General features: G+C 63.9%; 39 protein-coding genes, 1 tRNA gene and 1 pseudogene. 28 read left to right on the plus strand and 13 right to left on the minus strand.

The genetic code is table 11. From position 1 onward, the window contains the following. Nucleotides 1–180, plus strand: a pseudogene (locus tag A9762_RS28960) (hypothetical protein); the annotation flags it as partial. 117 nt (nucleotides 181–297) lie between these two features. Here the strand turns inward: A9762_RS28960 and A9762_RS20260 are convergent. Next, a tRNA-Pro gene (locus A9762_RS20260) sits at nucleotides 298–374 on the minus strand. Between the two features lie 301 nt (nucleotides 375–675). On the opposite strand from A9762_RS20260, the gene A9762_RS20265 reads away from it, so the two are divergent. Then, complete coding sequence (locus tag A9762_RS20265; protein ID WP_069343816.1) at nucleotides 676–2364, plus strand: AMP-binding protein; 1689 nt, start codon at nucleotides 676–678, stop codon at nucleotides 2362–2364. 178 nt (nucleotides 2365–2542) lie between these two features. On the opposite strand, the gene A9762_RS20270 is transcribed toward A9762_RS20265, so the two are convergent. Further along, entirely contained in the window at nucleotides 2543–3316 is a 774-nt protein-coding gene (locus A9762_RS20270; protein WP_083254137.1) for a sulfite exporter TauE/SafE family protein, read from the minus strand. Nucleotides 3317–3836: 520 nt separating this feature from the next. Here A9762_RS20270 and gshA point away from each other — a divergent pair. Then, complete coding sequence (gene gshA, locus A9762_RS20275) at nucleotides 3837–5426, plus strand: glutamate--cysteine ligase (RefSeq protein ID WP_069343848.1); 1590 nt, start codon at nucleotides 3837–3839, stop codon at nucleotides 5424–5426. Between the two features lie 73 nt (nucleotides 5427–5499). Here gshA and A9762_RS20280 read toward each other — a convergent pair whose 3' ends face one another. The 5 genes from A9762_RS20280 to A9762_RS20300 all read right to left on the minus strand — a co-directional run bounded on the left by A9762_RS20280 (nucleotide 5500) and on the right by A9762_RS20300 (nucleotide 10689). Next, on the minus strand, nucleotides 5500–5823 hold the full coding sequence (locus tag A9762_RS20280) for an AzlD domain-containing protein (RefSeq protein ID WP_069343817.1): 324 nt from the start codon (nucleotides 5821–5823) through the stop codon (nucleotides 5500–5502). Next, nucleotides 5820–6632, minus strand: coding sequence for an AzlC family ABC transporter permease (locus A9762_RS20285; RefSeq protein ID WP_240493646.1), 813 nt, complete (start codon nucleotides 6630–6632; stop codon nucleotides 5820–5822). Before A9762_RS20285 ends, A9762_RS20280 begins: the two co-directional genes overlap by 4 nt. A 241-nt stretch (nucleotides 6633–6873) precedes the next feature. Beyond that, a complete protein-coding gene (locus A9762_RS20290; protein ID WP_371443124.1) occupies nucleotides 6874–9384 on the minus strand; it encodes a penicillin-binding protein 1A in 2511 nt (836 codons plus the stop codon). A gap of 250 nt (nucleotides 9385–9634) precedes the next feature. After that, nucleotides 9635–10267, minus strand: coding sequence for a LysE family translocator (locus tag A9762_RS20295; RefSeq protein ID WP_069343818.1), 633 nt, complete (start codon nucleotides 10265–10267; stop codon nucleotides 9635–9637). 119 nt (nucleotides 10268–10386) lie between these two features. Continuing rightward, complete coding sequence (locus A9762_RS20300) at nucleotides 10387–10689, minus strand: hypothetical protein (RefSeq protein ID WP_069343819.1); 303 nt, start codon at nucleotides 10687–10689, stop codon at nucleotides 10387–10389. Between the two features lie 334 nt (nucleotides 10690–11023). Here A9762_RS20300 and A9762_RS20305 point away from each other — a divergent pair, with 334 nt between their 5' ends. From A9762_RS20305 to A9762_RS20345, 9 genes are all read left to right on the plus strand, one after another. Further along, a complete protein-coding gene (locus A9762_RS20305; protein WP_069343820.1) occupies nucleotides 11024–12646 on the plus strand; it encodes a methyl-accepting chemotaxis protein in 1623 nt (540 codons plus the stop codon). Between the two features lie 169 nt (nucleotides 12647–12815). Continuing rightward, nucleotides 12816–13232 carry a hypothetical protein gene (locus A9762_RS20310; RefSeq protein ID WP_069343821.1) on the plus strand — a complete coding sequence of 139 codons (417 nt, stop codon included), beginning with the start codon at nucleotides 12816–12818 and terminating at the stop codon, nucleotides 13230–13232. A gap of 589 nt (nucleotides 13233–13821) precedes the next feature. Beyond that, nucleotides 13822–16677: a 2-oxoglutarate dehydrogenase E1 component gene (locus tag A9762_RS20315; protein WP_371443125.1), complete on the plus strand. Its 2856-nt coding sequence runs from the start codon at nucleotides 13822–13824 to the stop codon at nucleotides 16675–16677. Between the two features lie 89 nt (nucleotides 16678–16766). After that, nucleotides 16767–18032, plus strand: coding sequence for a 2-oxoglutarate dehydrogenase complex dihydrolipoyllysine-residue succinyltransferase (odhB, locus tag A9762_RS20320; RefSeq protein WP_069343822.1), 1266 nt, complete (start codon nucleotides 16767–16769; stop codon nucleotides 18030–18032). A 94-nt stretch (nucleotides 18033–18126) separates the two neighbouring features. Then, a complete protein-coding gene (lpdA, locus tag A9762_RS20325) occupies nucleotides 18127–19569 on the plus strand; it encodes a dihydrolipoyl dehydrogenase (protein ID WP_069343823.1) in 1443 nt (480 codons plus the stop codon). Between the two features lie 99 nt (nucleotides 19570–19668). Next, nucleotides 19669–20766, plus strand: coding sequence for a cell division protein ZapE (gene zapE, locus A9762_RS20330; RefSeq protein WP_069343851.1), 1098 nt, complete (start codon nucleotides 19669–19671; stop codon nucleotides 20764–20766). Nucleotides 20767–21413: 647 nt separating this feature from the next. Further along, nucleotides 21414–22037 carry a DUF2939 domain-containing protein gene (locus A9762_RS20335; RefSeq protein WP_069343824.1) on the plus strand — a complete coding sequence of 208 codons (624 nt, stop codon included), beginning with the start codon at nucleotides 21414–21416 and terminating at the stop codon, nucleotides 22035–22037. 142 nt (nucleotides 22038–22179) lie between these two features. After that, entirely contained in the window at nucleotides 22180–22560 is a 381-nt protein-coding gene (locus tag A9762_RS20340; RefSeq protein ID WP_240493647.1) for a DUF2147 domain-containing protein, read from the plus strand. Nucleotides 22561–22779: 219 nt separating this feature from the next. Beyond that, nucleotides 22780–23262 carry a DUF2147 domain-containing protein gene (locus tag A9762_RS20345; RefSeq protein ID WP_069343826.1) on the plus strand — a complete coding sequence of 161 codons (483 nt, stop codon included), beginning with the start codon at nucleotides 22780–22782 and terminating at the stop codon, nucleotides 23260–23262. 87 nt (nucleotides 23263–23349) lie between these two features. Here the strand turns inward: A9762_RS20345 and A9762_RS20350 are convergent, their stop codons facing one another. From A9762_RS20350 to A9762_RS20375, 6 genes are all read right to left on the minus strand, one after another. Next, the gene (locus A9762_RS20350; protein WP_170836288.1) at nucleotides 23350–24747 is read right to left on the minus strand and encodes an Mbeg1-like protein; all 1398 of its coding nucleotides are present in this window, start codon (nucleotides 24745–24747) and stop codon (nucleotides 23350–23352) included. A 293-nt stretch (nucleotides 24748–25040) separates the two neighbouring features. Next, on the minus strand, nucleotides 25041–26342 hold the full coding sequence (locus A9762_RS20355; RefSeq protein WP_069343828.1) for a collagen-like triple helix repeat-containing protein: 1302 nt from the start codon (nucleotides 26340–26342) through the stop codon (nucleotides 25041–25043). Nucleotides 26343–26450: 108 nt separating this feature from the next. Continuing rightward, nucleotides 26451–27227, minus strand: a complete 777-nt coding sequence (locus A9762_RS20360; RefSeq protein WP_083254138.1) for a MarR family winged helix-turn-helix transcriptional regulator — start codon at nucleotides 27225–27227, stop codon at nucleotides 26451–26453. 71 nt (nucleotides 27228–27298) lie between these two features. Next, nucleotides 27299–28525 (minus strand): collagen-like triple helix repeat-containing protein, encoded by a 1227-nt coding sequence (locus A9762_RS20365; protein ID WP_069343829.1) that lies wholly within the window; start codon nucleotides 28523–28525, stop codon nucleotides 27299–27301. A gap of 303 nt (nucleotides 28526–28828) precedes the next feature. Further along, on the minus strand, nucleotides 28829–30442 hold the full coding sequence (locus tag A9762_RS20370) for a collagen-like triple helix repeat-containing protein (protein WP_069343830.1): 1614 nt from the start codon (nucleotides 30440–30442) through the stop codon (nucleotides 28829–28831). Between the two features lie 27 nt (nucleotides 30443–30469). Further along, nucleotides 30470–30787 carry a hypothetical protein gene (locus tag A9762_RS20375; protein WP_069343831.1) on the minus strand — a complete coding sequence of 106 codons (318 nt, stop codon included), beginning with the start codon at nucleotides 30785–30787 and terminating at the stop codon, nucleotides 30470–30472. A gap of 970 nt (nucleotides 30788–31757) precedes the next feature. Between A9762_RS20375 and A9762_RS20380 the strand changes: the two genes are divergently transcribed. The 16 genes from A9762_RS20380 (at nucleotide 31758) to A9762_RS20455 (ending at nucleotide 49917) form a co-directional block, all read left to right on the plus strand. Next, nucleotides 31758–31943, plus strand: coding sequence for a Flp family type IVb pilin (locus A9762_RS20380; RefSeq protein ID WP_069343832.1), 186 nt, complete (start codon nucleotides 31758–31760; stop codon nucleotides 31941–31943). A gap of 189 nt (nucleotides 31944–32132) precedes the next feature. Next, nucleotides 32133–32333, plus strand: coding sequence for a Flp family type IVb pilin (locus A9762_RS20385; RefSeq protein ID WP_069343833.1), 201 nt, complete (start codon nucleotides 32133–32135; stop codon nucleotides 32331–32333). Nucleotides 32334–32339: 6 nt separating this feature from the next. After that, entirely contained in the window at nucleotides 32340–32819 is a 480-nt protein-coding gene (locus A9762_RS20390; protein ID WP_256388784.1) for a prepilin peptidase, read from the plus strand. A gap of 191 nt (nucleotides 32820–33010) precedes the next feature. Beyond that, nucleotides 33011–33487 carry a TadE/TadG family type IV pilus assembly protein gene (locus A9762_RS20395; RefSeq protein ID WP_139133316.1) on the plus strand — a complete coding sequence of 159 codons (477 nt, stop codon included), beginning with the start codon at nucleotides 33011–33013 and terminating at the stop codon, nucleotides 33485–33487. A gap of 151 nt (nucleotides 33488–33638) precedes the next feature. Beyond that, entirely contained in the window at nucleotides 33639–34673 is a 1035-nt protein-coding gene (gene cpaB, locus A9762_RS20400; RefSeq protein ID WP_069343835.1) for a Flp pilus assembly protein CpaB, read from the plus strand. Nucleotides 34674–34899: 226 nt separating this feature from the next. Continuing rightward, nucleotides 34900–36228, plus strand: a complete 1329-nt coding sequence (locus tag A9762_RS20405) for a type II and III secretion system protein family protein (RefSeq protein WP_371443126.1) — start codon at nucleotides 34900–34902, stop codon at nucleotides 36226–36228. Between the two features lie 112 nt (nucleotides 36229–36340). Further along, the gene (locus A9762_RS20410; protein ID WP_069343837.1) at nucleotides 36341–37693 is read left to right on the plus strand and encodes a MinD/ParA family protein; all 1353 of its coding nucleotides are present in this window, start codon (nucleotides 36341–36343) and stop codon (nucleotides 37691–37693) included. A 1-nt stretch (nucleotide 37694) separates the two neighbouring features. Continuing rightward, nucleotides 37695–39074: a CpaF family protein gene (locus tag A9762_RS20415; protein ID WP_069343838.1), complete on the plus strand. Its 1380-nt coding sequence runs from the start codon at nucleotides 37695–37697 to the stop codon at nucleotides 39072–39074. Continuing rightward, on the plus strand, nucleotides 39071–39997 hold the full coding sequence (locus A9762_RS20420; protein WP_069343839.1) for a type II secretion system F family protein: 927 nt from the start codon (nucleotides 39071–39073) through the stop codon (nucleotides 39995–39997). The genes A9762_RS20415 and A9762_RS20420 overlap by 4 nt, the downstream gene beginning before the upstream one ends. A gap of 47 nt (nucleotides 39998–40044) precedes the next feature. Continuing rightward, complete coding sequence (locus A9762_RS20425; RefSeq protein WP_069343840.1) at nucleotides 40045–41076, plus strand: type II secretion system F family protein; 1032 nt, start codon at nucleotides 40045–40047, stop codon at nucleotides 41074–41076. Nucleotides 41077–41078: 2 nt separating this feature from the next. Beyond that, on the plus strand, nucleotides 41079–42149 hold the full coding sequence (locus tag A9762_RS20430; protein ID WP_069343841.1) for a tetratricopeptide repeat protein: 1071 nt from the start codon (nucleotides 41079–41081) through the stop codon (nucleotides 42147–42149). An 86-nt stretch (nucleotides 42150–42235) separates the two neighbouring features. After that, the gene (locus A9762_RS20435; RefSeq protein WP_240493648.1) at nucleotides 42236–42826 is read left to right on the plus strand and encodes a DUF3613 domain-containing protein; all 591 of its coding nucleotides are present in this window, start codon (nucleotides 42236–42238) and stop codon (nucleotides 42824–42826) included. 6 nt (nucleotides 42827–42832) lie between these two features. After that, nucleotides 42833–44959: a pilus assembly protein TadG-related protein gene (locus tag A9762_RS20440; RefSeq protein WP_069343843.1), complete on the plus strand. Its 2127-nt coding sequence runs from the start codon at nucleotides 42833–42835 to the stop codon at nucleotides 44957–44959. Between the two features lie 226 nt (nucleotides 44960–45185). Continuing rightward, on the plus strand, nucleotides 45186–46592 hold the full coding sequence (locus tag A9762_RS20445; RefSeq protein ID WP_069343844.1) for a sigma 54-interacting transcriptional regulator: 1407 nt from the start codon (nucleotides 45186–45188) through the stop codon (nucleotides 46590–46592). A gap of 343 nt (nucleotides 46593–46935) precedes the next feature. Continuing rightward, on the plus strand, nucleotides 46936–47661 hold the full coding sequence (locus A9762_RS20450; protein WP_069343845.1) for a DUF2968 domain-containing protein: 726 nt from the start codon (nucleotides 46936–46938) through the stop codon (nucleotides 47659–47661). Nucleotides 47662–48024: 363 nt separating this feature from the next. Next, on the plus strand, nucleotides 48025–49917 hold the full coding sequence (locus tag A9762_RS20455; protein WP_069343846.1) for a potassium transporter Kup: 1893 nt from the start codon (nucleotides 48025–48027) through the stop codon (nucleotides 49915–49917). Nucleotides 49918–50095 lie beyond the last annotated feature (178 nt).

The following is a 50095-nucleotide window of genomic DNA, read 5'->3' on the forward strand; positions in this document are numbered from 1 at the left end:
AACCACCCGCTGATGAAGCGCTTCCACAAACCGGGAAGCGAGAAGCGGTCGGTGATCATCATCCGGCCCGACGATTACGACGACTGGCTGGCGGCGCGCTCGATCGATGAGGCGCGGTCGTTCGTGACGCTGCCAGATGCTCAAATAATGAGCGCCTCACCCGCGCCGAAATCTGCGTAGGACTCCTACGCGGTCACGGAAATATTAGAAAGTTTCTAATATTCTAGCCTTCCTGCACAAAAAAATAGCGCCATGAAAAAACCCGCACAGCCAAAGACTGTGCGGGTTTTTCAATTCTGGTCGGGGCGAGAGGATTTGAACCTCCGACCACCTGCACCCCATGCAGGTACGCTACCAGGCTGCGCTACGCCCCGTGAGAGATGCGTCGTTGAGATACATCGCTCGAAAGAACGCGATTATAGCAGAGCTTTTTGCGGGAAAGATAGGGGACGTGCGCGTCTGGCGCATCTTTTTTTGCTTCTGCTTCGCTCGCACGCATCAAGTCATTGAATCGCTTCCATTTTTCGCGCATCGCAACGTCCCGTCTATCGCGCGAAGACCGCTATTCCACTGCTCGACTTCCCCATGATGGTTATCCCGAATGTCGGATTCGGAAGGCCTCACGATAATGGAAATCTGCCTATATCCATTGCCCATGAGGCTCGGAGACAAGCGATGCCGCACACCCAGGGATTCGGCGACGCACGTGACCTGCTGCTCGCGCAGCGCGCCCATTACGACGTGGCGTACCGTGATTTTCGCTGGCCAGTCCTCACTCACTTCAACTGGGCACTCGATTTCTTCGATCCCCAGGCAGAAGGCAACGACACCCCGGCACTATGGGTCGTCGAGGAAGACGGACGCGAAACGCGTCTCTCCTTCGCCGACATGTCGGCTCGCTCCAATCGCGTCGCTAACTTCCTGCGCGAACACGGTGTTGCCCGCGGCGATCGCGTGCTGCTCATGCTGCCCAATCAGGTCGAGCTGTGGGACCTCATGCTCGCCTGCATGAAGCTCGGCGCCGTCATGATTCCCGCGACAACGCTGCTCGCCGCCAACGATCTCACGGACCGACTCGAACGGGGCCGCGTGCGCCATGTCGTCACCACGTCGCGAGATGCCATCAAGTTCGCGAATCTGCCCGGCGACTATCAGCGTATCGCCGTCGGCGATCACCCGCCCGACGGCTGGACATCGCTCGCTCCCGCCTACGACGCCCCGGAACACTTCTCGCCCGAGGGCGCCACGCTCGCGACCGATCCGCTGCTGCTGTACTTCACGTCCGGCACGACCTCGCGTCCCAAGCTCGTGCTCCATACGCATCAGAGCTATCCCGTCGGTCACCTCGCCACCATGTACTGGATCGGCCTCCAGCCGGGCGACGTCCACTGGAACATCAGCTCGCCTGGCTGGGCGAAACACGCATGGAGCTGCTTCTTTGCACCATGGAATGCCGGCGCCACCATCTTCATCTACAACTTTTCCCGCTTCGACGCGCGTGCCGCCCTCGAGACCGCAGCCCGCTGTGGCGTGACCACGCTGTGTGCGCCGCCTACCGTCTGGCGCATGATGATTCAGGAGGATCTCACCCGTCACCCGGTGAAATTCCGCGAGCTGATCGGCGCAGGCGAGCCGCTCAATCCCGAAGTGATTGATCAGGTCAGGCGCGCGTGGAACATCACCATTCGTGACGGCTACGGGCAAACGGAAACGTGCTGTCAGATCGGCAACTCGCCGGGACAGGTCGTCAAGGCCGGTGCGATGGGACGACCCATGCCCGGGTATCGCGTCGTGCTGCTCGATCCGGATGGCAACGAGGCCGACGAAGGCGAGGTCGCGCTGGTGCTCTCGCCGCGTCCGACCGGCCTGATGCAAGGCTACGAAGATGATCCCGAGAAGACCGCCGACGCCATGCGAGACGGCTATTACCACACCGGCGACGTCGCCATGCGTGATGACCGGGGGTATTTCACTTACGTCGGTCGCGCGGACGATGTCTTCAAAGCGTCCGACTATCGCATCAGCCCGTTCGAGCTGGAGAGCGAAATCATCAAGCATCCGGCGGTGGCCGAAGCCGGTGTTGTGCCAAGCCCGGACCCCGTCCGGCTGGCCGTGCCGAAGGCCTTCGTGACACTGCGCTCCGGGTTCCAGGCGGACGACAAACTCGCGCTCGACATTCTCCGTTTCTGCCGCGATCAACTCGCTCCGTACAAGCGCATTCGCCGCATCGAATTCTGCGATTTGCCGAAGACGATCTCCGGTAAGATCCGGCGCGTGGAATTGCGTCGCACGGAGGAGGGGCGCAGTCTCGAACTGCGCCGCGATATGGAGTTCTGGGACGTCGATTTCGCCGACTTGAAGTGAGTTGCGGCGACCCGATTCGCCGGTTCAGGGATTGGGCGCGCCGTAGAACTTTGCGGCGCGAAAGGGCATATGGTCGTACGGGCGAAAGTGCATGAACGCGGCCACATGAAGGCAGCCACATGGGCGCATCACACATCGCTCCGGAGTGCTGCCCCGTCAGCGAGGTCGCCGAGGTCGTTCAACGCATGTGCTGAATCACCAGTTCAGCGCCGAGCATGGCGAGGCCGACGAAGAAGCATCGGCGGAACACCGGTGCGCTTACGCGGTTTCGCACCCACTGCCCGAAAAACATGCCGCCAAGTGCGGGAGCGAGCGCCAGTAGCGATACGCCGATGGCATGACCATGGAAGATGCCGTCGCGCGCCAGCCCGGCCGCCAGTGCGATGGTCGAGACGGTGAATGACAGCCCCAGCGCCTGCACGAGATCGTCCTTGTCGATATCGAGCGCCTGAAGGAACGGCACGGCCGGGATCACGAACACACCGGTCGCCGCCGTCACCAATCCGGTGATCACGCCAATACCGCCGCCGAGCGCACTCACGCGCGAACCGGACCACGCTTTCGGGACTTGCAGACGCACCGCCGCCAGCCCGAGCGCCGCATAAGCCAGCAGCGCGACACCCAACGCCATGCCCGCCAGATTGCCGCCATTGGCGAGCCAGCCACCGCCCGCCCACGTGCCGACGCAGATACCCGCGAGCATCGGCCACAGGCGTTTCGCCAACGCGGCAAAGCGGGGGCCTGCCAGGAGTTGCCAGACGTTGGTGACCAGCGAGGGCACGATGAGCAGGGCCGCCGCCTCGGCGGTCGGCATCGCGAGGCCGAGCAGACCGACGGCCACCGTCGGCAAGCCCAGCCCGATGACACCTTTGACGAATCCGGCCAGCAGGAAGGTTGCGAGGCCCAGCGCGAGCAGGGGCAGAAGATCGGTGAGGTATTGAGTATTCATCATGACGCCAGTATCGAGGCGCGCCGGTGCGCCGCCAATGCGGCATTCACGCAGGCGGACTCAGGCAGATACTGAGGCTCGACGTAAGCCCTCGTGGGCCTTTCGGGGACCCGACGTTGCGCTTTGTTGAGGCCGAGGTTGAAGCCAATATCGGGACGGATCGTCAGCCCACCACCGATGTCGGCATGGTCCGGACGTCCCGAAAAGCGGACCCGAGGAGGCGGCCGACGCGGTTTGGCGTTTTCAGTTATGCTCAGGCCAAATTCGCGCCGTGCCGCGCATCGTGCGCGTCCTCCGGAGTCCAGATTCCGGTGGTCGTGCCGCTGCCGTCGGCACCCCGTAGACCTCCGTATGCCGCTCGTCGCCGACGCCCACACCGATCGTGACTCTCTCAGTCGTCACGATGGTCCCGCCGGCGACAGCCATGCCAAAGCACTGCGCTTGTCCAGAGGGATGGAAGTTGGAAAACCAGAATCGTCAAAACGAACACACCGCTCACGCCGGCCAATCTGACGCTCACGCGTTGCTCGATCAGCGCCTCGCGCTTCTCACGCAACCGGCGCATCGCGACCTGCTCGGTCAGGGCCTGTCGGGCATCGAACGGGAAACGCTGCGTGTCGAAGACAACGGCGCACTCGCTCTGACGCCGCATCCGCGTGCGCTGGGCTCCGCCCTGACCAACGAAGAAATCACGACCGATTACTCGGAAGCGCTGCTCGAATTCATTACGCCGCCGCAACGCGACGCCGCCGATGTCATCGCCCGTCTCGACGAAATCCATCAGTTCGCCTACCGCAAGCTCGGCGCAGAACTGCTGTGGAGCGATTCGATGCCGCCCGCGCTGCCGCCGGAGGCGGTCATTCCCATTGCCGATTACGGCACGTCGCACATCGGCATGCTCAAGCATGTCTATCGACGGGGACTGGCGCTGCGCTATGGCAAACCGATGCAATGCATCGCCGGCATTCACTACAACTTCTCGCTTGCCGAGCCGGTGTGGGAGTTGCTGCGCGAAGCGGAAGGGGCGAAGGAGTCCGCACGCGACTATCAGTCGGCGCGTTACGTGGCGCTCATCCGCAATTTCCGCCGTTATAGCTGGCTGCTGATGTATCTGTTCGGGGCATCGCCGGTGCTGCACGCCGAGTTCCTGCGCGGACGCAATCACGGTCTCGACGCTTACGACGAAGGCACGCTCGGTCTGCCTTACGCCACAAGCCTGCGCATGAGCGATCTCGGCTATCAGAACAGCGCGCAATCGGAAGTCTCGCCTTGCTACGACTGCCTGCCGAGCTATATCGATGCGCTCACGCAAGCCGTCAGCCAGCCGCATCCGGCCTACGAGGCACTCGGTACGAAGCGCGACGGCGAGTGGATTCAACTCTCGACGAACCTGCTGCAAATCGAGAACGAGTTCTACGCGACGATCCGCCCGAAGCGGGTGACGTACAGCGGCGAGCGTCCGGTGCAGGCGCTGGCGCGTCGCGGTGTTCAGTACGTCGAAGTGCGTTGCGTCGATATTGATCCGTTCCAGCCGGTGGGCATCGACGTCGACACGGCGCGTTTCATCGACGCCTTCCTGCTGTTCTGCGCGCTGGAAAACAGCCCGTCGTGCTCGAACGCCGAGAACATGGAAAACCGCGACAACTTCGCGCATGTCGTGAAAGAAGGTCGCAAGCCGGGGCTGGTGCTGCATCGCGGTGGCGAAGCGATCACGCTGTTCGACTGGGCCGAGGAACTGCTCGATCGTATCGATCGCACGGCGGCGGCGTTCGACGCACAACGTGGCGGCGCGCACTACGCACACTCGATGGCGCTGCAACGTGCCAAGGTGCAGGACGTATCGCTCACGCCGTCTGCCCGCGTGATGGCGGCGCTCGAACCGCTGCGAGGGACGCAGGGCGGTGCGTTTCAGGCGTTCTCGCTGGCGCAGAGCAAGCGTCACGCACAAACGCTGCGGGACATGCCCCTCGATCCGGCCGTGGTCGATCACTTCGAGACGCTCGCGCGCAAGTCGCTCGACGCACAGGCCGAACTCGAACGCACGCAGGTCGGTGACTTCGATGCCTTCGTGGCGGCCTACCGGGCAGGCACGCTGGGCACGGTGACTGTCTGAACCGTCTGACGGTTACGCCGGGCGGATGCGCCCGGCGAGACATGAGAAAAGCGCCTCGCGAGGCGCTTTTTTCTTATCCGAGAACACCCAGCTGCCAGCCGAAAAACACGGCCAGTCCCGCGCCGATGGTGAGCAGTTGATGTCGCGTGGCCGCGCACACGGCAATCGCCACGAGTGCCGCCACGAGTTGCGGATTGCGCCACGTCAGTTCGAGACCGTTGCTATGCGGCGCGAGCGTCATCGGCACGATGATCGCGGTCAGTACGGTGACGGGGACGAACGACAACGCCTCACGCAGCCATTCCGGAAATCGCACGCGATCGCCAAGCACGAAGATGCTGGCTTTGACCACGAACGTCACGGCCGCCATCCCGAGAATTGCCAGCACGTAGTTCATTGTGTGGCTCCTGCGGAAACTTCCTCTGCACGTATGCCGGAACGGTCGTCCGACGCGTTGCGCTCAACCGGTTCGCCCGCCTTCGGGCCGGACGTCGGGCGTGCACCGTCACGACGTCTGGCATGCAGCGCGAGCATGCCCGCAGCGATGCCCAGCGCGACCGCGACCAGCAGGCCCAGCTTGTAGGGCAGCCCCTGACATACATACGCGGCCGTGCCCGCGACGACGGTTGCGACGGCCCACGGCATGCGCGCCATCTGCGGCACGATGATCGCAATGAACGTGGCCACCATCGCGAAATCCAGTCCCAGCGTTTGCAGGCGAGGGAAGGCGGCGCCAAACAGCAGGCCGGCGAGCGTCCACAGTTGCCAGTTCACGTACATCGAAAGGCCGGAACCGAGGAAGTACCAGTGTCCCATCGGGTCATCGGGGTGGCGATGGAAGTGACTGCTGGTGACGGCAAAGGTCTCGTCCGTCAACAGAAAGCCCATCAGTGCACGCCAGCGCAGACTCAGATGCTTGACGTGAGGCAGCAGATTGGCGGCGTACAGCATGTGACGCAGATTGACGATCAGCGTCGTTGCCCAGAGCACGGCGTAGCCGACGCCCGTCGCAAACAGACCGGCAGCGATGAACTGGCTGGAGCCGGCGAATACGGAAAGCGACATCAGTTGGCCGTGCCACAGCGCGAGCGGTGTGGTGGCGACGAGCGCCCCGAAGATCAGGCCGAACGGGGCCGCGCCGACGATCATCGGCAAGGTGTCGCGGGCGCCTGCGGCAAAGCTTGCCGTGCGGGACAGAACCGGCATGGTGAGACGTTCCTGGGTTTGGGCTTGAGTGGATTGGCGCGAATCTGAGCAAAATCCTGGCGAATTGCACGTCGCACCCCGAGCATAGCGGTAACGTCCGGGGCAGGCTTGTACGTTCTTGCGCTCGGTGCCGTTGGCGGGGCGGCGAATGCAAAAACGGCCACCTGATCGGTGGCCGCGGCATGGAATCCCGGCGCTGACGAGCCGTCATGTCCTTCAGGACGGTAGTCTCGTCAGTGGTTCAGGGATGCTTGAACATATCGAGGATGCGCGCCTTTTCGCTGGCATCGGTACCGCCGGGTGAGGGCGGTTGCGCCGCAGCGGGCGGCGGGGCGGCCGGCGACGGCGAGTTGCTGCCGAAGAACGGCAACGAGAAGCCGCCACTGTTGTCGTCGATGCCGATGCTGGCGACGAAACCGTTGCCGGGCAGCTTGTCCGACTCGTACAGCTCGCCGTTCACGACGCTGACGCCCTCAGGCATCGGCATTTGCTGCTGCGGCACGCCGTTGAGTGCCACGCCCATGTACTTGATCCACACCGGCAGCGCCAGTTGCGCACCGAACTCGCGGCTGCCCAGGGTCTTCGGCTGATCGAAGCCCAGCCATGCGACGGCGACGAGCGATCGCTGATAGCCGGCGAACCAGCCGTCCACGGCGTCGTTGGTCGTCCCCGTCTTGCCGCCGATGTCGGTGCGCTTGAGCACGTTCGTGCCCGAGCCGGTGCCGCGTTGCGCCACCGTTTGCAGCAGGCTGTTCATGATGTAGGCGTTCGGCGCGGAGATCGCGCGGGCGGCGTTGACGCCGGCGACGACCGGCGTCGCCTTGTTCAGCACGTTGCCGCGCGCATCGCGAATCTCGCTGATGAGGTACGGCGCTACGCGGTAGCCGCCGTTAGCAAACACGGCATACGCACCCGCCAGTTGCAGCGGCGTGGTCTGTCCTGCGCCGAGCGCCATCGGCAGATACGGCGGCACCTTGTCGGCGTCGAAGCCGAAGCGCGTGGCGTAGTCCTGGGTGTACTGCGTGCCGGCGAATTGCAGCAAACGAATCGCCACCAGGTTCTTCGAGCGTTGCAGACCCTCGCGCACGGTCATGGGGCCGCTGAAAGCATCGTCGTCATGCGGATCCCACGCCTGACCGCCCGTTTGTGCCGGGGGCAGGTTCAGCGGGCCGTCCATCACCATCGTGGCCGGGCTCACACCCTTTTCGATCGCCGCCGAGTAGACCACCGGCTTGAAGGTCGAACCCGGCTGACGCCATGCCTGCGTCGCTCGGTTGAACTTGCTCTGGTTGAAGTCGAAGCCACCGATCAGCGCGCGGATCGCGCCGTCGTCCGGTGCCAGCGAGACGAGCGAGCCTTGCACTTCCGGCAACTGCGAGATGCGCCACTTGCCGCGCGCATCCTTCATCACGCGAATGATCGAGCCCGGACGGATGCGAACCTTCTCGCTGGCCTTGGGCGACAGTGCCGGGGCGGCGAAGCCGATGCCATCGCCGTTGATCACGGCGGCGTCGCCCGACAGCGGCACGGCGGTGACTTGCGACGTGCTCGCCGCCACGACCACGGCTGCGACCAGATCGCCGTTGTCGGGGTGTTCGAGCAGCGTGTCTTCGATCAGTTGCTGACGATCGGGCATCGCTGCCGGCAGTTCGACGAAGCCCTCCGGGCCTCGATAGGCATGGCGGCGCTCGTAATCGAGCACGCCCGCGCGTACCGCTTCATAGGCAGCCTGCTGCTTCTTCGAGTCGAGCGTGGTGATGACCGTCAGGCCGCGCGTGTAGGCGTCGTCCTTGTACTCGTCGTACACCGCCTGACGCACCATCTCGGCCACGTACTCCGCATGCACGTTGTACTCGTTGCCGGACGTGCGCGTGCGAATCGGCTCATGCAGGGCGTCTTCGTACTGATTGCGGGAGATGTAGCCCAGATCGAGCATGCGCTTGAGAATGTATTCCTGACGAATCTTCGCGCGCTTGGGGTTGACGATCGGGTTGTAGGCGGAGGGCGCCTTGGGCAGACCTGCGAGCATCGCAGCTTCGCCCAGCGAGATGTCCTTGAGGTCCTTGCCGAAATAGATGCGCGCTGCGCTGGCAAAACCGTAGGCACGTTGCCCCAGATAAATCTGGTTCATGTACAGCTCGAGAATCTTGTCCTTCGACAGCGCGGACTCGATCTTGTACGCGAGCAGCATTTCGTAAATCTTGCGGGTGGCCGTCTTCTCACGCGAAAGGAAGAAGTTGCGCGCGACCTGCATCGTGATCGTACTGGCGCCTTGCGCGGCGCCGCCGTGCAAAACGTCGGACACGCCGGCACGCAGAATACCGATGAAATCCACACCGCCGTGATCGTAGAAACGGTAATCCTCGATGGCGAGGACCGCTTTTTTCATCACGTCGGGAATCTGATCGATGGTCACCAGACTGCGGCGTTCTTCACCGAATTCGCCGATCAGCACGTTGTCGGCGGTGTAGACGCGCAACGGCACCTTGGGGCGATAGTCGGTGATCACGTCGAGTGGCGGCAGATTCGGTCGCATGACGATCAGCGCATAGCCGACGATCAGGGCCGCGACAACGGCCAGCCCGGCCAGCGTGGCGAGGATGACGGCAATCGTGCCGAATCCGCGCTGGCGTCGCAGACCGTGGAGGGAAGGCGTGGCGGCGTGCGGCGACGGCGCCTGCTGCGTGATGACGGGGGACTTACGGTGCGCGTGATGCGGCGCACGAGGCGGCAAACAATGCTTCAAGGACATACCCAACGAAAAATGCAGGATGGGAACAGGCCGGCCGGCCTAGCGCTGCGTGGATCCCCGCCGCGCGGCGAAATCGGTGCAGTATGCCACGCCCGGGGCATCACCCTCCAAAAAAATGGGAGGGGCGAGGTCGCAACGAGGGCGGCGAACTGCGATGGGTTAGAGCGACGTCGGCGTCCGGCGTTCGCAGAACGCCCGGTGACCGCGTACCTAATACCCATCGATGACAGCGTAACGGTGTCGCGAACGTTCAGCGACGGGCTTCGGTCGCCATGCGCAGCGCCAGTGCGCCGAGCACGCCGCCCATGAGGTAGCGCTGGATGCGCAGCCACGCGGGGCGTTGACCGAGGAATCGGGAGATGGCGCCGGCAGACAGCGCGATGGAGGCGTTCACCGCCACGCTCGCCACGATCTGCGTGACGCCGAGCGCCAGAGACTGCGTAAGCACACTGCCGTGCTCGGGGTGCACGAACTGGGGCAGCAGCGCGAGATAGAGCATCGCAATTTTCGGATTGAGCACAGACGTCAGCAGGCCCATCGTGAAAAGGCGGCGATTGCTGTCTTTGGGCAGCGTACGGACTTCGAACGGCGAGCGGCCGCCCGGCTTGAGCGCCTGCCACGACAGCCAGAGCAGATAGAGCGCACCGCCGATACGCAGTGCGTCATAAGCAAACGGTATGGCAAAGAGCAGGGCCGTGATACCGAACGCCGCGCACAACATATAGAAGACGAAACCGAGCGCTACGCCACCCAGCGAAACCAGACCGGCCGCGGGGCCCTGGCATAGCGAGCGCGAGATGAGATACATCATGTTCGGTCCCGGCGTCAGGGCCATGCCGATGGCGACCAGGGCAAAGGCCAGCCAGGTGGAGATCTCAGGCATTGGAGTGGCGTCCCGAACGCTCGATGCGTTCGAGTCTCTTGTTAAGGGCAGGCTGCAAGATACCACGCTGACTGCGGACTCGCCGATTCAGTGAGACCGAGCTGTCACAGCGTGCGAATTCAGCCCAGCCGTTTGAGAAAAACCGTCATTTCCTTTTCGGCTTGCCGGTCACCGTGGGCCTGCGCTGCGGTAATGCCGCGTGTCCAGGCGTCGCGCGCGCCTTCGGTATCGCCAGCGCCCTGACGCGCCTTGCCGAGCAGCTTCCACGCCGCGGTATAGGTGGGATCGAACGCCACGCACTGCGTCAGATGCTCAGCGGCGATCGCATAGTTTTGTGCGTCGAGATACGCCTTGCCCAGACCAAAACGCAGCAGCGCATTGTCTTTGCCGGCGGCCAACAGTTTCTCAAGTCCTTCGATCATGATTCGAATATATTGAATGTATATATAAAAAACGTAATAAGATCTCGCAGGCTCCCCCCAAGTCACCCGCAGCATTGCGCGGTCCTTCAGTGCCGATTTTCCGGCGCACCCCGGGACTTTCGTTTCGGTCCGCAACACGTCGCCATCCGTACATCCCGGACGCGAATCTGTTGATATCAATCAATCCAGAGCGCACCGACATCTTGGCCTGAAGGCACGTAAACCCGCAGGATGCTCAAGTCTGGCGTGCGAAACGCCGATGTGACAAGTATGACCGGCCCGCTAGAGGCCGGACAGGGGTGAGATACCCATTACGTAAGACGGAGACGACAGCATGTTTCGAAGCTTTTCGATCAAGGCGCGCCTTGGCATCACCATGGCGCTGTTGGCTGTTTTATTGATTCTGCTGGGCGCATTGGGCATTGCCGGCATGACACGCACCGGCGATGCGCTGCGCGAGACTTACGCCAATCATCTGGCCGCCACGGTGGCGCTCGGCAAAGACAACGCCACGCTCGCACGCACTCGCGCCATTCTCGATCGGGTGGTCCTCCATCCCGAATCGCCGGATGCCGACAAGGTCGCCGCGCGCGCACGCGGCATGATCAAGGAGGCGAACGCGGCATGGGTGGCGTATCAGGCCCTGCCGCACGGTGCCGAGGAACAGCGTCTGGCAGACGAGGTTGCCACGCGCCGCGCCGCGTTCTTCGATCAGGGCATGGATCCGATGCTCGCCGCCATCGATGCCCGCGACCGCACCGCGATGGACGAGCTCACCATGAACGTCCTGCCGAAACAGTACGCCACGCTCACGAGCGCGAGCGACGCGTTGGCCGCGTACAAAATGAAGCTGGGACACGACACCTATGAGGCGTCGATGACCGAGCTCATGGCGTTTCGCTGGCTGAGCATCGGGGCGACGGTATTGGGCGTGCTCATGGCCATCGCCTGCTATTTCTCCTTGCGGGGCGCGATCATGCGTCCGCTGAACGAAGCGCTGACGCATTTCGAGCACATCTCCGCCGGTCAGCTCGACAACCCGGTGCAAGTGCGCGGCAAGGACGAGATGTCGATGCTCATGCGCGGGCTGGAGACGATGCAATCCCGGTTGGCCGGCACGATTCGCGGCGTGCGTCATAGCTGCGACGCGATGGCGACCGCCACCGCAGAAATTTCGGCGGGCAATACCGACTTGTCGGCACGTACCGAGCAGCAGGCAGCGTCGCTGGAGGAGACGGCGTCGTCGATGGAGCAGTTGACGGCCACCGTCAAGCAGAACGCGGACAACGCGCGGCAGGCCAGCCAGTTGGCCGTGAACGCGTCGGACATCGCTGCGCGCGGCGGTCAGGTCGTGGCGCGTGTGGTCGATACGATGCAGGGCATTTCGACGAGTTCGTCGCAGGTCGTGGACATCATCGCGGTCATCGACGGCATTGCGTTCCAGACCAACATCCTGGCGCTCAACGCGGCAGTGGAAGCGGCTCGCGCCGGCGAGCAGGGACGCGGCTTCGCCGTGGTGGCAGGCGAGGTGCGCACGCTGGCGCAGCGCAGCGCGACGGCAGCGCGGGAAATCAAGGGACTGATCGAGGCGTCGGCGCAGAAGGTGGCCGACGGCTCGTCGCTGGTCACGGAAGCGGGCCGCACGATGGACGAGATTCTTCAGGCCGTGCAACGCGTGACCGACATCATGGGCGAGATCTCGGCGGCGTCCGACGAGCAGAGCGGCGGGATCGAGCAGGTGAATCAGGCCGTCACGCAGATGGACACCGTCACGCAGCAGAACGCGGCACTGGTAGAGCAGGCCGCGGCGGCCGCGGCGTCGCTGGAGGATCAGACGAATGCCCTTCGCGAGGAAATGGCGCGTTTCCGTCTGGGAGACGAGGGCACGGTGGCGGGCGGCGCGCGCCGTCCGGCCTTGCACTCGGTGGGTGGCTCGACATTGTCGCTGGCTGCCTGAGTTGTCTCGCAGCGAGAGGCTGGAAGCGCACTTTCGGGATGGCCGGCGTTGTCGGCAAAGCGCGTTGCGATGGTATCCCCGGGAAGGCATCGGATGGGCGTGTTCATGGCGGTGGCGCGCCGAACCGGGTAACATTGCCCATCTTTTTCTCAGTTGAGGATGTCGAAGTATGAAGCGAGTGGCGCTGATGGCGACGATGGCAGTGCTGACCGGCGTAATGGCTGGTTTGGCCGGTTGCGGCCCGATCAATCAGATGAGCCGGCCCGACCCGGCAACGGGGCGACTGCTCGACCAAGGCACCAGCGCAGACCGTTTCATGGTGCTCAACTGTATCTATCACGGCTGGGGCGAGCTATCGCCGAACGTCGATTCAACGTCGTATGCGCGTGACGGCTGGGATCGCGTGCGCGTATATGCCGGTCCCGACAAGGCCGGGCAGGCCACGTACAACCCGTACGTCGACATCGCGCAGGGCGGCTTCGGTGCACGGATCCAGTATTTCGAAACGCCCGGCAGCAACCTCTCGCGAGACTATGAGAAGACGGTCAAGCGCTGCCTCGTGCCTTACGCGGGAAGTAACGACTGATCATCGTTTCGGCAGTGCCCGGCGAACGTCCGCCGTCTGAATGACTGAGAAGCCCCGGCATATTTGTGCCGGGGCTTCGTCGTTTCTGCGGCATGCCTTCACCGTCCTCGAAGACAGGCTCGCCGCATCGTGATTCGTCTTTAGAAATTAAAATAATGACATTCAAGATTCATATATTAATTTTCCATATGAGCATGGCTGATCCAGGAAAAAGTGCACTTTGAGGCGTAACAGAAATACGCGGGAAGCTCGCGCGATGACGGCGTGTTCGCGGGCCAATCGGGGGCAGGTGAGGTGAAATCGGGGTCGGATGCGCGCATGATCGCGGCGAGGCGTGCGGCGTTTTTGAAGGTCGGCGGCGCAGAAATGCGACCCATGCGGCGGACACCCCGCAAGTCCCCGTGTGACGGCTTTCCGGGTCGGTGACTGCTGGGAAAACGTGCTATGCTCCTCGCCGTGATTGATCAGGTCCTTCCAAGCACCACTTGATTCTCGCAATCCGCTAATCGGTCAGGCCGTGTCGCGGAAGGTTTCGTAACCCGCTATTTCTCGAGACACTCGTAGAAAAGGTGAGCGCAAAATGAGTTTGATGGAACAATTCCAAGCGAACTCGTACCTCTTCGGCGGCAATGCCCCCTACGTCGAAGAACTGTACGAATCGTATCTTGATAATCCGGCTTCCGTGCCGGACAACTGGCGCCAGTATTTCGACGCGCTGCAAAACGTTCCCGCTGTTGATGGTTCCAACGCCAACGACGTGGCTCACGCCCCGATCGTGGAGTCGTTCGCCCAGCGCGCCAAGGCCAATGCCTTCGTGTCGCATGCCGGCGCGTCCGACCTGGCCGTTGCCCGCAAGCAGGTGCACGTGCAGTCGCTCGTCGCTGCCTACCGCTTCCTCGGCGCACGCTGGGCCAATCTGGACCCGCTCAAGCGTCAGGAACGTCCGGCCATTCCGGAACTGGAACCCGCGTTCTACGACCTGACCGAAGCCGACATGGACAGCGTGTACTCGGCCGAGAACACGTACTTCGGTTTCGAACAAGCCAGCCTGCGCGATCTGCTCAAGGCGCTGCGCGACACGTACTGCGGCTCGATCGGCGCCGAGTACATGTACATCAGCGATCCGGTGCAAAAGCGCTGGTGGCAAGAGCGTCTGGAGAAGGTGCGTGCCACGCCCAACTTCACCGCTGAAAAGAAGAAGCACATCCTCGAACGCCTGACGGCTGCTGAAGGCCTCGAGCGTTATCTGCACACCAAGTTCGTCGGCCAGAAGCGCTTCTCGCTCGAAGGCGGCGAATCGTTCATCGTGGCGATGGACGAGCTCGTCCACCACGCCGGTGGCAAGGGCGTGCAGGAAATCGTGATCGGCATGGCCCACCGCGGCCGTCTGAACGTGCTGGTCAACACCCTCGGCAAGATGCCGTCGGACCTGTTCGCCGAATTCGAAGGCAAGCACGTCGACGACCTGCCGGCCGGTGACGTGAAGTACCACAAGGGCTTCTCGAGCGACGTCTCGACGACCGGCGGTCCGGTCCACCTGTCGCTGGCGTTCAACCCGTCGCACCTGGAAATCGTGAACCCGGTGGTCGAAGGTTCGGCCAAGGCCCGTATGGACCGTCGCGGCGAAGCCGACGCGGCCAGCGTGCTGGCTGTGCAAGTGCACGGCGATGCCGCCTTCGCAGGTCAGGGCGTCGTGATGGAAACGCTGAACCTCGCGCAAACGCGTGGTTATGGCACGCACGGCACGGTGCACATCGTCATCAACAACCAGATCGGCTTCACCACGTCAGATCCGCGTGACGCCCGTTCGACGACGTACTGCTCGGACGTGGTCAAGATGATCGAAGCGCCGGTGCTGCACGTGAACGGCGACGATCCGGAAGCCGTGGTGCTGGCCATGCAACTGGCCCTCGAATTCCGTCAGGAATTCAAGAAGGATGCCGTCGTCGACATCGTTTGCTTCCGCAAGCTGGGTCACAACGAGCAGGACACCCCGGCGGTCACGCAGCCGCTGATGTACAAGAAGATTGCCCAACACCCGGGCACGCGCGCGCTGTACGTCGAGAAGCTGGTCACGCAAGGCGTGATCACCGCCGAAGAAGGCGACGGCTTCGTGAAGGCCTACCGTTCGGCCATGGACGACGGTCACCACACGATCGACCCGGTGCTCTCGAACTATAAGAGCAAGTACGCCGTGGACTGGGTGCCGTTCCTGAACAAGAAGTACGTCGACAAGGCCGATACGGCCGTGCCGCTCAACGAAATCCAGCGACTGGCCGATCGTATTACGACGATCCCGGAGAACTTCAAGGTTCACCCGCTCGTCGAGAAGGTCATCAACGACCGTCGCAAGATGGGCAAGGGCGAGCAGCCGCTCGACTGGGGTATGGGCGAACACCTCGCCTACGCTTCGCTGGTGGCTTCGGGCTTCGCCGTGCGCCTGACCGGCCAGGATGCCGGCCGTGGCACGTTCACGCACCGCCACGCCGTGCTGCACGATCAGAATCGTGAGCGCTGGAACGACGGTACGTACACCCCGCTGCAACACGTGGCAGACGGTCAGGCCAACTTCACGGTCATCGACTCGGTGCTGTCCGAAGAGGCTGTGCTGGGCTTCGAATACGGTTACTCGACCGCCGAGCCGAACACGATGGTGCTGTGGGAAGGCCAGTTCGGCGACTTCGCCAACGGTGCACAGGTCGTGATCGACCAGTTCATCTCGAGCGGTGAAGTGAAGTGGGGTCGCGTCTCGGGCCTGACGATGCTGCTGCCGCACGGCTACGAAGGCCAGGGTCCGGAGCACTCGTCGGCACGCATGGAACGCTATCTGCAACTGTGCGCCGATACGAACATGGAAGTGGTTCAGCCGACCACGCCGGCACAGATTTTCCACGTGCTGCGTCGTCAGATGATCCGTCAGCAGCGCAAGCCGCTGATCGTGTTCACGCCGAAGTCGCTGCTGCGTCACAAGGAAGCTGTGAGCGAGCTGTCGGAACTCGTCAAGGGCGGTTTCCAGACCGTCATCGGCGAAACCGACGCTACGATCGATGCCAACAAGGTCAAGCGTGTCATCGCTTGCTCGGGCCGCCTGTACTACGACCTGATTGCTCGCCGTCGTGAAGAGAAGTCGAACGACGTTGCAATCGTCCGTGTGGAACAAATCTATCCGTTCCCGCACAAGGCGTTCCAGGCCGAGCTGAAGAAGTACGACAACCTCACCGAAGTGGTGTGGGCCCAGGACGAACCGCAAAACCAAGGTCCGTGGTTCTACATCGAACACCACCTGCTCGAAGCCATGAGCGCCGGTCAGAAACTGGCATACGCCGGTCGCCCGGCATCGGCCTCGCCTGCGGTGGGCTACTACGCCAAGCACTACGAACAGCTCAAGTCGCTGCTCGATACCGCTTTCGGTCGCAGCGTGAAGGGCGCGACTGTGGTGCAGTAACCGGTTAGGTCTTACAGCGGTCGTCCTCCCCCAGGGACGGCCGCTGCCGTATTTCCGAATTGAACGTTTATCGAATCCAGGATCCAGAAATGGCCATCGTAGAAGTTAAAGTCCCCCAGTTTTCCGAGTCGGTTTCCGAAGGCACGCTGCTCGACTGGAAGAAGAAAGTCGGCGAAGCATTCGCTCAGGACGAAACCATCATTGAAGTCGAGACCGACAAGGTCGTGCTCGAAGTGCCGGCCCCGGCGGCTGGTGTGCTCGTCGAAGTGTCGGCCAATGCCGGCGACACCGTGACGTCGGAACAAATCATTGCCAAGATCGACACCGAAGCCAAGGCAGGCGCTGCTGCGCCGGTCGCCGCCAAGCCGGCTGAAGCCGCTGCGCCGGCTGCCGCTGCTGCCCCGGCCGCTGCCCCCGCAGCCGGTGGTGCTTCGGGCAACATCGCCAGCCCGGCCGCTGCCAAGGTGCTGGCCGAGAAGAACCTGTCGGCCGGTGATGTCGCCGGTTCGGGCCGTGACGGCCGCGTGACCAAGGGCGACGCCCTGGCCGCTGGCGCCAAGCCCGCTGCTGCTGCTTCGTCGATCCCGGCGCCGGCACAACGTGCCGCACTGCCGTCGGTCTCTGCCCCGGCTGGCCGTGACCAGTCGCTGGAAGGCCGTCCGGAACAGCGCGTGCCGATGTCGCGTCTGCGCGCCCGTATCGCCGAGCGCCTGCTGCAATCGCAACAGACCAACGCCATTCTGACCACGTTCAACGAGGTCAACATGAAGCCGGTGATGGATCTGCGCAACAAGTACAAGGACAAGTTCGAGAAGGAACACGGCGTGAAGCTGGGTTTCATGTCGTTCTTCGTCAAGGCCGCTGTGCACGCACTCAAGAAGTACCCGGCCGTGAACGCCTCGATCGACGGTAACGACATCGTCTACCACGGCTACTTCGACATCGGTATCGCTGTCGGTTCGCCCCGTGGTCTGGTGGTGCCGATCCTGCGCAATGCCGACCAGATGAGCCTGGCCGACATCGAGAAGAAGATCGCCGAGTACGGCAAGAAGGCTGCCGACGGCAAGCTGTCGATCGAAGAAATGACCGGCGGTACGTTCTCGATCTCGAACGGTGGTGTGTTCGGCTCGATGCTGTCGACCCCGATCATCAACCCGCCGCAGTCGGCCATTCTGGGCGTGCACGCCACGAAGGACCGTGCCGTCGTGGAAAACGGCGAGATCGTCATCCGTCCGATGAACTACCTCGCCATGAGCTACGACCACCGTATCATCGACGGTCGCGAAGCCGTGCTGAGCCTCGTCGCGATGAAGGAAGCGCTGGAAGATCCGGCCCGCCTGCTGCTCGACCTGTAAGCGTTAGCGCGCACTGCGCGGTGTCGTCCGGTCATGCTCGATGTGACCGGCGCGCCGCGCCTCCCCCTGCCGTCAACCCTCACTGAGTCTCAAAATGGCAAATAAAGAATTTGATGTCGTCGTTATCGGCGCAGGCCCCGGCGGTTATATCGCCGCTATCCGCGCTGCTCAACTCGGTTTCAGCGTCGCTTGCGTCGAAAAGTGGACCAACCCGGCCGGCAAGATGGTGCTGGGCGGTACGTGCCTGAACGTCGGTTGCATTCCGTCGAAGGCACTGCTCGCGTCGTCGGAAGAATTCGAAAAGGTCGGTCATCATCTGGCCGATCACGGTATCACCACGTCGGATGTCAAGATCGACATCGCGAAGATGCTCACGCGCAAGCAAGGTATCGTCGACAAGATGACGGGCGGTATCGAGTTCCTGTTCAAGAAGAACAAGATCACGTGGCTCAAGGGCCATGGTGAACTCAAGGCCAAGAGCGATGGTGGCTACCAGATCGAAGTGACGCCGCCGAAGCCGGAAGATCCGAAGGAAGTGGTCACCGCCAAGAACGTGATCATCGCCACGGGTTCGAAGGCACGTCACCTGCCGGGCATGCCGGTCGACAACAAGCTCATCTCGGATAACGAAGGTGCGCTCTCGTTCGACACCGTGCCGAAGAAGCTGGGCGTGATCGGCGCTGGCGTGATCGGTCTGGAACTGGGTTCGGTGTGGCGTCGTCTGGGTGCCGAAGTCACGGTGCTCGAAGCCATGCCGGAATTCCTGGCTGCCGCCGATGCCGGCGTCGCCAAGGAAGCGCAGAAGCAGTTCAAGAAGCAAGGTCTGGACATCAACGTCGGCGTGAAGGTCGGCGAAGTGAAGACCGGCAAGAACAACGTCACGATCAACTACACGGACAAGGACGGCAAGGAGCACGCGCTCGAAGTCGATCGCCTGATCGTGTCGGTCGGTCGCGTGCCGAACACGGACAACCTGGGTCTGGGCAACATCGGTCTGGCGACCGACGAGCGCGGCTTCATTCCCGTGGACGACCACTGCCGTACCAAGCTGCCGAACGTGTACGCGATCGGTGACGTGGTGCGTGGCCCGATGCTCGCGCACAAGGCCGAAGACGAAGGCGTGCTGGTGGCCGAAGTCATCGCCGGTCAGAAGCCGCACATCGACTACAACTGCATTCCGTGGGTGATCTACACCTCGCCGGAAATCGCATGGGTCGGCAAGACCGAGCAGCAACTGAAGGCCGAAGGCCGTGAGTTCAAGCCGGGCCAGTTCCCGTTCGCGGCCAACGGCCGTGCGCTGGGCATGGGCTCGTCGGACGGTTTCGTGAAGGTGCTGGCAGACGCCAAGACCGACGAAATCCTCGGCGTGCACGTGATCGGCCTGAACGCGTCGGACCTGATCGCCGAAGCTGTCGTGGCAATGGAGTTCAAGGCTGCGTCGGAAGACATCGGCCGTATCTGCCATCCGCACCCGTCGCTGTCGGAAGTGATGCGTGAAGCCGCCCTCGATGTCGAGAAGCGTGCACTGAACAAGTAAGCCGCTTTTCGCTTACCTGTACGAACAAAGGCGAGGCAACTCGCCTTTGTTTTTTCCTGATTTCCTATGCCCCCCGGCGCGGGTTCGTCGCCGCACTGCATGAACGTTCGCGAATACTACCAACAAGAATTGGCCACGCGCGGCTACAAGCCCGATGAGGCACAGGAGCGCGCCGTCGAGCGTCTGCAGCAATGCTACGACGAGTGGGCGGCTTACAAGTCGAGGCGCTCGAACGCGCTCAAGAAGTGGCTCGTTCACCCCGATCTGCCCAAGGGCGTGTATCTGTGGGGCGGCGTGGGTCGCGGCAAGAGCTTCCTGATGGACAGCTTCTACTCGGTGGTGCCGTTGCAGCGCAAGACGCGTCTGCACTTCCACGAGTTCATGCGTGAAGTGCACCATCAGTTGCAGGCGCTCAAGGGATTGCCCGATCCGCTGGACGAACTGGCCAAGCGCATCGCGAAACGCTATCGCCTGATCTGTTTCGACGAATTTCACGTGTCCGACGTGGCCGATGCCATGATCCTGCACCGCTTGCTCGCCGAGCTGTTCAAGAACGGTGTGCAGTTCGTGATGACGTCGAATTACCGTCCCGACACGCTGTACCCCGATGGCCTGCACCGCGACCGCGTGTTGCCCGCCATCCGTTTGCTCGAAGAGAAGCTCGACGTGCTCAACGTCGACGCGGGTATCGACTACCGCCGTCGTACGCTGGCGCAAGTGCAGGTCTATCACTACCCGCTGGGCAATGAAGCGAACCGGGCGTTGCGTGCGGCGTTCAGCGAGATTGCCGGTGTGCCGGACGAGAGCCCGCTGCTGCATATCGAGCAGCGCGAATTGAAGGCGCTGCGCCGTGCGGGCGGTGTCGTGTGGTTCGACTTCCACACGCTGTGCGGTGGGCCGCGCTCGCAGAACGATTATCTGGAACTGGCGAACCGCTTCCACACAGTGGTGCTCTCCGACGTGCCGAAGATGACGCCGCGCATGGCGTCGGAAGCGCGTCGTTTCACGTGGCTCGTCGACGTCTTCTACGACCACAAGGTCAAGTTGCTGATGTCGGCCGAAGTGCCCGCCGAGGAGTTGTACACGGAAGGCACGCTGTCCAACGAATTCACGCGCACGGTATCGCGTCTCGTGGAGATGCAGTCGCTGGAATATCTCGAAGCGCCCCGGCGTGTGGTGGATACGTCGCTCACCTGACGAGGTGAATGGCGCTGAGGGCGACCCGGGCACTCCGGGTGGCCCTCAGGTGATTCTCGTTTGACCCTTCAGGGGGCCAGCAAGCTGCTAGCGCCCCCGGTCCCCACGTCCTCGCTGGCGCGAGTCCGAGGCGGGCGGAGGGGGGGGGGGCTGTCGCTGTTCGCGGATGTGGGTGTAAATATCACCGCGCAGATCGCCCTGAGGTCGCACCTCCTGGGGTTGCGGCCGAGACGGTCCAGACCGTGCGCCGCCATGGGTATCGCCGCGTCCGTTCGGACGTTCGGCACCTTGCGCGAACCAGCCCTGGAAAAAACGGCTGTTCGACGACGATTGGGCCGTGGCGCCCAGAGACGCACCGGCCAGCATGACGAAACACAGCATCCGGACAAGTCGGGTGTGACGCATGGTGCCACCTCCTTGTCGGTTGAACTGCCCTGAATTGCCGCCCCTCGCGCGCAAGTCGCACCTGCCGGGTAGGCGAGGGACTTGGGGTCTGTCATGACAATCACGCACGATTGCGGCTACGCTTCGAGATTAAAAGGGCGGCGGCTTGTGTGCTGTAAAGATTTGTAAAGCAATGTAAGCCGATGGGGGCGTGTTGTCGTACGTCGCCTACCATGCGCAGTTTTGATTGACGGAGTCTTGCAATGCGTAAGCTTTCTGTGGTTGTGCTGGCGCTGGTCGTGGTACTCGGCCTGCTCTTCGGTACGCCGTATTACACCTTGTGGCGAGCCCGCGACGCGGCCAACGCGCGTGATGCGACCGCGCTTTCTTCGTATGTCGATTACCCGGCCGTACGCGAAAGCCTGAAAACGAGCCTGCACGACGAACTTTCGCGTCAGATGGATAAACAACGCGGTAACGCTTTTGGCGCGCTGGCACTGGCCCTCGGCGGCTGGGTGTCGGATCGTGTGGTGGAGGCGCTGCTCACGCCGGAGGCGGTCGCTGCCATGCTGCGTGGCGACAGCACCGGCCTGCCACCCGCACCGGGCGCCCCCGAACCGCGCGACGTGATACCGCCACAGGCCGAGGCGAGCGCACCGCCGGCCGCGCCGGCACCGCAGACGAACAGCGGCGCGGCGACGCCGCCTGAGGGCCAGCCGGCGCCCAATACCGCACGCACGACAACGCGTACCGAGTTCCAGGACTTCAACCATTTCCTCGTGCACGTTTCGCGCAGCGATCGTCCCGAGCGGGTGGTGACGTTCACGCTTACACGCCGTAACCTCGTGCAGTGGCGTCTCACGGCGATTGCCTTGCCACCGCTGTAATTTCCGCCGCTGTCGGCCTTTGCATCATCCCTCGTATCCGGTAGCAATCTTGAATGCGATTCTGAATGTGGTGTCCTGGCGACGCCTGTGTGTAGCAGTCATGCTGACGGGCCATGTGCTCGTCGCCATGGCGTCCACGGACATGCCGTCGCCAGTGGGCGTCTGGCGCATCGTCGATGAGACCGGCGATCCGAAGGCGCTCATCACCATTTCCGAGAAAGACGGTGAAATCGTCGGTGCGCTGACCCGGAGTCTTGGACGGCCCGACGGGCTGGAGCGCCGTTGCACCGAGTGCACCGACTGGCGCCGCGGCAAGAAGCTTCAGGGGCTGCAAATCATTCGCGGATTGCACAGGGACGCCGACAGCGACGAATACGTCGGTGGGAAAATTCTTGATCCGGACAGCGGCAGCGAATACGGCTGCAAGATGCGGGTCGTCGACGGTGGCAAGAAGCTCGAAGTTCGAGGCTATTTCGGCATCTCCCTGCTAGGTCGCACCCAGACCTGGATTCGCGAGCAGTAATCCCATCTCCCAACGGATCGCGCGGCGCCGAAGCCTGCGCAGGCACCTGAACCGGCCTGCACAAGCTAGAGGACTTCCTCAGCACGGCGTCACGCCTTTGGCGTAATCTTCAAAGCGACTCACGCGCGAAAAACCCGGCATTTCAGCCGTTGTGATGCCGACGCTGTGCGCATGGTGAGTCCTACGACAATCAATTCCGTATCTGGGAGGATGACAATCATGATGCAGATTTCGAACGCGACGTCGTGGCGACGTCTGGGTGCTCACGCGCTCGTCGCAGTGGCGTTGCTGGGTGGTGTGGCAAAGGCTGCGCTGGCGGCCGATGAGAATTCGCCGGTCGGCGTGTGGAAGACCATCGACGACAGTACGGGCAAGCCGAAAGCCCTCGTCACGATCTCGGAGAAAGACGGCGAGTACGTCGGCGTGATCACCAAGGGCCTCGGCGCCAACGATGACCCCGAGCGGATTTGCGATAAATGCACGGATGCCCGCAAGGGGCAGAAGATGCTCGGCATGCAGATCATTCGCGGCATCAAGAAAGACGGCGACGAGTATTCCGGTGGCTACATTCTCGATCCCGAGAACGGCAAGGATTACAAGTGCAAACTGACCGTGATCGACGGCGGCAAGAAGCTCGATGTGCGCGGCTATATCGGCGTCACGTTGCTGGGTCGCACGCAGACCTGGATTCGCGAGCAATAAGCGCTCGCCGCGCTTCACGGAAGGAAAAAGGCCCGGACGCCTCGTCGTCCGGGTTTTTTTATTGCGCCCTCCGCTTCACGTTTCCCGTCAGGTCGCGGCGCCCCGGAAGGCAAGCGTGTCGTCGCGGGACAAGCGCTGCCTCGGCAACCGATAGGACAGTGAGAGGGTCATCTGCACCATCGAATGTTTCTGGATGGCGCCGAGAGGGCCGATGGCCGGCGGGGCGTGGTCTGTCGCGGTGTTGTCGGCATCGCGCACCGGTTCGTGCCGTGCCGACGTGACGAGCGGGATGCCGATGCGTGCGCCGACCGGGTGCGGAAGTGTCATGCGGGCCACCCATGACATGGCGCGACCGAAGAGTGGGATGCGCGTGGCCAGAGACTCGGCATTTTTCAGCGCCTCCTGAGCCATGGACAGGGCTTCCCCGTTGACGTGGTAAGCCTTGACCCGTGTCGAGGCCGGCGTGGCGCAGTGCCGCGCGACTGTCCGGTTGTGAAGGCCGGCGGCGTCGAACGTCAGCCCATTCGAGCCGGGGACAACCGACGTTTGTGCCGAGGCCAGACCGCCGCCGAGCGAGTGCCCGGTGAATACCAGTTTCGACGGCGAGTGATGCAGCGCCATTGATCTCGCCAGATGGATGGCTTCGGTGTATTGCGACGATGAGAGTCCGAACGCCTGTCGAATGTTCTGCTTCCAGTCGATGCCTGAGCGTTCGGTAATCCCCATCTCCGTGCCGCGATTCGCCACGATGACCTTGTCACCGAGGGCGTCGGTATAGATCGCGCCGAAGTAGCCCGACTGCTGCGGTCCGTTGTGGTCGACGTTACGCAGTCGGTGCAAGCATCCGGGCAGGATGTGCGGCACCGCTTCGTCGAAATAGACGTCCTGATTCACGAGCGCAGCGGCCATGACATTGCGTTGTTCGAGCAGATCGGGGGGCGTGTTACGCAGGCCTTTCTTCTCGATCCAGGCATCGATTTCGTCGACACGTCGGGCGATAGGCACGAGTTTCGACATCTCACGCGCCGAATTGTGTGCGGCGTCTGCGCCGATGAGTGGCGTCATCTGCGCGAGGACGTTTCGGTAGGCGGTGGCTTGCTGCTGGCAATTTGATTTGGATGGCGAATCGAATTCGACGCGAGGACCCTCGCGCGTGGCCGTGGTCGCTTCCGAGGCGCTTACCGCATCGCGCCAGATTCGCGTGAGCGTCAGCAGGCGGTCGTCCAGCGGATGCGGCGAGTCCGGCGATGGCGTAGCTTCCGCGCGGGGCAGTGTGCCGGTGAGTTGCAGTGTACGTCGCCATTCGTCGCCCGCAAGGCGCCGCTCGGTGGCGAGTTCGTTCCAATGGCCGGTGGTGTCGTCATCGACCGTGCGCGACGCGTCTGTCGGGGCGTCGGTGGCCGGTGAAGGGGGTTCGTGTGTTGCGAGAGAAGGGAAGACGCACGGGTAAAGCATTGGGCTCAGGGCACCAATCGAGATAGGCATGAGAGTCGTCGTTACGAAGGTAAAGGCCCCACGGATCACGACGCCGGCTCGTGACCGGCGCATGTCGCATCGTGGGCGCCAGGGCGCAAGATTCTGCGCGACGCCTGCGGCCCGGGAATTCAAGAAAGGCTCATTTCCCGTGCGATACGGCGCGTGTGTCGGAAACGACAACGCCCGGACAGTGTCGCTTCACTGTCCGGGCGTTGCCGTCTTGCACCGCGCTCGACGCCTGCACGCCGATGGCGGTTCCCCCTCGCGATCTTCCGACTTGCTTGATCAGTGCCTGATCGATATTACTTGCCCAATCCTCCGAGTAGTCCGGTCACCGGGGCAAGCAGTCCACCCGTGCCGCCGGCACTTCCCGAACCGGTACTCGCGATCGATGTCAGCGGTGTCGTCACGGTGCTCAGCAAGCTGGTGACGGGCGCGAGCGGGTTGCTCGTGCTAGATCCACCGGTGCCTCCCGCAGCGTTCGTCACACCGCCGAGCAGACCGGTGACGGCTCCCAACGGATTGCTGCCGGACGATCCCGAGCCATTCGTCACCCCGCCGAGCAATCCCGTCACAGCCCCCAGCGGGTTGCCTGATGCTCCGGTCGATCCTCCCAGACCGCCAAGCAGGCCGGTGAGGGCGCCGAGGGGATTGGTGCCGGTGGCCGTCGTGGGCGTCACGGCGGTGTTGCCGACGTTCGCCAGGATGTTGCCCAGCGCATTGGGTGACGTCGTGCTGGTGCTACCCGAGAGCAGCCCGCCGGCGCTCGTCACGGTATTGCCGAGCGCCGTCAACGGATTGGCGAGGCTGGCGACGACGGCGTTCGGGGCGCTCGCCTTCACTTGCGCACCCGTGGCGTTCAATGCGCCGCCGAGTGTGCCGAGCAGACCGGCGACAGGCGCGCCGAGGCCGGTCGTGTTGCCGACCGTCTGCGTTGTCGTGACCAGCGTGCTCGTGATCGGTGTGATGGCCGACGATAGCGCTGTGGTGGCTTGCACGACCTGTGGGCTCGTCAATGCCTGCGTGAGCGCCTGACCGCCCGTCACGCCGCCCTGACCGACGGTGACGACGACCTGACCGAGCGCATTCGTGAGCGTGCTCACCGGCGTATTCGCGAGCGGGCCGCTGTTGCCGATACCCGCGACGCCGCTACCGAGCGACTTCGCCGCGTTACCGAGATCCGAGACGACACCGCCGGTGCTGGCAAGCGTGGTGCCAACGGGGTTGGCGCCGGTCTTGCCGAGCTGACCGAGGCCGTCGCCGATGCCCTTGCCGAGATCGGTGACGGCGTTGCCGGTTTGCACGACCGCGCCACCAACGCCCTGGGTGACTTGCGGCGATACCCCCGGAATCGTCGTGCCGGAGACCTGATTGCCGACGGCGCTCACGACCGAGCCCACCGAGCTGACCACACCGTTGCTGCTCGTGGACGGGTTCGTCGGATTGGTCGGGTTCGTTGGCGTATTGGGGTTGTTGGGATTGTTCGGATTCGTCGGCGTGTCGCCTGTCGCGCCGCTGCCGCCGCCCGAGCTGGAGCAACCGGTGACGCCCATCACGCCGACAATCAAGGCAGTGAGCAACGTGGGACGCAGAAAGTTCGTCATGACATCTCTCCTCGATGGGGCAGACGGCGGGCCGTCATGCGGTCACAGCGGTCAGCGCTCGTGCAGCGCTCGTTTGCCGGACCGATGTCCGGCACGAGTTGATCCTGCTCAGGTCTTGGACGACGTGTGGCGGGTGTTCGAGACCAGACCGGCAATGTCCTGATCGGCTTCGAAGCGCAGGCGGAACGTCTCGCTCTTGAGTGTGCGAATGCTCTGCACCAGAAAATCGTGAATGGCGGCGAGTTCGCTTTGATCGTACGCAGCGCTCACCGCCGTGAGTTCGCGCGACACCGACGACAGGAATTGCTCGATCTGCGCGCAGCGTTCCTGAATCGGGTGAATCATCACCATGCGGCGGTCGTGCGGGTTCTTCTCGCGCTCGACGAAGCCGGCACGCTCCAGCCGGTCGATGACGGTGGTGATGCCGCCGGAGCTCACGCCCATGAGTTCGGCGAGTTGCCCGGCGGTGATCGATTCGAGTTCGAGAATCAGGTCGAGCGCGTTCAGATCGGTGACGTTCAGGCCGAGTTGTTCGGCCAGCGCCGCGTGATAGAGCGCGGTGTACACGGCGAGCCGGCGTCCGAGTGAGCGGACGATACCGGCGACGAGATCGTTACGGTTCGTGTGTCGGTCGCTCATGGTGCCGTGCGTTCCATTCGTGCCATTCGTCCCATGCATCCCGTTCGCGCCGTTTGCCGAATGCGTGGGGGCAGATGCCGGGGTGGCGCCGGAAGCGGCGCCGGTGTCGGCACCGTACGTGTTATGACTGTGGCTGCCGGCGTAACCATTGCTGGTGTCGCGCATTGCCGAGGGTTCGGAGACTTGCGGGGCGGCGTCGCCATGACCGCGCATCAGAACGCCGGTGTCGGATATGAAGCGGGCCATGGCATCTCCTTATCGATTGTTGTTGGTTGTGTGGCCGGCGCGAAGGCGCGCCGGGCCACGTACTGCATCAATTACTTGCCGACGCTCGCAACGCTGCCGAGCAGGTTCGTCACCGGCTGGATGATGACGAGCAGACCGTTGGCGCCACCGGTGCTGCCGCCCGCGCTGTTCGTCACACCCGAGAGCAGGCTCGTGACGGGGGCGAGGGGGCTGCTGCTGCCGCTGCCGCCAGAAGCGGCACCCAGCAGGCCTGTCACCGGCGCGAGCGGGTTGCTGCCGCCCGTGGCGCCGCCGAGGCTGCCGAGCAGACCCGTGACCGGGGCGAGCGGGCCGCCGCTGGAGCCGCCCAGTCCGCCGAGCAGGCCGGTCAGCGAGCCGAGCGGGTTGGCGCTGCTGCTGCCACCACCGGCTGCGGTGTTACCCAGACCGCCGAGCAGCGAGCCGAACGGGTTCGAGGAGCCGGTCGACGTCGGGCCGTTGACGAATCCGCCGAGCGTCGACACGGTGTTGCCGGTCGCGGTGACGGTATTGCCGAGCGATTTCACGACGCCATTCGACGAGGTGCCGCCGATCTGCGTGCCGAGCGATGCCACCGTGCCGCCGACCGTACCCAGCAGGCCATTCAGCGGCGAGCCGAGACCGGTCGCGTTACCCACCGTGCGGGTCGTGTCGGAGACCACGTTGGTGATCGGGTTGACCGCCGACGAAAGCGTCTTCGTGACCTGCGTCACCGGCCCGCCCGTGAAGGCCTGGCTGGCGATGGCGCCACCGGCGATACCGGCCTGGCCCACGGTGCTTACGACGTTGCCGACGGCACCGACCAGCGTGTCGACCGGCGTGCCTTCGAGCGGGTTGCCCTTGGTGATGCCTGCGACGCCGCTGCCGAGCGACACGCCGGCCTTGCCCAGATCCGTCAGCGCGGGGCCGGTGCTGGCGAGCGTGATGCCAACCGTATCTGCCGACGAACCGGTCTGGCCGAGGCCGGCGCTCACGCCGTTGCCCAGGTCGGTGACAGCATTGCCGGTGCTCTTGAGTGCGCCGCCCATGCCTTGCGAGGTTTGCTGTGAGACCAGCGGCAGTTGCGTGCTGGCGACCTGATCGCCGAGTGCGCTCACGACGTTGCCGGCGGAGCTCACGACACCGCCGGCGCCGGCGGCGGTCGTGCCCACAGCGTTCGGGGTGCCGGTCGTGCCGGCCGAGGTGGCGCCGCTGCCGCCGCCGCCGCTGGAGCAGCCGGTCAGGGCGATGGCTGCGATGGCGGCCGAAGCCAGGAGGGTGCGTTGAAGTGCGTTGCTCATGATGTCTATCTCCCTTGGTCGTTCTGAATGTTGGCTGGCGGGGAACCGCGCATGGATGCCGTTTCGTTGTGAGGCTTACCGTCAGGTACCGCTATTTCCATTTGAGAAACCGGGGCCGCTCGCTGTGATGCCGTTGGGTACGTGCGGCGTGTTGGGGGAGCCGGATCCGGGCCAGCCCGGTCCGATGCGTGGGCATCGGAGCGAGGGCTGGATCGCGGCGATCGCAGGCTGGCGGTGGAATCGCGCGGGTCATGATCGGTGGCCTGTTCGTGTGTGATGGCGTGGTCGGTTCAGCGCACCGGATTACTTCTTGCCGCCGCCGAGCAGGCCGCCGAGCAAGCCGGTCACCGGAGCGAGCGGGCCGCCGCTGTTGCTGCCGCTGCCCGACGTTGCACCGCCGACTGCACCCGTCACCGAGCCGAGCAGCGTGGTTACCGGGGCGAGGACGTTGCCCGAAGCCGAGGCGCCGCCACCGGCGGACGCGCCGCCCGAGCCTGCCGAGGCGCCTGCGCCGCCCGTCACGCCGCCGAGGGCGCCCGTCAGACCGGAGACGAGGTTCGTGACCGGGGCGAGCGGGTTGCTACCCGAGGCACCGCCGGTGGCGCCGCCGAGAGCACCCGTCAGACCGGAGACGAGGTTCGTGACCGGGGCGAGCGGGTTGCTGCCCGAGGCACCGCCCGTGGCGCCGCCCAAGGTGCCCGTCAGACCGGAGACGAGGTTCGTGACCGGGGCGAGCGGGTTGCTGCCCGAGGCGCCGCCTGCAGCACCGCCGAGGGCGCCCGTCAGGCCGGAGACGAGATTCGTGACCGGGGCGAGCGGGCCGCTACCCGTGCCGCCACCCACGACACCCGACAGGCCGCCGAGGGCCGAGGTGAGCGGTGCGAGCGGGTTGGTGCTGGTCGGCGTGCCGTGCACGAGACCGCCAAGGCTGGCCACCGTGTTGCCGACACCGGTGACGACGCCACCGAGATCCTTCGCGATCGGGTTGTTGATCTGGCCGCCGAGCTTGGTGCCTACGCCTGCCAGACCACCGCCGACGGTTGCCAGCAGACCGGCCACCGGCGTGCCGAGACCCGTTGCGTTGCCCACGGTTTGCGTGGTGTTGGTCACGACCGTCGTGATCGGCGTGATGGTCTTCGACAGCCCCGAGGTCAGTTGCTGCACCGGCGCGCTGTTGACGGTGTCCGTCAGCCCCGTGCCGAGGGCGGCGCCTGCACCGCCGACCGCGCTCACGACACCGCCGAGCAACGTGGTCACGCTGCCTACCGGCGCGATCTTGTCGAGGCCGGTGGTCTGGCCGAGACCGGCCACGGCGTTACCGAGTTGCTGACCGGCCTGACCGAGGTTGGTCACGGCGCCCGTCACACCGGTGAGCGTCGGGTTCAGCACGTCGTTGCCGGAACCCAGTTTGCCCAGGCCGTTCGTCAGGCCGTTGCCGATCGATTGCACGGCGTCGCCAGTCTTGGTCGTGGCGCCTGCCAGGCCGCTTTGCGTTTGCGAGCTGACCAGCGGCAGGTTCGTGCTGCCCACGACCGTGCCGAGATCGCTGACCGTCTTGCCGACCTGCGTTACGACACCCGTGCTGGCCGTGGCTGCCACGGTACCGATGGGGTTGGCCGAGGCGCCAGTGCCACCGTTGCCGTTACCGTTTCCATTGCCGTTCCCGTTGCCGTTTCCATTCCCGTTGCCATTGCCGTTACCGCTACCGTTGCCATTGCCATTGCCGCTGCCCGAGCCGTCAGGCACGGTGCCTGCGCCCGAACCGCCACCGCTACCGGTGCCAGCCGTGGTGCCGCTGCCGCCACCATCGCCGAGCGAGCCACTGGTGCCGCCGGAGCCGGAGCTTGCGCAGCCGGTCATCGTGACGACGGCGAGGAGAACGGCGGAAGCGAGAAGGGTGCGTTGGATGTTTTTCATGATGGAGTCCTCTGGTCTTTGTCGTAATCAGGCGAGCACGTCTTGTGCAGCCAATCGGTTGTTCATGCGTTGTGCGATGAGTGCGAACAGGAGCGCGTTGACGACTGCGCTATCGGGGCCCGTCATCGCATGGGCCGAATGCGTATTGCTGCTGCGAGCGTTTGCCACTTCGGTCGGTGTGGCGGTGGCGCGTACGCCACCGCCTTCTTCACCGCCCCTCCCTGGGCTTGCGCCTCTACGATCGGTGTCGGCTGCAGCGCTTTGCTGCTTTGCCGAGATGCGTTGACGCTCTGCCGAGATGGCTGCGGCGCCGTGCATCGTTTGTTTGGTATTGCCAACGATCATGGTGTCCCTCGTGATCTTTAGCGTTGCGATGCAGGGATATCTGCAAGAGGTGTGCCAACCGAAGATTCACGGTTTGAATATCTCTTCTAGTTTTTTCTCGAATCGGCTGAAAAGCCTGTATTTATTTGCGTTTCGGAAAACAAGAATCTTTCGAATCGAGAGATCGGTATGGCGAAGGGGATGGGGGGAGTCAGGGTTAACGCCATCGGGAAATGGCGAAAAACAGAGGAATTGGCGTTCCCGTTACGGGAGGCGTTACGGGTAACGTTACGTAACGATTGGGATGTGATCGGGATGTAACGGAACGAAAGGCAAAAGAAAAACAAGCCGGTAAATGCGGGTCGGCATTGCGCGTCTAATAGAAGGGGCGCACGACATTCGGGTAATGCCGGATCGAAGGCGATGCTGAGGAAGCCGTACTTTTATGTAAAGGCGTGAAACGTCTTTGCGAATCGGTTATCCAAGGGATAACTAAGTAGCGATAGCGCTGGTGTGCACTTGCCTACTGGGGCTGGCAGCGTAGGGCGCTGTGTGCCAGATGGATGAATAGTTATTTAAATACGCACTGAAGTTGGCGGCAGCGATTTCGATACGGTGTGTGGCGCCGCACCAATCATGGTTTTCCCTCGCGAGCGCTGATTTGCTTAGTTTTGGAGTATTGTTTGATCAACCGGTGTAACGTATTTTTACAATCGCCGGAGTGATTGGAAGCAAGACTCTAGTTTTTGTGATTTAGTTTAAATTAGCATCGAAAAAAAATAGTACGCCGCAGCAAAGGCTGTACCAACAGCCCGGGAAATATTGGCGTACAACGTAAAAGAGGTTCGCGAGCCTTATAGCGCAACGAGCCCGAGGCCGAAGTCAAGAGTTGATAAGCGATATGGCAGGACTGCACGTCAGCCCATCGGGCCGCTGTGATGTTCCGCTGTGTGCCAACAGGCGCTGATGCGTCTTTTTGAGGGAGGGTGATATGAAGCTCGGTAATCGTTTTCGACTGTTTGCGCGCGACGAGCGTGGTGTAACGGCACTGGAGTACGGCATCCTCGCCGCTATCGTGGCGGTGATCATCGGCGGCACCGTTTACACCAACCTGGGCACGGCGTTCTCGTCGGTGTTCTCGAAGATTCAGTCGGCAGTCACGGCGGCTGGCGCTTAATGCACGCTTGATGCATTAATGCATTGGCATGGCAGGAAGGCGCCGAAGCGCGCCGAAAGACAAGTCGGCATGTGTTCCTCGCGTCTGCGTGCTGTAGCGAGGGATCGTGCTGACGGATTGGGGAAGGGCATCTGTCGTACAGGATGCCATTCGGGGTAGTGGGATGCTGTATTCGCGAGGAAGCGAATCATGCAGGCAAATCGCGCAAGCAAGACCGGACGGCAGCTTCGACTGTCCCGGCAAAAGGGTGTGACCGCACTGGAGTACGGCATCCTCGCCGCAATCGTGGCGGTGATCATCGGCGGTACGGTGTACACGAATATGAGTAGCGTGCTTTCGAGCGCCTTCAGTACGGTGACTTCGGCAGCAACGTCGGCGTCGTCGCATTGACGCGCTGTGCTGACATTGCTGTGGCTGTTGTGCATGCCGATCGTATTGACTGATCTGATCGCGCGACGTATTCCGAACCTCTGGCTGCTTTGTGTCGGTGTACCGGCGCTGGGGTGGATCGGCTGGCAGGCGTGGCATTCCGGCGCGCACGTAGTCTGGGTTCACGGGCTTGGCGCGGTGCTTGGATTGATCGTACTGCTGCCTTTCTGGTGGCGCGGTGTCATGGCCGCCGGCGACGTCAAGTTGTTTGCGGTGATCGGACTGGTCGCTGGCTATCCGGCGCTGTTGCCGGTCTGGTGTCTGGCCAGCGTGGCAGCGGGGGTTCATGCGCTCCTGCTGCTGGCGGGTCGGTCGAAAGCGTTGGCGCGCTGGCGCGAGCGCATGACTGCCTCGCAAGGATGGCGACGAATTTTGCAGTGGCGGGCGGGACGTGTCGGGTTGCCTTACGGGGCGTATCTGGCTGCGGCGGCGCTCGTCGTGAGGTAGATGCGGTGTGGGCGTGAGGGCGCTCATCGCCAGTATCGGAAGCCTTGCAAGTATCACGCGCGACAGGAGTAACGAGTGCTGCCGGAGGCAGCGCCGTAATAACGGGAGGCGCGGGCGACGCCGCGCAAATTGCAGGTTCATGCGTCGCCAGACACGGACGAAGAGTGCCGTGCGCGACGGGGGGTATCGTCATGAAGCGGTCTGGGGCACAGGCAAGGACAGGGTTGCGATGCGCGAACATGCGCGGCGTCGCGGCACTGGAATTCATGCTCATTCTCATGATCCTGCTGCCTGCTTTCTACGTCGCCGTCGCCTTCTCTCTCAATATTCTCGCTCGACAGATGCTCACGCAGGCCGCCTCTGAAGCGGGCCGTGCGATGTTGCGCGCGGGCACGATGACGCAGCGTCAGGCCTACGCCACGACCGCGATCAACACAACGCTGACGTGGCCGTCGGCCTCGGCGGTGACGGCCACGTTTCCGGCCGATGCGACATATCCGTGTCCGGCGTCGGGGGCAGGGGCCGTATCGCAATGCATCGTCCATGTCACGCTCACGCTCAATCAGCCGATGACGGTGAACTGGCCGGGGCTGGGGGCGCTGGTGCCGACGACCGTGACGGGTACGGCAGCCGTGACGCTCGACACCTCGACGCTGGGCGGTAGCTGACAGACGGCTGCCGCGTAATGCGAGTGAATGACGGCGTGTGAAGTCTCGATGTAGCGAAGTGCAGAAGTAGCGACATAGCAAAAAGGTTGACATGCCGCCGGTTCGCCGGCGTCCCACAAGTTGTGACTGAACGGCCGACAGGCCCCAAGCCATGAACAAAGCCACCAAGATTCTCGCTGCTGTGCTGGTTGTTGCCGGAGTGGTGCTGGCGCTCTTCGCGTTGCGCTTGGGGACGACGAATACCCCTGCGCCGCAGACCGCTCCTTCGGCGGTGACCCAGACACTCACCCAGCGTTTCCCGGCCGTGGTGGCGGCCAAGGCGCTTTCGCCCGGCAAGCCCATTACGGCGGACGACGTCAAGATCGCGCAATTCGATAGCCCCACGCCGGCGGGTTTCAACATCCCGGCCGACGTCGTGGGACGTGTGCCGCTCGTGGCCCTCGCCGCCGGTGTTCCCGTCACGCAGAACGTGCTTGCCCGAGGACTCGCCATGCAACTCGCACCGGGCGAGCGCGCCGTGGCGCTTCCCGTGACGGAAACCGTCGGCGTGAGCAACCGCATTCGTCCGGGCGATTTCGTCGACGTCTTCTTCACGATGAAGACGAACCAGCCGGCGGGCAGTCCGACCGTCGGCATCGTCGACGACACGCAGGCCCGCCTGCTCGCGTCACGGGTGCGTGTGCTGACCTACGGCAATGCGTCGCTGGACGACGTGACGCCGCAGCCGGCCGCGCCGAGTGTCGCCTCGACGGTTGCCGCCGCGACCGCCAGCGCACCGCAGCCTCAGCAACCTGCGCCGGCCGCGCAACCGCCGATGCCCGCCACCTCGGCCGTCGTGGCCGTGCCGGTCGAAGACGTCAACCGCCTCGTGCTCGGGGCGCAGCAGGGCAAGATCACACTGGCGTTGCGCAATCCGGCCGACGACACCCGTCCCGATACCTCGCTGTTCCCGCCGCCGCCGCCCGTGCTCGCGAGCAAGTCAGGTCTGACGGCGGACACCAAGGCAGCACTTGATACCCCTGAAAACCGTGCTTACGCCGGGATCGCCACGACGGGCCTGGCGGGCGAGCCGACGCGCCGACCCGCAGCGGCCGCAGCGCCGCGAGCACCCGGTGGCGGCGGCAGCAGCAGCGGCGGCACGATCGAGGTCGTGCGCGGCGCGGAACGCTCCACGGCGGCTTACTGATTTGAACTGACCCGAACTGACGAATTGGACCGAGTGATTGAACCGAGTTTTACCGAATTCTTACCGAACGAACTGAAAGCATCGACACGCAGATCCAGTGACGCCCCGGCATGGCACGACGCCGATCCGGGCCACGTCGCTCCACCGACACAGTGACCGATACAGCCACGCCATGATCAGAAGCCAGGTTCGCACTGCCAGACGAGATGCCAGACGTGTCATGGGAATGTTGTTGTGTTTTACGGCGTTGCTCGCCTGCGGCGGGACCGTCGCAGTGCGCATGGCCGATGCGGCCGATAGCGCGTCCGGCGCCGGGGCCAGATCGCTGACGCTGGGCGTGCACGAGCAACGCGAATTGCAGGTGAGCGGCACGCTGGAGCGTGTGGCCGTCGCGGACCCCGAGATCGCGGACATCGTGGTGCTCAAGGGCTCGGGCGGACGGCGCGGCTCGGTGCTGGTCGTCGGCAAGAAGGCGGGCACGACGCAGGTGTCGACGTGGCCGCGCGGTGGCGAACCGACACGCTGGGAAATCCACGTGCAGGGCAGCCTGCAAAGTGCGCTCGGCGATTCAGGTGGCGCCAGTGTGGACCCGCGCGGTAGTGCCGCGATCATCAAGGGCCACGCCGGCTCGCTGATGGAACACAGCGGCCTGCAAGCGGCGGCCGTCGATGCGACGGGTAAGGGCGGTGTCGTCGTCGACCGCTCTACCGTAGGCGACACCGGTGTCGTGCAGGTCGACGTCAAGATCGTGGAAGTGAATCGCAACATTCTGAATCAACTGGGGGCGAGCTTCAGCGCGTCGAAGAAATCGGGCTCGGGCAGCTTCGGGGTGAACTCGCAGTTGGCGTCGGCCTTCGGCAGCGGCGGCACGTCGGTCTCGAACTTCGGTTCGTTCTTCGGCTCGATTACGCGGGGCGCATTCAACCTCTCGGCGGAGATCGATCTGTTGCAGACGAACGGCCTGGGCCGCGTGCTCGCTGCGCCGACGCTGGTGGCGCTCTCGGGACAGAGCGCGAGCTTCCTCGCCGGTGGCGAGTTGCCCGTGCCGCAGTCCGGCGGGCTGGGGACGACGACGATCGTCTACAAGTCGTTCGGTGTCGGGCTGACGGTCACGCCGACGATCCTGTCGCCGAATCGCATTGCACTGAAGGTCGCGCCGGAGGCGTCGGACCTCGACTATACGAACGCCGTGGTCATCGCGTCGACGCAGATTCCCGCGATCACCACCCGCCGTGCCGATACGACGGTCGAACTCGGCGACGGCGAAAGCTTCATCATCGGCGGGCTGATCTCGCGCACGACGACCGCCGCCGTAGACAAAGTGCCGCTGCTCGGCGATCTGCCGCTCATCGGCGCGTTTTTCCGGAATCTGAAGTACAACAGCACTGAAAAGGAACTGGTCATCATCGTGACGCCGCGCCTCGTCAAACCGGTGGCCCGCGACGTCGCCTTGCCGCTGCCGGGCGACACGCGCGAGAAGCGGCCGGGGCAAGTGTGGGGCGCGTATCTGATGGGCGTAGCAAGCGACAGTGAACTGCCGGGCTTCTCGAAGTGATGCTGACGTCGGATCGACTGCACAGGGCGCAAGCGATGCAGTCGGATGACGCAACGGCAACATCGGACGAGGCACTGGCGAGAGCCGGGATGGGGTAGTAAGGAGTGCACAAATGAACGCACCGACGCGAATACTGGACACCATGACTGAGTTGCATCGCTTTCTTTTTTGCAGCGCACATGCCGGCCACGGACAGTGGCTCTCGGCCGCTTTGCGCGAAGAGGGCGTAGTGCTGCAAGAGGCCGGACGCCCGGCGCAATTGCAGCAGCGCATCGGCGATCTCGATCCGCAAGTCGTGTTGCTCGACTTCTCGGGTGAGCCGACCGGTCATGCCGATGAACCGCCCGATGGGGGCATCGCGCAGGCCACGGAGCTTGCCCAGATGCTCAAACGCGTGGCGCCCAAGCTGCCGCTGGTGGCCGTCGGCTCGATGGTGCGCGCCGATGGCATGAAAGCTGCCATACGTGCCGGTGTGCACGACTTCATCGACATGCATTCGACGCACGAGGAAGCCCTCGAAGTCGTTCGCCGCGTGATCGATCACACCCCGACCGTGACGAATGCCGCAGCACCGCAACGGCATGGCCGCTTCATCGTGCTGCTCGGCGCGCGCATCGGTGTGGGATGCAGCACGCTCGCCGCCCATCTGTCGCAGCTCGGGCAGGAGGCCTCGGTCGGTTCGAATCCTGAGCGGGCGGAACGCGCGGCCAAAGCCGCGAAGGCCGCCGGCAACAAGGACGACAAGTTCGATGGCTCGCTCCTCGGCCACGTCGCGCTGCTCGATCTTGGATTGCCGTCCGGCGACGGGCTGCTCTATCTCAACACGCAAAGCCAGTTCAGCTTCGCCGAAGCCGTGCAGAACCTGCGCCGCTTCGACGAAACCCTCGTGCATACCGCCGTCTCGCATGCGCCAAGCGGGCTGGCCGTGCTGCCGCTGCCGCTCGATCTGGGCGATATGCGCAGCGTTGCGGCGGCCGATGCGCTGGCGCTCACCGACCGTCTGCGCGCGTTCTTCGATCTGATCGTGGCCGATCTGGGCGGCTTCTCGAATCCGGCGTTCGTCGCGAGCCTCGTGCGGGCGGCCGACGAAGTGTGGCTCGTGGTGGATCAGAGCGTCGGGGCCATCGTCTCGCTCGCGTCGATGCTGCGTGATCTGGAGGAAAAGGGCGTCGAGCGCAGTCATCTGCATCTCGTGCTCAACCGCTACGACCCGCGTTACGGCATGGCCGCCGACCAGATCGCCAAGCGGTTTGACGTGCCGCTGCTCGCCACGCTGCCGGATCGTCCGCTCGCCATGCTCTCCGCCACCAATCAGGGCAAGCTGATTATCGATACTGCGCGTGGAGATCCCTATGTCCGCGCGCTGCAACCGTTAGTGGAGCGCCTGCTTTCCGCACAACACGCGGGCGCCGCAGCACAACGCCAGTCGTCGGGCTGGCTAGGCCGATTCATGGGAAAGCACTGATATGACCGACTCCATCGAATTCGCCGACGACAAGCGCGCGTTTGCCAATTCACAGCAGTTCCAGGACATCAAGACCGCTGCGCATGAACATCTGCTTGCGCGCATCGAGGAACTCGGCGCCGAATTCGGACGCTGGAGCCGCAGCGCGATTCAGCAGTTCGTCGATCTGGAAATGGACGGCTTCGTGCGCTTGCGGCGCATTCCGATCAACGAGGCGGAGCTTCGTCAGATTTCCGATGCGCTGACGAAGGAACTGGCCGGCTTCGGTCCTATCGAGGACTTGCTGGCCGATGCGGCCGTCGAAGACATTCTGATCAACGGCTACAACGACGTGTATGTCTCGCGTCGCGGGGTGCTCGCGCGCGAAGCGCTGCGCTTCTCGGACAACCAGCATCTGCTGCGTATCGTGCGACGCATTCTCGCGCCGATCGGGCGGCGTCTGGATGAATCGAACCCGATGGTCGACGCGCGCTTGCCTGACGGCGGGCGTCTGAACGTCGTGATCGAGCCGCTGGCGGTCGACGGGCCCGTCGTCTCCATCCGTAAGTTCCGCAAGGATCCGCTCAAGCCGTCCGATCTGCTGGCGCTGGGCAGCTTCAACGAGGAGATCTACACGCTGCTGGAGGCGGCGGTGCGCTCACGCTGCAACATTCTGGTGTCCGGCGGTACGAGCTCGGGCAAGACGTCGCTGCTCAACGCGCTGGCGAGTTTCATCCCGGCGACCGAGCGTGTGGTGACCGTCGAAGACACGGCCGAACTCTCGCTCAATCACCCGCACGTGGTGCGACTGGAGTCCCGCCAGGGCGGCTTCGACGGTTCCGGTGAGGTGACGATTCGCGATCTGATCCGCAACAGCTTGCGGATGCGTCCCGACCGGATCATCGTGGGCGAAGTGCGCGGCTCGGAAGTGCTGGAAATGATGCAGGCGATGAACACCGGGCACGAAGGCTCGATGGCGACGATTCACGCCAACTCGCCGCGTGAATGTCTTTATCGTCTGGAGATGCTGGCGGGCTTCGCCGGCTTCCAGGGCAGCGAGAGCAGCCTGCGCCGTCAGATCACGAGCGCGCTCGATTTCATCGTGCAGATCGGCCGCCTGTCCAACGGGCGCCGACGCATTCTGTCCATTACCGAAGTCACCGGTGTGTCCGATACGGTGATCTCCACACAGGAATTGTTCCGCCACGAATCCGTCATCGGCCCGGACGGTGAGGAGAAGGACAAGTGGGTGTCGCTGGGGCTTCAGCCGCATTCGCCCAAGCTGCAACGCTTCAAGGAGCAGACGCGTAATGCCGCTGCGGCCGCTGCCGCACAGTCGCCGCAAGGCAACGTACCGCCGGATTCGGGCGGCGGCGGTGGTTTCTTCGGACGCCGTCGATGAATCCCTTCGTGCTGTGGGCCGCCTGTATTGCCCTGCTGCTGGTCGCGGCAGGGCTGGAGCTGTGGCGTCGCACGCATCAGCGCGTGCGCGAGCAGGCGACGAGCGCGTTCCTTGAGCGTCAACTGGCGCAGAACGCACCGAGGTTTGCCGGCGGCGATACCGCAGGCGACGTGCGTGCGCCCCGTCGCAAGTCCCTGCCGTGGGAGTTCTTCTTCGAGCGGGCGGGCGTGCAGACCGATTCGACGTTCTACGTCATGCTGATCGTGCCCGGCGTGTTGCTCACCCTCGGGTTCTGGATCTGGCAGGGGCCGCTCTCGGCCATCGTGATCCTGATCGTCTATGCCGTGGGCGTGGTGATGCGCTATTGGCTCAAGGCGGCGCGGCGGCATCGCGACATCGTGCGTCAGTTGCCGGTGTTCCTCGACGGCATGGTCCGCATGCTCACGGTCGGCAACAGCCTGCCGGCGGCGTTCCAGTCGGCCGCAGGCAATGCCGATCTGCCGTTGCGTGAATTGCTGGAGCGCGCGGTGCGTCAGGTGCAGGCCGGGGTGGACTTGGATGTAGCGCTCAAGCAGATTGCCCGCGTGTATCAGGTGGACGAAATCTATCTGTTCGCGTCGGTGGTCGATCTCTCGACGCGCTTCGGCGGCCGTGCCGACCAGATTCTCGCGCGCATGTCGGGCTTCATGCGCGACCGTGAGCAGGCGCAGGCGGAGTTGTTCGCGCTGTCGTCGGAGACACGCATGTCGGCTTGGGTGCTCGCGGCGTTGCCGATTGTCGTCAGTGCGTTGCTGATGTTGCTCAACCCGAAGTTCTTCGAGCCGATGTTTCAGGAGGGAGCCGGACAGAAGCTGCTGGCCATCGGTCTCGGGCTGGAAGTCCTCGGTGGATTCGTGTTGTACCGGCTGGCCAAATCGTTGTGAGCGGCGCACCGCGTCGCTAACCCTCGCCAAGCGCAAGGATCTTGCATATGAACCTTTCGTCCCTGTCGGCCGATTCGCAAACGTGGATGATGCTCGGCCTGCTGATGGTCGCGGCAGGTCTGCTGCTGGCGGCGTCGGCCATTTTGCTGCGCGCGGTGCGCCAGGGACGCAACGAACGAGTGATCGATCAGGTGCTCGCGAATCGTCAACAGCAGGCGCTCGCGGCGCTTCGTGCGGCGTCGGCACCGGCGGGCGCGCGTGTGCGATCGGATGATGAGACGGACGAGTCTCTCGATAGCGGGCAGCGTGGCTGGCGCTCGCTCCTGGACCGGGCGGCAGCGCTCGGCAAGCAATGGTCGGAAACGCGCCTCGGGCAGAATCTGATCGCGGCGGAAGACCGCCTGCTGCTCGCGCAATGCGGCTACGACAGCGTGCGCGCCAAGTCGTTGTTCATCTTCTCGCGGGTGGCGTTGGCGGTGGTGCTGCCGTTGCTCGTCTGGTTGTGGTTCCCGGGGGGCGGCGGCATCGGCACGATACTGCGCCTGATCGGGGCGGCCGGGGCGGGATTGCTTGCGCCGAAGTTCTACATCCAGCGCAAGGCGGCACAACGTCGTCGCGATCTGGTCGACGAATTACCGCTGCTTATCGACTTGCTGCGTCTGTTGCAAGGCGTGGGGTTGTCGATGGATCAGAGTCTGTACGTGGTGGTCTCCGACTTCCGCGAAGTGCTGCCGATCCTGTCGAAGGAGTTCGAAGCGGCCAATCGTCAGTACGCATCGGGACGCGGCCGTGAGGCGTCGATGGGTCGCTTGCGCGAGGTCTACGACAACGACGATCTGCGCGCGCTGGTGCGGCTCATCGTGCAGGTCGAGCAGCACGGCGGCGCGGTGCAGGAACCGTTGCAACAGTTCAGCGACCGCTTGCGCGAGCAACGTCGTCAGACGATGAAGGAGCGCATTGGCAAGCTGACCGTAAAGATGACGCTGGCCATGATGCTCACGCTGCTGCCCGCGTTGATGCTCGTGGTGGCAGGGCCGGCGATTCTGTCGCTGACCAAATCCATGGAGGCCATGAATTGACCATGCCGATCCAGACGCAATACCTCACGCGCGAGCCGTCAGGCCGCGTGAGTCGGAAGGCTTCGTCGCTGCGCGCTGCGCTGTGCCTCGGACTGAGCGCGGCGCTGCTCGCCGGATGCAGTAGCGGGCCGACGCTGGGCGGTTACGGCGCGCCGTCGGCCGCTGCGCTCATGCAGGCGCAACAGAACGACGAGGAGCGGGCCAAGGCCGCGAAACCCGATACGCGCGAGTTGTACCTGTCGATGATTCGTCAGTCGCAGGAGCAGGGGTCGTACTTCGCCTCGCTCGCGCACATCGAACAGTTCCGGATTCAGTACGGCTCCGCACCCGACGTCGACATTCTGCGGGCCGATGCGCTGCGCGAGACCGGGCAACCGGAGCAGGCCGAGCAGGCCTATCGTGCGCTGTTGGGGAGCAGCGAGGCTGCCGCCGCATGGCATGGCATCGGCTTGGTGGCGGCGCAGCGCAAGGATTACGCGGGTGCCGCTCAGGCGCTGCGCGAGGCCGTGAGCCGTGCGCCGACCGAGGCGTTCTATCTGAGCGATCTCGGCTTTGCGCTGCTGAACAACGGCGACGCGGCGGGCGCGCGCGTGCCGCTCGCGCAGGCGGCCGAACTCAGGCCTGACAGCCGCAAGGTGCTGAGCAATCTCGCGGTGTATCTCGTCGTGACGGGAGACCGTTCGCGCGCCGACGACATGATGACGAACGCCAAGATGCCGCAGCCCACGCGCGACGCGATTAATAAGCTCGCGGCCGACATCCGCGCGAACACACGGGCGCGCAAGCAGGCAGCGGACGCCGCAGCCGCACGGGCGGCGGCTCAGGCGGCGGCGTCGCTCGTGCCACAGGCGGCGCCGGTCGCGACGACGGCCTCGCGTGCCGATGCCGGTGGACCCGTGGTGGTGCGTCTGACGCCTGGGGCGGCGGATGCGGTGCAGAGCGCGACGACGCAGCCGCAGCAGCAGGCACCCGCGAAGGCTGCGGCGTCCGACGCCAAGCTCGCGCGCGCAGGCGAGTCCACGCGCAGCGACATGCCGACGTCGATGCTGGATCGTTTTGCGCACTCTCAGTAAGGCGCTCGGACCGGGTTGACCGGGCGACAACGGTGACAAGAGCAGTCCATGTGTTGCGAATCACGCAACCTTAGGGAGAGAGAATCATGGCAGTCCAGAAACTTCAGCGACACCCGGGGATGCGCACGGTGACGGCCATGCAGGTCGGATTGGCCGTGTTCACGCTGTGGGCCGGAGCCGCCACCGCGCAGGGCAACACGCCGCTCACCGGATCGATGGGCAGCGCCGACGCACGCGCCGTGGCCTCGCCTTCCACGGCTCAGGCCGTACAGGTCGCACAGGCGTCGCCCGCAGCCGATACGACGCAGCAGGCGCCCGCCGCGCAAGCGGCAGCACCGGCGCCCGTTCAGGCGGCCCGCACGCCGACCAATGTCGTGCGCCGTACTACGCCGCCGCGCGTTGGTGAACACGCCCGCGATGGCATGCTGGGTGACGAGACGGAAGCGTTGCTCGCCGTGCAGGGCAACAATCTTGCCGCCGGACCCGGGTTGCCGATGCTCGGCGCTACCGCGTCGCGTGCTTATCGTCGCTATCTGGAAAGCTTCAATTACGCGATCCCGGCGTTCTTTACGACGATGGTGCAAAGCGATAGCGGAGGCGGCGGTGGAGGCGGTGGCGGTGGGGGCGGCAACGTCGGCACCAGCGGAAGCTCGGCGGGGGCTGGCGCGAGCCAGTGATGCGTCATGAAAGCGCGTGCGCGTGTGCGCCCCACGAAGTCCACGACGGTAGCGCCATCGGCCGGAGGTGACCGGCGCTCAGGGTGGCTGCCGGCGCGTCAGCGCGGCTCGGTGCCGATCCTCGCCTTCATCTTCCTGATCGTGGTGCTGATTCTGGCGTTTGCGATCGACGCCGGCTACGCGTTCATGAAGCGCCGCGACCTGCAACGTACGGCGGACATGGCGGCGCTCGCGGGGGCGCAGACGCTGCCAGGGTGCGCCAACGCTACGTCGTACGACACGGTCGCACGAGCGAATGTCACCTCGAACCTCGGTAGCAACGTGACCGGGCTGACCATCGCGACGTCCTGCGGTATCTGGACTTCGCCTGCGGCGTCGTCCAGCACGCCGGGCACGTTCGTGGCGGCGACGTCGGCGAATGCGGCAAACGGTAACGCGGTGTCTGTCTCGCTGACGCTGGGCGTGCCGTCGTTCTTCCAACTGGCGGGCACGCGCACGATTGCCGCCAATGCCATCGCGCGAAAAGCCCCGGCGGTCGTGACGTTTACCGTGGATTCGGGCCTGCTGGCGCTCAATGCCAACAACTCGGTGCTCGCGCCGCTGCTCAACGCGGTCGGGATCACGCCGTCACTGTACGTTGGCGCCGCGCAGCAACTCGTGGGTGTGAACATCACGCCCAAAGGACTGTTGCTGGCGCTGGGTGTGCCGGTGACGGGGGACGTGAGCGTGGCGTCGCTCTCGGGGGTGGCGGCTGTGAAGAACCTCACTGTGGGCACGCTGCTGAGTGCGACGAATACGGCGCTCGCCACGCAGAACGGGGCGTTGTCGGCCTCGGTCACGGCGATGAACAACCTCATCAACGTGTTCGCGAACAGTCCGGTCCTGAATTTGCCGATCAACCTGCTGGGGACCGCGACGTCGCCCGGCATCATTGCGAACATCGACGCCGCCGGGGTGAGCGCCGCGAACGCGCTGAGTGCGAACGTCGGCATCTCCGATCTGATTACGGCCGCCATCATCGGCGCGAACGGCAACAACGCCGTGGCCGTGCCGTCGCTCTCGATTCTCGGCGGGACGGTGTCGGTCGTGGCGCGAGTGATCTCGCCGCCGCAAATCGGCGTCGGAGGCGTGGGCGCCACGGCGACGAACGCGCAGGTGCGGCTGTTCCTGACGGTCAACTCGGCGGCGTCGTCCGCCGGTCCGCTTGCCGGGATTCTGAGCGCCGTGGGCACGCAACTGAATCTGCCGCTGGTGCTTGAGGTGGCACAGTCGACAGCGACGGTCACGGCATTGCAGTGTGGCGCGACGCCCTCGACCACCTTGCAGGTCAACTCGGGACTGGTGAACGTGTGCGTGGGCGCTGCGGCATCCGGGGTGAATGTGCAGACCGATCCGCGCAGTTGCACAACGCTCATGACGCAACGCACGAACATTGCGACGCTGCTCGGCCTGATCAACGTCGGTGCCAACGTGAACTTGTCGCTCGTGACGAATTCGCCCGCGCCGATCACGTTTACCGGACCGTTCCCGCAGAAGGTCGGGCCTATCGGGTCGAGCGTGGATCTGAGTCAGATCGTCAAGGCGTTGCTGACCGGGCTCTCGCTCGACGTGAGTGCGGGCGGGACATCGACGTCAGGGACCATCGGCACGGGGCTGGTGAACAATGTGCCGTCGGCACTCGCGGGGTCGTCGATCTCGACAGTGAACAGTTTCCTGAGCACGGCCGCCGCCGGATTGAAGCAGACGACCAATGCGCTCGGCACGACGCTCGGCGGTGTGCTGACGCTCAATCTGCCGCAAGTGCTGGGCGGCGTGGGCGGGCTGGTGACGGGATTGGTCAACACGCTGGGCGGCATCGTCTCGGGGTTGCTGGGCGGCGTCACGGACTTGCTCTGCAATCTGTCGGGTAACGCCAACCAGTGCCGTATCAACGCTGTATCGGGATCGATCGGCACGTCGGATATCTCACCGGTGCTCGGCAGCGTGCTCTACACCTTGCTCAATCCGCTGCTCACGCCGCTGAGCAACGTGCTCAATACGCTGCTGTCGTCGCTGGGTATCACGCTGGGCATGACGACGGTCACGGTGGACAGCATCAACTGTCAGAACGGTCTGGTGCAGCTAGTGTATTAGCGGCGATCGAACGCGGGTGAGATCGCCGGAACAACGGTGGCCGACAGGATGCAGGGCGCTGTGTGCATGGCAGGATGCAAGGCGCAGTGGATGGCGCGATGGAAGACGAAGATGACGCAGCGAATCACGAACAAAACGATCAGTGATGCCCGAAATGGAGCCGGGCCGACGCACTGAACTTCACCATGACGGACGCCGGGGGGCGTTCGCCAACGAGCGGACAAGCATGAAAAGCAAGCCAGTACGTGAAGATCTCGATGTGTATGTGTGGGAGGGCAAGTCGGATATCGCAGACCGGGTGTCCCACTGTCTCGCGAGCTTCGACATGGAAGTCATTCGGGCGGACGGCGTCGATCTGTCGCGCGAGCGCACGCGCGCGCGTCCGTCCATCGCGGTGGTGAGCGTGTCGGTGATCGAGGGTGCGTCGACCAATGCGAACGAATGGCAGCTCGGCCACGGCATGCCGGTGATCTGGGTCGCGACGACGCCGCGCGAGAACGACGGACGGGTGTTCCCGCCGGAGTACAGCAACATCCTCACGCTCGACTTCTCCGGTGCGGAGCTGCGCACACTGATCTTCAAGCTGTCGGGGGCGATCGCAGAGGCCGATCAGGCGCCGGTGCCTACCGATCCGCTCGTCGCGCAGTCGAGCGCCATGCTCGGCCTGCTCGCCGAAGTCGATGCTTTCGCCGATTGCGATTCGAACGTGCTGATCCACGGCGAGACCGGCGTGGGCAAGGAGCGTATCGCCCGCCTGCTCCACGACAAGCAGAGTCATTACGGACGGGGGCCGTTCGTTGCCGTGAACTGCGGCGCGATTCCCGACGGTCTTTTCGAGTCGCACTTCTTCGGTCACGCCAAAGGGGCGTTCACCGGCGCGCTGTACTCGCACAAGGGGTATTTCGAACAGGCCAACGACGGCACGCTCTTTCTCGACGAAATCGGCGACCTGCCCCTGTATCAGCAGGTCAAGTTGCTACGGGTGCTGGAAGATAGCGCCGTGACGCGCCTTGGTTCGGCGCAGCCCGTGAAGCTCGATTTCCGGCTGGTCGCGGCGACCAACAAGCACCTGAAGTCGATGGTGCGCGACGAGTTGTTCCGCGCCGACCTGTTCTACCGTCTTGCCGTGATCGAGTTGCACATCCCCAGCCTGGAGGAGCGCGGGCCGGTCGACAAGCTGGCTGTCTTCACCGCCTATCTCGGCAAGGTCGTGGGCGATAGCGAGATCGGGGCGCAGGTCCCGGCGTGGCTGCGCGAACTGGTCGAAGGCGGCCTGTTTCCGGGCAACGTGCGCGAGATGCGCAATATCGCCGAGCGCGTCGGCATCATCTACCGGCAACTGGGCGGCTGGGACGAACGGCGCATTCGACCGATCTTCGACGCGCTGTCGATGGGCACGGTGGCGCGCGCCGACGACGCGTCGCGCGGCGGCGCAGCGGTGGGCGAGCGCGAACGTGCGCGCTGGGACGCCACCGAGCGGGCCCGTATCGTCGCGGCGCTCGACGCCAACGGCTGGCGACGTCAGGACACCGCCAACGCGCTGGGCATCAGCCGCAAGGTGCTGTGGGAAAAGATGCGCAAATACCAGATTCTCGGCAATGACTCGGAGCTGGCGAGCGAGTTTGAGGGCTGAGCCTGGCGCGGTCCAACGCCGAGGACAACGCGCTCTGCGTTGATGAAGTCTCGGCGTGGCGTTTTATGACGGGATTTTTCTGACAAGCAACTTCCGTCTGCCGGAAGTCCCGACGACCCTCAGTTGCGCCGTATCAACAGATGAAATTGCGGCGGCAGAATAACGCATTCCCTGCTTGGAAGACCGGGCCTCAATGGATAGAATTGTCGGCTATTGCGGGCATGCGGTTATCATTCCACAAATACGCAGGTATCAGATCCTCGGGACGGAGTCCGGGGTGGCGAATGAATGCGACGAATAAGGATCGTGAAACGATCCGGTCGATAACAGGAAAACAGATCAGATGAAAATCAGTGATTGCCGGGGGCGGTTGTGGTTGGGCGTGGGGGTGGCATGCCTGGCCGCCTGGGGGACGTCAGCAATGGCTGCCGACCCGGTCCGTGATGTGACTGGTGCGACGCCCGCGCAACTTGCAGCTCCGGCAGTGCCTGCACAATCGGCCAACGCGCCGGCGGCAGCATCGGGCACGATCCAGGAACTGCGCGATCGCATTCAGAACAAGGAAGTCACCGAATTGCGCACGACCTATAACGGTCGTTACGGCGCAAGCCTGCTGTTCTATCCGCAGACGCTGGGCTACTACGTGGCGCTGTTCCACGAAGGCCAGTTCTGGCGCGTGGTCAAGGTGAGCAATGAGAAGAAGGCCGAAGCGCTGTATGCCGACTTCGTCCATCAGACACAGGTGCTCGCCGATGTCGAGATCAACCGCATCAAGCTCGAAGCCCAGAAGGCCATGATCGAGCGTCAGTTGGCCGAGAGCGAAACGCGCCTCAATGCCGTGCAGAACGATCTCACTATCCAGCGTCAGCAGGAACAGGCGCTGGCGCAGAACCAGCAAGCCGTGCGTGAGCAGGCCGCTGCTCTCGAGACCGAGCGTAGTGCTGCGCGCATCCGCCTGAGCGACGTGCAGGGCCAGATCCGCTCGCTGGAAGCCCAGCAGAACACCGTGGATTCGGATCTCGTGCGTTCGGTGAAGGGTTCGTCGAAGAAGACGACGCGTCGCCGTTAAGCCGCGCATCGGACGTCCCAGCATGTGAGAAAGCCGCCTTCGGGCGGCTTTTTTCGTTTGATGGCGTGAATATCGGTACACGCAATTGCCGGGGCTGTCGACTCACGAATCGCGCATGTCCGGCATATGTCGCGCATTTGCAACTCGAATCGCGGTGCCGCGTGCGCGGACCAACGGCGGCAAGGGATGGGCAAAACCCTTGTGGCGCGGGACTGGTCACGGCGTCCGGCTCGTCATATCCTAGCGAGGCATGTCATGTAACAAGCCCGGCGATCAGGAACTGCCCGGGCTGGCGAGGGAACCGGCGCCCAGTTAGAATAGCGCCCATTTTGTGCAGCGCAATAAAGCGATTACCCAAACCTTATGACGCAAAACATTCGACACGGGCAGCGCCCTCAGGCCATGCCCGCGCTCATGGTGGCGGCCATCGGCGTGGTCTTCGGCGATATCGGCACCAGCCCGCTCTATGCGCTCAAGGAATGTTTCGATCCGCAGCACGGCATTCCGTTTAATCAACAAGCTGTGTTCGGCATCATCTCGCTGCTGTTCTGGGCGCTGGTGATCGTGGTTTCCCTGAAGTACGTCTTGTTCGTGATGCGAGCGGACAACCGCGGCGAAGGCGGCGTGCTCGCGCTCATGGCGCTCAGCCTGCGCAGTGTGAGGGCGGGCAGCCGATGGGCCTCCGTCCTGATGATGCTGGGGATGTTCGGCGCCTGCATGTTCTATGGCGACGCCGTGATTACCCCGGCCATCTCCGTGATGTCAGCGGTCGAGGGGCTGGAGATCGCCGCACCGTCGCTGTCACGCTTCGTGCTGCCGATCACAATCGTCATTCTGATCGTGCTCTTCTCGATGCAGAAGTCGGGAACCGCCAAGGTCGGACGTCTGTTCGGCCCGGTGATGGTGGTCTGGTTCGTGATTCTCGGCGTGCTGGGCGTGTACAACATGGTGCTCGCGCCGGAGATCGTGAAAGCCATCAACCCGTACTACGGCATCCATTTCATCCGCACTCACGCGTTGCAGGCCTACATCGTGCTCGGCTCGGTGTTCCTGGTGTTGACCGGCGCAGAAGCGCTGTACGCGGACATGGGGCACTTCGGTATCCGTCCGATTCGCTTCGCCTGGTCGGTGCTGGTGTTTCCTGCGCTGGCGCTGAACTACTTCGGTCAGGGGGCGTTGCTGCTGTCGAACCCGAAGGCCATCGAAAACCCGTTCTTCCTGCTCGCGCCGGACTGGGCGCTGTTGCCGCTGGTGATCGTGGCGACGGCGGCCACCGTGATCGCGTCGCAAGCCGTGATTTCCGGGGCGTTCTCGCTGACCAGTCAGGCGATTCAGCTCGGCTATGTGCCGCGCATGAAGATTCTGCATACGTCGGATCGTGAGATCGGTCAGATCTATATGCCGGTCATCAACTGGTCGCTGCTGCTGGTCATCATCTGGATCGTGCTGGCGTTCAAGTCGTCGAGCAATCTGGCGGCCGCTTACGGCATTGCCGTGACGACGACGATGGTCATTACGACCATTCTCGCGTGCGTGGTCATGGTCAAGGTCTGGAACTGGAACAAGTTCCTCGTCGCGCTCATCATCACAGGCTTCCTCGTGGTCGACTTCGCGTTCTTCGGCGCGAACCTGATCAAGGTGGAAGAGGGCGGCTGGTTGCCGCTCGCCTTGGGCGCTTTCCTGTTCTTCATGCTGATGACGTGGCACAAAGGCCGTCAGTTGCTGCGCGAGCGCACGGCCGCCGACGGTATTCCGCTGGCGCCGTTCCTGCAAGGTCTGCTGGCGCACCCGCCGCATCGCGTGGCGGGCACGGCCATCTACCTGACGGGCGGCAATACGCTGGTGCCGGTGAGCTTGCTGCACAACCTCAAGCACAACCGTATCCTGCATGAGCGCACGATCTTCCTGACGTTCCGCACGCTGGATGTGCCTTATGCCGAAGATGCCAGCCGTATCGAGGTCAAGGACCACACGGGCGGGCTGTACAGCGTGGTCGCGACGTTCGGTTTCAACGAGACGCCGGACGTGAAGGAAGTGCTGCATCTGCTCGAAGAGAAGACGGACATGCACTTCGAGTTGATGGATACGTCGTTCTTCCTCGCGCGCGAGACGGTCGTGCCGACCAAGCTGCCGGGCATGTCCATCTGGCGTGAACGACTGTTCGCGTGGATGCACCAGAACGCCGCCAAACCGACCGACTTCTTCAGCATTCCCGCGAACCGCGTGGTTGAGCTGGGGACGAAGATCGAGATCTGACGCGGCGTATCGCGACGCGGCGAAAACAAGGCGAAAAAAAGCCCGCTCAACTGAGCGGGCTTTTTTATTGGGAGGCAATGGACAGTGGCGGTGTGTCGCGATGGATCGCTCCTCGCGCGCCACCGCCGCTGTGACGCCTCGGCTTAGCGCTTGAGCTTGGCGAAGGCCGCTGCCATGG

The sequence above is a fragment of the Pandoraea sp. ISTKB genome (genome assembly GCF_001721285.1).
Taxonomy (GTDB): domain Bacteria; phylum Pseudomonadota; class Gammaproteobacteria; order Burkholderiales; family Burkholderiaceae; genus Pandoraea; species Pandoraea capi.

Excerpts from the sequence above, each read along its gene's own strand:
- odhB (WP_069343822.1), top strand. The coding sequence starts at position 16,767 with ATGGCCATCGTAGAAGTTAAAGTCCCCCAGTTTTCCGAGTCGGTTTCC.
- A9762_RS20290 (WP_371443124.1), bottom strand. The coding sequence starts at position 9,384 with ATGTCCTTGAAGCATTGTTTGCCGCCTCGTGCGCCGCATCACGCGCAC.
- A9762_RS20395 (WP_139133316.1), top strand. The coding sequence starts at position 33,011 with ATGAAGCGGTCTGGGGCACAGGCAAGGACAGGGTTGCGATGCGCGAAC.
- A9762_RS20315 (WP_371443125.1), top strand. The coding sequence starts at position 13,822 with ATGGAACAATTCCAAGCGAACTCGTACCTCTTCGGCGGCAATGCCCCC.
- A9762_RS20345 (WP_069343826.1), top strand. The coding sequence starts at position 22,780 with ATGATGCAGATTTCGAACGCGACGTCGTGGCGACGTCTGGGTGCTCAC.
- A9762_RS20425 (WP_069343840.1), top strand. The coding sequence starts at position 40,045 with ATGAACCTTTCGTCCCTGTCGGCCGATTCGCAAACGTGGATGATGCTC.
- A9762_RS20310 (WP_069343821.1), top strand. The coding sequence starts at position 12,816 with ATGAAGCGAGTGGCGCTGATGGCGACGATGGCAGTGCTGACCGGCGTA.
- A9762_RS20380 (WP_069343832.1), top strand. The coding sequence starts at position 31,758 with ATGAAGCTCGGTAATCGTTTTCGACTGTTTGCGCGCGACGAGCGTGGT.
- A9762_RS20300 (WP_069343819.1), bottom strand. The coding sequence starts at position 10,689 with ATGATCGAAGGACTTGAGAAACTGTTGGCCGCCGGCAAAGACAATGCG.
- A9762_RS20285 (WP_240493646.1), bottom strand. The coding sequence starts at position 6,632 with ATGCCGGTTCTGTCCCGCACGGCAAGCTTTGCCGCAGGCGCCCGCGAC.
- A9762_RS20350 (WP_170836288.1), bottom strand. The coding sequence starts at position 24,747 with ATGCCTATCTCGATTGGTGCCCTGAGCCCAATGCTTTACCCGTGCGTC.
- A9762_RS20360 (WP_083254138.1), bottom strand. The coding sequence starts at position 27,227 with ATGGCCCGCTTCATATCCGACACCGGCGTTCTGATGCGCGGTCATGGC.
- A9762_RS20430 (WP_069343841.1), top strand. The coding sequence starts at position 41,079 with ATGCCGATCCAGACGCAATACCTCACGCGCGAGCCGTCAGGCCGCGTG.
- A9762_RS20415 (WP_069343838.1), top strand. The coding sequence starts at position 37,695 with ATGACCGACTCCATCGAATTCGCCGACGACAAGCGCGCGTTTGCCAAT.
- A9762_RS20270 (WP_083254137.1), bottom strand. The coding sequence starts at position 3,316 with ATGATGAATACTCAATACCTCACCGATCTTCTGCCCCTGCTCGCGCTG.
- A9762_RS20305 (WP_069343820.1), top strand. The coding sequence starts at position 11,024 with ATGTTTCGAAGCTTTTCGATCAAGGCGCGCCTTGGCATCACCATGGCG.
- A9762_RS20410 (WP_069343837.1), top strand. The coding sequence starts at position 36,341 with ATGAACGCACCGACGCGAATACTGGACACCATGACTGAGTTGCATCGC.
- A9762_RS20420 (WP_069343839.1), top strand. The coding sequence starts at position 39,071 with ATGAATCCCTTCGTGCTGTGGGCCGCCTGTATTGCCCTGCTGCTGGTC.
- A9762_RS20335 (WP_069343824.1), top strand. The coding sequence starts at position 21,414 with ATGCGTAAGCTTTCTGTGGTTGTGCTGGCGCTGGTCGTGGTACTCGGC.
- A9762_RS20265 (WP_069343816.1), top strand. The coding sequence starts at position 676 with ATGCCGCACACCCAGGGATTCGGCGACGCACGTGACCTGCTGCTCGCG.
- A9762_RS20355 (WP_069343828.1), bottom strand. The coding sequence starts at position 26,342 with ATGACGAACTTTCTGCGTCCCACGTTGCTCACTGCCTTGATTGTCGGC.
- lpdA (WP_069343823.1), top strand. The coding sequence starts at position 18,127 with ATGGCAAATAAAGAATTTGATGTCGTCGTTATCGGCGCAGGCCCCGGC.
- A9762_RS20340 (WP_240493647.1), top strand. The coding sequence starts at position 22,180 with ATGCCGTCGCCAGTGGGCGTCTGGCGCATCGTCGATGAGACCGGCGAT.
- zapE (WP_069343851.1), top strand. The coding sequence starts at position 19,669 with ATGAACGTTCGCGAATACTACCAACAAGAATTGGCCACGCGCGGCTAC.
- A9762_RS20445 (WP_069343844.1), top strand. The coding sequence starts at position 45,186 with ATGAAAAGCAAGCCAGTACGTGAAGATCTCGATGTGTATGTGTGGGAG.
- A9762_RS20370 (WP_069343830.1), bottom strand. The coding sequence starts at position 30,442 with ATGAAAAACATCCAACGCACCCTTCTCGCTTCCGCCGTTCTCCTCGCC.
- A9762_RS20365 (WP_069343829.1), bottom strand. The coding sequence starts at position 28,525 with ATGAGCAACGCACTTCAACGCACCCTCCTGGCTTCGGCCGCCATCGCA.
- A9762_RS20435 (WP_240493648.1), top strand. The coding sequence starts at position 42,236 with ATGGCAGTCCAGAAACTTCAGCGACACCCGGGGATGCGCACGGTGACG.
- A9762_RS20295 (WP_069343818.1), bottom strand. The coding sequence starts at position 10,267 with ATGCCTGAGATCTCCACCTGGCTGGCCTTTGCCCTGGTCGCCATCGGC.
- A9762_RS20455 (WP_069343846.1), top strand. The coding sequence starts at position 48,025 with ATGACGCAAAACATTCGACACGGGCAGCGCCCTCAGGCCATGCCCGCG.
- cpaB (WP_069343835.1), top strand. The coding sequence starts at position 33,639 with ATGAACAAAGCCACCAAGATTCTCGCTGCTGTGCTGGTTGTTGCCGGA.
- A9762_RS20440 (WP_069343843.1), top strand. The coding sequence starts at position 42,833 with ATGAAAGCGCGTGCGCGTGTGCGCCCCACGAAGTCCACGACGGTAGCG.
- A9762_RS20385 (WP_069343833.1), top strand. The coding sequence starts at position 32,133 with ATGCAGGCAAATCGCGCAAGCAAGACCGGACGGCAGCTTCGACTGTCC.
- A9762_RS20405 (WP_371443126.1), top strand. The coding sequence starts at position 34,900 with ATGTTGTTGTGTTTTACGGCGTTGCTCGCCTGCGGCGGGACCGTCGCA.
- A9762_RS20450 (WP_069343845.1), top strand. The coding sequence starts at position 46,936 with ATGAAAATCAGTGATTGCCGGGGGCGGTTGTGGTTGGGCGTGGGGGTG.
- A9762_RS20280 (WP_069343817.1), bottom strand. The coding sequence starts at position 5,823 with ATGAACTACGTGCTGGCAATTCTCGGGATGGCGGCCGTGACGTTCGTG.
- A9762_RS20375 (WP_069343831.1), bottom strand. The coding sequence starts at position 30,787 with ATGATCGTTGGCAATACCAAACAAACGATGCACGGCGCCGCAGCCATC.